Here is a 41,750-nt window from a genome sequence, read left to right as displayed (position 1 = left end):
ATTATTGTTGAGGCCATAGGCGAGCGTGCCCAGACCGAATGAAGGCGTTAGCGCGCCATGCTTCGTGGTTCGGTATTCACCTACGCTCAGCGCATACTTTATGCGCCCTTCCCGCAGCATGACGGGAACCGCGGAGAAAGGCTGCACGAAATGCTGGACGCTGCCGTCGGCTTCGGTGACGACAATTTCCAGATCGCCGCTCGCCGATGTGGGATAGAGATCGCGAATTTCAAAGCTGCCGGGCGCCACGTAGGTTTGATAAACCGTGTAACCGTTTTGCTTCACTGTAACCGTGGCGTTGGTGCGAGCGATCCCTCGAATGATGGGGGCGAAACCGCGCATGCTCTCCGGCAGCATGGTGTCATCGGAAAAAATCTGCGTGCCGCGAAACATCACGCTGTCAAACACGTCACCCGGCGTGCTGGTTTCACCCACCTGAAACTGCCCTCTTAAAAACTGGACGTCGCGGCTCAGGGTGGTATTCAGCGACGAAAACGACTGCTTTCCGTTGTTCTTCGTCGCGGTGCTGTAGTTACGCAGGCGCCATGGCCCCACGTTAATACCGCTTTGCAGGTTGGTGTAAAACTGCTCCTGCGTCTCACCGTATCGGCTCCAGTTGCGCGAGCCATTGATACTGTAATTTACCAGCAGTGCAGAAATGCCTTGATCCCAGAGCGAAGGGTCAACAGTGCCGCGCGCCCACGTATTAAGCGCAGATTGAGGGATTGAGATATCCAGTCTCTGCTTGTCAAAATCCAGCCGGGTGGTGGCATCCGGTATAAATGCACCGGGATCAGTAATAATAACTTCAGCCGGCAGCATGGCTAATTCAGGAAATGCCTTAACCCTGACACCAAATGATTCCAGCACTCTACGATTAAGCTCGGGCGCCAGCCCAAACCCTTTCACAGGGACAAAAGAGACATTTTCCGTCCGGATATAATTTTCATTAAGCCATATTTCCACCCTATAGGTGCCGGGTAACTGCTCTCCCCGCTCGAAGCGGCTCAGATCAATGTCCTGGGATGTTGAGTGTGTTTTTTCAAGTGCATCGGCCATGAAATAAACATCGTCTGCGGCTGCGGGAAAAATGCCCGACAATAAAAATGCTATCGTCGAGAGTCGACATACGCAGTGAGACCCCGATCCAGAGAAAATTGCATTTTGAGAAAAAGAAACAGTATTCACCTTGCTTACCTGCGCGAGTAACTTAGCGTATTGTTAATATTCTTCACTTCAGCACTTGGCGTTTTTCTGTCGTTACTCCACCAAAGTCATTTATGGCTTTCCAGGTAACCTGCTTTCCAATGCCGGCCACCGTTTCAGAACTAAAAGGTGATATCATTGGTGGCTGAGAAATAGACTTATCACCAACCTTTAATGAATAAAGAGAAACGTAGAACGGCGTAGGATTGATAATCAGCAGGTGTTCACCACGTGGCTCAAACTTTAATTTCTCCCATGCCTCACCTGCTAATTCTGACGCCAGTAATGCTGGCCGGTAGAAAAGCTTCATGCGCGTCTTAACGGCAATGAGCAACCGATTCTCATCTGACCGGGTCATTGAAGGGATAGACTTAACGTTAAGCCAAAAAACTGATTCGCGATTTTCAGGTAGCTTCTTTTCGCCGGTATAAATGATCCGCAGCGTATTTTCATGGCCAGCATCAAGACGAAAAAGCGGCGGCGTGACGATAAAAGGAACCTGCCCCTCTGAATTTTCACTTAACTCAACCCATGACTGAATTAAATAGGGAACACCATCCTGAGTGTTACTCACAGGGAGTGAGGCTTCGTTTTCAGATGCATTATAAATTAATCGCGTTCCCCCGACGGTTATGCTGGCCTGACACGTTAAAGAGATTATGCAGGCGCCTGATAATAATATCGTTCGAATTAGTTGATTCATTATACATTTCCGACATTTCAGCAATAGGCAATAGGGCGCACCTCAGGTACGCCCGGCGTATTACTGGTAGGTAATGGTAAAATCTGACGTTGCGTTTGCTGTTCCCGCAACCACGGCGGCCTGGGTCGCCTTATATTTCGCTACGAAGGTCATTTTATTGCTGTTGGAGGGCTCTTCGCCTGCGCTGGTGTCAAGAGTGATGCTCTTAGATTGTGTAGCCAGCGGAATCGCAGTGATGCCATCCTCCTCATAAAACGCGATACCAACGCCTTTCGCCGTTTGACCGCTGTTCAGCGCAAGAATATTGGTGTCGGAGCTATCCGCATTACCATCAAACTTAATGGAAGCAGAGGTAACCGCAGCAGGGCAATTGTTCAACACAATGCTAAAGCGGGTTGCGGCAGCAACGGCCCCGGCCGCGTTAAACGAGCTTTTCGGTATTTTGCCGAGGTTGACGGTCTGATTAGCCGTATTAGTATCGATCGTACAGGCAGAATCCAGAATGGTGCCAGTAAAGTTGATTTTTCCATCTGCTGCGCTGGCGGAAAAAGTTATTCCAGAAACGGCTGCGGCCGCAACTAAATTTCGAAATAGATTACTTAACTTCATTTGCATAGCTATTTATCCTCAGGATTAAAGGTACCTGCGCAAAAGAAACTTTTGCGCAGTAAGGGCGGAACAGTGCCGCTAAATTAAAGTTTTTATTCAAGGCATTAATTGGGCGTTATTTATCTATGAGCACCTCGGGCTCTGCGATGATAAAAGTAAAATAAGCTGCTTCATCTCCAGACCGCTGCCTAACGCCAGACGATTTCGCAAATAGTAATTCTTATTAACTTCGCATTTATTTCTAATTCGATACTGGCGCGTCGATTTATCATAAACCTTCAGGAGAAAGTTCAAATGTTCGTTCGACAGTCGCGTCGATAGCCTCTGATACAACACGTCTTTTAATACGCATGAACTTTCCGTCGTCCGGAATTTAGAGGCGCGCTCGCACAATTGCTTAAGATCTTTAAGCGAGGTGACAAGTCGGAATGATTTTAAGAAAACGTTATCTGCATTATCTTCTGGTGCAATAAAATAGGTTAGCGATAATAACCCCCTTTCCTCAAGCCGATAATAGATCCACCGAATGTTTTCGCTACTTTCTCCTATTGTATCGATAAGAATGTAGGACTTACTCAGGACGGTCGCACTTACTAAAAATTCCAACCGGCTATCGAAATAAAATACTTTTCCATTGGCTAAGATTAATGAAGTAACTGCCTGCTCTATGGCAAAATTTCGTGAAAAAACCAATAGCGCTGTCAAAATTTATTCCTTATAAATTTATCATCGTCATTGTGAAGAAGCTCTGAAAACATATATGCGTTCTAAAGAATCGCAGTCGATTTTGTACGCTTTCCCATACATTCTTGTAAAAGGGTATCGTTCAAATCCCACGCTATTAAACGCGTGCTGGATTTTCTTCATCATGGACAACAAATAGGATTTCGAGCACCGCAGTCCATAATCTTCAAAAACGTGTACGATGATGTCATTATCGAAGACAATGTCGTTATCCATCCCCGCGAGGAGATATTCGAACAGTCTCGCTTTCGTCTTACCGAATCTTTTAATACGTCCATTCTTGGTATTGATAAGTGTTCTTGTTAAAAGCCGATACTCAAGATGATTGAAAATCGTGTATCCATACAGAAGCTCGTCAGAGACACAAGGCACAAAGACTCCTTAGAAGTTTATCGTTCCCATTTCCATGTCGGCGCCTTCTCCATTCGAAAGGTTTTGGTGTTCATCTGATGCAATGAAATGTTATTAAAATGGAGAAAATGTGACAATGGGACTAATTTATTAAAGCAAAAAACCACTTATTACATAAAAATCAACATAAAAATCCATATATTGCTATTTTATAAGTTTAAAACCCTGGATGTTTATTTTTTGTTTCTATCTATCGCGTTATAAAACAAAAAATTCACAAAAATATATTTAGCTAAAATTCACTTTAAAATAGCAAATATATCTGCAAAACATAAATATCACTTTACAATCAATTATTTAAAAAGATAACGCAGTCCAGCTAAACCTAGCCTTAATAAGGATATTTTAGGATTTTTCGTGGCGTTAATTACGAATTTTCGGGACAAAAACTGACAAGCACTGAATTTCCTTTACATTTATGGCAGTTCGGCACTCATAAAAAGTAAAAAACGCATCTAAGCAATAAGCTGAATAGAATCATTTCTTCGCTCAATATTCTTAATTCAAATTAACAACGGTAGCCGCTGCGTCCTATATGTAAGAAAGTCTTCAGCTAATAAGAGGTCGATTTGTCCCGCGCGCCCGATAGGTCATAGCGATCTGTGCCACACTCCCGGTACTTTTCACTGGAAAACAGACATTTCCCTTACTATCATCAGCTCACTTATTCACCCACTGATAACTAAGGAGGATTACTATGCCACTGTGTGAATTGTTTATTTACTCACACTTCTACAGTAATTGGCCGCGTTCAGGCATTTCCGCACTCGTGCTGCGATAATCCGTCCTGAGCGAAGTTAACTGAAAATCTAATCACTTCCTCCGGCTTACCGGGTTGTCGTCAGCGATTTCTGACGTCGGGCCTTTTTGCGCCTGCAACTTATGAGTAAGCACATGAGCACTTTACTGTCCGCCCACGCTGTCGGTTTCGATAACGCCTTCGGCACGCTATTTCACGATATCCATTTCAGCCTGAAAAAAGGCGATCGCATCGGTTTGCTGGGTGATAACGGCACCGGTAAAAGCACCTTATTGAAAATTCTCAGTGGTGAACTGGAAGCCAGCCACGGCAGCGTTACGCCGGCTAATCACTGTTTACTGGCGCGCATCGAGCAGCATCTGCCAACAGAACTGCACAACGCGTCGCTGCTGGATGGCGTGATGGCGCGCTTGCCGGAACAAGCCGATCGCTGGCGCGCCGAAGCGCTGCTGGGCAGCCTGGGTTTCACCGCTGAGCAACAAACGCAAACTGCCGCAACGCTAAGTGGCGGTCAGCATATGCGCCTGCTGCTGGCGCGTGCGCTGATCCTGCAACCGGATCTGCTGCTGCTCGATGAACCCAGCAACCACCTCGATTTGCCGACGCTATTGTGGCTGGAGAATTTCCTCAACGGCTGGAGCGGCAGCTTCGTGCTGGTTTCCCATGACAGCACCCTGCTCGATCGGGTGACTAACTGCAGCTGGATTCTGCGCGATCGCGGTCTGCAATTCTTCCGTCTGCCCTGCAGCGCGGCGCGTCAGGCGCTGATCGAGCAGGATGACGCTGACACGCAGCGTTATCAGGCCGAGCAGAAAGAGATCGGACGCGTAGAGAAAAGCGCCAAACGTCTGGCGATCTGGGGCCGCACTTACGATAACGAAGGTTTGTCGCGCAAAGCGCAGCAGATGGAGAAACGCGCCAATTGGTTGAAAGAAGCACAAACCACGCTGAGCGAAGGATCGCTATGGCGGCTGCAGCTGCAAGGTGAAGCGCTGGATGCCGATCGCGTGCTGGCATTGCCGCAGATGTCGATTCGGCCGGCCGATGACGCGCCTGCACTGTTTTCACTACCAACGCTGCAGGTGAAAAGTGGCGATCGCGTAGCGATCGTTGGCCGCAACGGTTGCGGTAAATCGTCGCTGCTGCGCCATTTGTGGCGTGAATTTCAACAAGCAGATAGCGCGCTTTTTCATCCCCGCGCGCGCCTCGGTTATTACGATCAAAGTCTGCATCAGTTGCACGATGCGGAAACGCTCAGTGATGCGCTGGCGCATTTTGCGCCGCTCAGCGATGAGCAGCGCAAGATGGCGTTGATCGGTGCGGGTTTTCCGTATCTGCGTCACCAGCAGCTGATTGGATCACTGAGCGGCGGCGAGCGCTCGCGTTTACTCTTTGTGGGGCTGACGCTGGCGCGCTATTCACTGCTGCTGCTCGATGAACCCACTAACCATCTGGATATGGTAGGGAAAGAGGAGCTGGCGGAGGCGCTGAATCAGTTCGAGGGCGCGGTGTTGCTGGTGTCGCACGATCGTCAGTTAATCGCCAACAGCTGCAATCGTTTCTGGCTGATAGAGGACCAGCAACTCAGCCAGTGGCACGATTTTGACGCGGTGACCGAGCGCCTGCGTGCTGAGCAGGTGATATCCATGTCTGAGGTTGTTGCCCCTGCAGCGACGGAAAACGCGTTGGATGAAGATGCTTTGCTGCTGGCATTATTAGAGGTGGAAAGCAAACTGGATGAGGATCTGGCGCGTAAGCCGAAGCATCAGAAACCCGCGTTGCAAGCGCAGTGGCGTGAGGAGATCGCGAAGCTGAAAACCCAGCTCGATCTGTAAATCGGTAGTGAACCGGTCGCCATAAATGACGTAATGCCGCTCAGTTAAGCGTCGTATCAAATCACCGCACCTTCCGTAGCGGCGCGATTTATCGCGCAATAAATTGCGCCGCTGCAATGTGTGCTCTCGGTGATGAGGGGTTTCATGTCTTAACTGACAGACATTACGTCATAAATGGCGACCCTACGCCCAATCAGTGACTTAGATACGCTGTAAACAACCTAGCCTCCCTTTCTATTCGGAAAACTTTAATCATTTTTCAACCAGCGCGCATTACCCAGATAAATCCGGCGAATTTTCTCCAGTTTGTTCCCTTTAGTGATTATGATTCTCGCTTCATATAAGGGACGCTTATGCTCAATATCTCAAAAAAGTGGCTATTCGCCACGTTCGCTGCAGTCATTCTCCTGCTGTTGATCTGGCATTTCGCCGGTTCACGCCATAAACCTAACGCGGTGGTCACCGCCGAAGTGCGTCAGGGAAATATCGAAAACGTGATTGCTGCCACCGGCAAAATGGATGCGGTTGAACGCGTCAACGTCGGTGCGCAGGTTTCTGGTCAGGTGAAAAAGCTCTATATCAAATCTGGCGATAGCGTCAGCAAAGGCCAGCTAATCGCCGAAATTGATGATCAACCGCAGCGCAGCGATTTGCGTAACGCGCAGGCGGCGCTGAGCGTGGCGCAGGCCGATTTGGAAACCCGCGAAGCCGCGCTGGTGCGACAGCAAGCGCAATATCAGCGCTTGCAGCAAATGATTAAAACCAATGCGATCTCGCGTCAGGATTTTGATACCGCCGAACAAGAGTGGCGCAGTGCACGCGCCGAGCTAACCGCGCAAAAAGCGCGCGTGATTCAGGCGCAGATTGAGGTGGATAAGAAGCAGCTCGATCTCGGTTATACCCGCATCATGGCGCCAATGGACGGCACGGTCATCGCCATCGTCACTAAGCAAGGTCAAACGGTGAACGCGGTACAAACCGCGCCGACCATCGCCAAGCTGGCGCAGCTCGGCACCATGACGATTAAAGTGCAGATCTCCGAAGCTGACATCAACAACGTGCAGCCAGGCCAGCAAGCGTTGTTCACCACCTTCTCCAATCCAGACAAGCGCTACAACGCCACGCTGCGCAGCCTGGAACTGGCGCCGGAATCGGTGATGAAAGATGACGCGCTGATGGGCAACAGCGAAAGCACGCCAGCCAGCAGCACCAACGCCGCAGTCTATTACAACGCGCTGCTGGATGTGCCAAACCCCGACAACGCGCTGCGCATCTCCATGACGGCGCAGGTCAACCTGCTGCGTGATTCCGCTAAAGACGCTTTGCTGGTGCCGGTGCAGGCGACGAAGAAAGACGCGGATGGCAAAACCTACGTGGAAATCCCCGATCAGGATAACCAGCCGGTGAAACGCATCATCACCACTGGCATCACTGACAGCGTTGATATTCAGGTGCTGAGCGGTTTAAAAGTCGGCGAGAAAGTGATCCTTGCTACGCAGACGGCGGGCGCTGACGAGGTGTTGATGTGAATATCATCGAACTGAAAAACATCCAGCGCAGCTATGTTAACGGTTCGCAATCTCTGCATGTGCTGAAAGACATTAACCTGAGTATCGCTAGCGGCGAGCTGGTGGCGATTATCGGGCCGTCCGGTTCGGGTAAATCGACGCTGCTGAATATTCTTGGCTGCCTGGATGCGCCGGATAGCGGCGACTATTTCATTAGTGGCCAAAACACCGCCACGCTGTCGCCGGATGCGCTGGCGAAAGTGCGCCGCGAACATATCGGCTTTATTTTCCAGCGTTATCATCTGATGCCGGATCTCAGCGCCTTGAGCAACGTCGAGATTCCATCGATCTACGCCAATCTGCAGGGCAAAGCACGGCTGCAGCGCGCGGCGGATCTGCTGGCACGTTTAGGTTTGCAGGGCCGCGAACATCACAAACCGGGCGAGCTATCCGGCGGCCAGCAGCAGCGCGTCAGTATCGCGCGCGCGCTGATTAACGGTGCCGAAATTATTCTTGCCGATGAACCGACCGGCGCGCTGGATTCGCATTCCGGCGAAGAGGTGCTGCGCATCCTACACGATCTCAATCGCGAAGGTCACACGGTGATCATCGTGACGCACGACATGAAAGTGGCGCAGCACGCCGATCGCATTATTGAGATTCAGGACGGCGAGATTTTTGCCGACAGCGGCCGCAAACAGGATGCAACCCGCGCGCAATATGTCCCCGCCGCGCCTAAAAGCCAGAGCAAGCTGCGCGGCTTGCTCGATCGCTTTCGCGAATCATTGCGCATGGCGCTGAATGCCATGAACGCGCATCGGCTGCGCACCGCGCTGACCATGACCGGGATTATTTTTGGCATCGCGGCGGTGGTCACGGTGGTGGCGCTCGGCCAGGGCGCGCGGCAAAAAACGCTGGAGAGTATTTCCGGGCTCGGCACCAATGTGGTGTCGATCTATGCCGGTGGTGATTTTGTCGAGGATGAAGCGCATCCGGTGCTGACGCTGGTGATGGCCGATGCCGACGTGATTGGGCGTCAGCAGTTTGTCGCGGCGGTCAGCCCGGAGATGATCGCCAATCAGCCGATTCGCTATCTTTCCAACGCGTCCAAAACCTCGGTGTACGGCGTCGGCAAAGCGTATTTCCAGATTCAGGGCATTAAATTGCTGGAAGGCAGCAACTTCAGCGATGAACGTCACGCGCGTCAGGAGATCATTATCGATACCAACACGCGCAATAAACTGTTTGGCGAACACGGGGAAAGCCCAATTGGCAAAATGATCGTGCTGGGTTCGGTGCCGGTGCGCGTGATTGGCGTGGCGGATAATAACGATGGCATGTCGCCCAATCGCCTCAGCGTGTGGCTGCCGTGGAGCACCGTGATGTATCGCATCAGCGGGCAAACCGCGCTAACCAGCATCAGCATTAAGCTGAAGGACGATGTGGTGAGCGGCCCGGCGGTGGAATCGCTGACGCAACTGCTAACCGCGCGTCACGGCAGCAAAGATTTCCTGGTGTTCAACCGCGACAAATACCGCAAAGCGATTGAAGATGCCGCCGCAACGTTAACGCTGCTGATTCTGCTGGTCGCCTCGATTGCACTGATGATTGGCAGCATCGGCGTGATGAATATCATGCTGGTGTCGGTAACGGAGCGCACCCATGAAATCGGCGTGCGCATGGCGGTGGGCGCACGGCGCGGCGACATCATGCAGCAGTTTATGATCGAAGCAGTTTTAGTCTGTCTGGTGGGCGGATCGCTCGGCGTCGCGCTGGCGCTGGTGATTGGTCCGATTATCAGCCTGCTGGCGGGCGGTATGATTACCGCGATCTTCTCATGGCAATCAGCGGGCGCGGCCTTTGCCTGCTCCACCATTATCGGCATGATTTTTGGTTACCTGCCCGCGCGCAAAGCCGCGCGCATGGATCCGGTGGCGGCATTGGCAAGCGAATAACTGAAATACCGCTTTAACCTATTATCACTGTTCCGTAGCGGCGCGATTTATCGCGCTCTTTTGACCTTTTTACACGTGTAAAAACACGCAATAAATTGCGCCGCTACAGATTTGCCGTTTTACATCAACATCGGCAAGGTCGCCGTTGCCGTCTGCTGGCTGGCCGCCTGATACCGGGCATCATGCGTCATCAACTCGTTAATCAACACTTCCACCAACATCATTGCACCCACTTTACCGCTCAGCGCACCAGCGTTGAACGGGCCTTCCGGCCGCGCAGCCACCAGCAGCATATCGGCTAAGCTGCCCATCGGGCTGCGCAGCGTGTTACTCAGCATCAGCACGCGCGCGTTTTGCTTCTTCGCCACCTTCACTACGTGCATTACATCTTTGGTCGAGCCGGAAGCGGAGATGGCGATCACCAAATCGCCCTCTCTGAGCGTCGAGGCATTCATCGCCGCGCGATGCATATCACCAAACAGCTGCGCCGATTTACCCAGGCGCAACAGGCGATAGTGCAAATACTCACCGGTAATCGCGCTGGCCGCCACGCCGTAGATCTGGATAGTTTTAGCCTGATGCAGCGCTTCCACCGCGCTATGAAGCACCTCGCGGTTAATGAATTTCCCGGTATCGCGCAACGCCTGCACCGTTTCCTCCACCAGCATGTCGATGCTGTCACCGCTAGCGACGGCGGCGGGCTGATTGTGTTGCACATCCAGCGCCAGCGCCATTTTGAATTCGGTATAGCCTTTGCAGCCGAGATGACGACACAGCCGCGTCACGCTTGCTTCGCTGGTGTCGGTCTCGCGCGCTAATTCAGTGATGGTGAGATACAGCACTTTCTGCGGGTCGGTGAGGATGAAATCGCCCAGCTTTTGCAGCGTCGGACTGTAGCCCGGCAAGCCCTGGCGCAGGTGCAGCAAGATGTTTTCGTTGTCCGTCATGGCGGCCTCTTCTTCACGACATTAATGGCGCACAGTGTGCAGCAGATTAGGGCATAAGTGAAAGCTATCACAATAATGATGGAAATTTTCATCTTATGAATGAGATTGTGATAATAATTTTTACCACAAAATCACTTCAGGGATAAAAATTTATGTCATCACTGTTCAGCGGTGCCTCTTCAGGGGGTTGGTTTGAAAAAGCCCAGCGGTTTGGTAAGTCGTTCATGTTACCGATCGCCGTGCTACCGGCGGCCGGTTTGCTGCTGGGCATTGGCGGCGCACTCTCCAATCCCAACACCGTCAAAGCCTATCCATTCCTCGATGTCGCCTGGCTGCAAGGCGTGTTCACCATCATGGCGAGCGCCGGATCGGTGGTGTTCGCCAACCTCGCGGTGCTGTTTGCGGTTGGCGTAGCGGTAGGATTGGCCAAAAGCGACAAAGGCACCGCCGGATTGGCCTCGCTGCTGGCTTATCTGGTAATGAACGCCACCATCAATGCGCTGCTGACGCTGACCGGCGTGCTGGCGCAGGGCAACCTTAGCGCGGTGGGACAAGGCATGGCGCTCGGCATTCAGACGCTGGAAACCGGCGTATTTGGTGGCGTGGTGATCGGGCTGGTGACGGCCATGCTGCATAATCGCTACAACAAAATCGCCCTGCCGCAGTTCCTTGGCTTCTTTGGTGGCTCGCGCTTCGTGCCGATTATCAGCTCCTTCGTCGCCATTCTGGTGGGTGCGGCGATGACCATCGTCTGGCCGCATTTCCAGAAGCTGATTTTTGGTATGGGCGGATTGGTGGATGCCACCGGTTATTTCGGCACCTTTATTTACGGCTTTGTACTGCGCATGCTCGGCCCGTTCGGCCTGCATCACATCTTCTATCTGCCGTTCTGGACCACCGCACTCGGCGGCAGCGAAGTGATCAACGGACATCTGGTGGAAGGCACGCAGCGCATCTTCTTCGCCCAGCTTGCCGATCCCCACACGCAACAATTCTACATTGGCACCGCGCGCTATATGTCCGGGCGCTTCATCACCATGATGTTTGGCCTGATCGGCGCGTGTCTGGCGATGTACCACACTGCTAAGCCGGAAAACCGTCAACGCGTGGCCGGATTGCTGATGTCGGCGGCGCTGACTTCTTTCCTTACCGGCATCACCGAACCGATTGAGTTCTCGTTCCTGTTTGTCGCGCCGGTGCTGTATGTCATCCACGCGCTGTTTGATGGGCTGGCGTTTATGATCGCCCACATCCTGCACATCACCATCGGCCAAACCTTCTCGGGCGGCCTGATTGATTTCATTCTGTTCGGCGTATTGCAGGGCGAAGCGAAAACCCATTGGTGGTATGTCCCGCTGATAGGCGCGCCGTGGTTCCTGCTCTATTACTTTACTTTCCGCTTGCTGATCACCCGCTTCAATTTCAAAACGCCGGGTCGCGAAGACGTCAGCGTTGAAACTGTGCCTATGGTCGCCGGAGAACGTCCACTGCAGGTGATCGCGGCTTTAGGCGGCAAGCAGAACATCGCCGAACTGGATTGCTGCGCCACCCGTCTGCGCATCACGCTCATCGACAGCAGCAAACTCGATGAAAACGCATTGAAAGCTACCGGCGCACGCGCCGTGATCCAACGTGGCAAAGGCGTGCAGGTGATTTATGGCCCGCACGTCACCATTATCAAAAATGAAGTAGAGGAGTTACTCGCGCTATGAAAGCACCGATGCTGGCCCAGATTCAGGGGAAACTGGTGGTCTCGTGTCAGGCTCTGGAAGATGAGCCGTTACACAGCCCGTTTATTATGTCGCGCATGGCGTTAGCGGCGATGGAAGGCGGTGCGGCGGCGATTCGCGCCAACAGCCTGATCGACGTGCAGCAGATTATGCAAACCGTGGATTTGCCGATTATCGCCATTATTAAGCGCGACTATCCCGGCAGCGATGTGTATATCACCGCGACGCTGCGGGAAGTGGATGAGTTGATGGTGGCGAATCCGGCGATGATTGCGCTGGATGCCACGTTACACACACGTCCCGGCGATTTGCAGTTGCCGGCGTTGGTGGCAGCGATTCGCCAACGCTATCCGCAACTGTTGCTGATGGCAGACATCGCCACGGTGGAAGAAGCGCGTCAGGCGGCGCAATTAGCTTTCGATTGTGTCGGCACCACGCTGCACGGCTACACCGCAGAAACGCAAGGCTGCTATTTGGCCGCCGATGATTGCCGCTTCCTGCGTGACGTGTTGGCTGCGGTAAAGGTGCCGGTGATTGCCGAGGGGAATGTTGAAACGCCGGAAATGGCGGCGCATTGTCTGGCGCTGGGCGCGCATGCGGTGGTGGTCGGCGGCGCGATTACGCGTCCACAGCAGATAACGCGCCGCTTTGTGAATGCCATCAATTAATTTTTGAGGTGCCCATTAGGCACCTCGCCTAAGGTTATCCACAATCCCCGTGCGTAGAGTCGCCGTTAACCTGTGGATAAAACTCGCCTCGCACCACACCGCGCCCGATGCGCGCAGGCGGTTACTTTTCGCACGATTGTGAATCTCAAACACGCTAACACACTTGATGCGTTAGCGTGTTTGGGTGAGTCAGTATCAGGCGTTAAACCGAATCTTCTTTTTCGATCACTAATACGCGCGCTTCGCCTTGCGGGTGCGCAACATGCTCGGTGCCGATGCTGGCGTAAAAAATGTCGCCGCTATTCAGCAGCACTTTCTTCACCTCACCTGCTTCGCGGTAATGCATCTCTACCACACCATCCAGCACCGCAAACACTTCCTCGCCATCATTGATGTGCCACTTGTAAGGTTGATTGGTCCAGTGCAGACGCACGCTGGTGCCGGCGAAGTTGGCGATGTCTAATGCATCCCAGGCTTTGGCGGGAGAGAAGTTTTTGCTGACGTAGGTTTTCATGCGATATCCGTGTGGGGGAGAACTGCGTTGATGATACACACAGCCCGGGCGTGCGGCGGGACATGCGCAGGCCATTTACGGACATTCAGATACAACAAAGCCGCCCGAAGGCGGCCTTAACACAACTGCTTGTGCAATTAACTTATTTGTATAACTCGGCAGTCATGTGTACGCGGTTGTTAGTGTTGGCTTCAGTAATTTTATACTGAGCGCCCTGCTCTTGCGCCTGCGCTGCGATTTTCGCTTCTGCACCATCCAGAGTAGAAGACTCAACAGATACGCTCTGTGCAAAGCTAGCAGCAGACATCATTGAAAGAGCAGCAACAGCGGCGATAGACAGTGTTTTGATAGTTTTCATGGTCATAATCCTTAGTGGTTTAACGAGAAGGCTGTGTGCCTTCGATGAGAATAATAATAACCTAGGTTATCGTTTCAATATTAACCATTAGTGCGATCACGATAACTTACGTAACTGTACAGTTACTGCGTTATATCGACAAAAAAGGCCGCCCGTAGGCGACCTGTTCTGGCACATCCGTATGCAACCATCCGTTATTTGTAAAGTTCTGCGGTCATGTGTACGACGTTGCCGTTGCTCGCTTCTAAAATTTTGTACTGCTCACCATTCTGTTTTGCCTGCGCAGCGATTTTCGCTTCAGCACCATCCAGAGTCAGCGAGGTTGCTGAAACGGTCTGTGCGAAGCTGGCAGCAGAAATCACTGAAAGAGCGGCGGCAGCGGCGATAGTCAGAGTTTTGATAGTTTTCATGGTCGTATTCCTTTGGTTGTTTGATTTGAAAGCTGTGCGCCTTCGATGGAAACAATAATAACCATTGAAACTATTATCAGATTAACTATTAGTGCGATCACAGTTAATCAGCTCATTATCACTACGCCAGCTCGAGCTCGGTGATGACCTTTTTAACTTTTGCCACATCCATAAGCGCTTTAGCGGTGCGCGGAAACAGTCCGCCGCACACGGAATACCACACTTCACAACCGGCGGTTAGGCCTGCTGCGGCAAAGACATCAGAAACAAAAATGCCCTCTTACGAGGGCATGGATTATCGCTACAGGTCGGGGATTATTTCAGTGCGATGCGCGCAATCTGATCCTGGCCTTTGGTTGAGGAGTCTTTGTTGAACTCCGCTTTCAACGTGACATACAGCGTGTTGTTGTCCGGGCCAATCAGCAGACTGTTTGGATTGTTATCAAACGACCAGCTGTTTTTCACCGCGTAAGTGGTGGCATCCAGCTGCAGCACTTTCTTCGATTCGCGCTGGCTGATGTAGATCTCATTACGCTTAGCGTTGAATTTAATCGCTAGCGCATCACCTTCAATACGCTTGATCACTTTACCAGTGCGCTCATCAAACACCAGCGTGGCTTTGCCTTTCGAATCGTCGGTGACGAACAGGCGGCCGGTAGCCGGATCTTCCGCCATATTCAGGAACAGATACTCTTTACCGTCGCCGGCGGTCCAGCGCTTCTCAATTTTGTGCGTGCGTGGATTGATTACCAGAATCTCGCCCGCGCCGTTGGTCGCGTAAATGCGCTCAGTCAGCGGGGAATAGATGATGCCGGTTACCCATTTGCCTGCATTCTTGATGGTGGCTTTCAGCTTGAAGGTTTTCACGTCAACCACCGAGATGTAACCCGGATCGGCTACGCGACCGACATACAGCTCGTTGCCGTGCCACAGCACTTCACGCGCGCCCGCCGGATAACCTTCTTTATCTTTCTTGCCTGGGAAAACTAAACGTTCCAGCACTTTGCCGCTCTGCGCATCCACTTTAGAGATAGCGCCATCCAGCGAGTTGGTGGTGTAGAACACGTTGCCCGCTTCATCGATCGCCGTACCAAAGTTTTTCAAATCGGTATGCGTAACGCCTTTCGTTTCCAGTGTGGTTGGGTCGAGACGATAAATTACACCACCGTTAACGTCTTTAAAGCTCTGCGCGCTGGCAACGTATAACGCTTTCGCAGCAGGCGAATACGCCATTTCATACAGGCCATCGCCCAGAGTGCGCTGGGTCAAAGAAGTATCAACTGGCTTGGCAACGGCGGCTGGCGCTTCGGCTTTTTTCGCCGGAGCCTGGCAAGCGGCCAGGCTGAATGCAGCGACGATCGCTGCCGCTACGGCGGCTTTGCGCGGGCTAAATAACGATTTCATGCTCAACTCCATCAATGGATGAACGGCTCCGTTTCGCGCGTACGCGTACGGAAAATACAAGAAGAATGAGAATCATACGCATTAGCATAAACTTAGCAACTTTCTCGACGATCTTCCTTACGTTGCCGTAGATCGATTCCAGCATGCCGCACACCTTTCTTTACTAAAAACGTCCAAATATCGCCTGAAAAAATAGGAAAACGTGAGCAATTAACAGGTTATTTTCACCCGTAAACCATTGATTCATAACCTACTTACACATTATTACAATTACAGTTGCAACCTTCCGCAGATTCTTTAAAGCAAATGATTATCATTGGCTTTCTCAATAAATACGCAGTGGCGCTTTGCGTGCCTGCTCTTCTGCCCATTTGGGCGAATGAGTTACGACGTAAACGATAAAAAACGAAGCAAAACAGCTTCCTATAACACGCGTTTCAACAGGAAATTTTATGTCTGGCATCAGGAAAACCTTTAACGTCTCACTGCTGGCGGTGACGATTCATGCCCTACTTACGCCAAGCCTGGCGCAGGCAGCAAGCGATTCGCAGCAGGATTTGGTGGTCGATGCATCTGCAAGCGGCGACAGCGATAACAATGAAAAGCAGGATTACGCGGTAAAAACCACGCGAGCGGGCACTAAGCTGTTGCTGACGCCACGCGATGTACCGCAGTCAATGAGCGTGGTAACGCAACAGCGCATGCAGGATCAGAACCTGCAATCGGTGAACGATGTGCTGACCAACGCCACCGGCATCTCGACCAATCTGATCGACAGCGAACGCTCGGAATACTATTCGCGCGGCTTTAAAGTCACCAACTTCTCGTTCGATGGCATCCCGACCTCGGTTAATGACGCCTGGAACTACGGTGATGCCGCTTCTGATACCGCCATTTACGATCGTATTGAGATCGTACGCGGCGCCACCGGATTGATGACCGGCGCGGGCAGCCCGTCTGCATCGATCAACATGGTACGTAAACACGCCGACAGCAAAATCTTTACCGGTGCGGTCAGCGCCAGCTACGGTAGCTGGAACAAACAGCGTTATGTTGCGGATCTCTCAGCACCGCTAAACCAGGATGGCAGCCTGCGCGGTCGCGTCGTAACCGGTTACAGCGATGAAGACAGCTGGCTTGATCGCTACCACAAAACCAAAAAATTCCTCTACGGCGTGATTGATGCCGACATCACTGAGCACACCACGCTGTCGCTGGGCTACGACTACGAAGATGCTAACACCGGCAATCCAACGTGGGGCGGCTTGCCGATGTTCTACAGCAACAACGCCACCACGCATTACGATCGCAGCCTCAACTCCGCCGCCAACTGGGCGCGTTACAACACCAATTCGCGCAAAATATTCGCCGACATCGATCATAACTTCGATAACGGCTGGAACATCCACGTCAACGGCACGCACGCCGAGAACACCTTTAACGATAAGCTGCTGTATGTGATGGGCAGCGCCGATCAGGACAGCGGCGAAGGCACCACCGGCTATGGCAGCATGGATCGCGGTAAACGTCAGATGGATTCGTTCGACGGCTACGCCAGCGGTCCGTTTGAGCTGTTAGGTCGTCAGCATCAGTTAATGGCGGGCATGAGCTACAGCCGCCAGCACAACGCCACTTACAGCCAGGATGGCGTTACCGATCTGGAAAACTACAACATCGCCTCAAACGATATGGGCATTTTCAATAACAGCTGGAACGGCAACATAGCCGAGCCGCTGTGGCAAGGTTGGTATCAGAATGCCGACGATACCATTCGCCAGAAATCGGCTTATACCGCCGCGCGCTTCTCGCTGGCCGATCCGCTGTCGCTGATTATTGGTGCGCGTTACACACAGTGGAGCACCAACGGCAGCAGCGGTGATATGACGAACAATAACACCACGCCGTACGCTGGTTTGGTGTACGACATTAACGATACCTGGTCGGCGTACGGCAGCTATACCTCGATCTTCCTGCCGCAAACCGATCGCGACATCAACGGCAAATACCTGTCGCCGGTTACCGGTAAAAGCTATGAAACCGGCCTGAAGTCCGCCTGGTATGATGGTCGATTAACCGCGACGGTGGCGGTATTCCGTATTGAGCAGGACAACGTCGGTCAAGCGATTAATGGCGTCTATCTGAGCGGCAACGAACAGGCTTATGCGCCCGCCAAAGGTGCGGTCAGTAAAGGTGCGGAGTTTGAGCTGAATGGCGCGCTAACGGATAATCTGCAGCTGACGTTCGGTGCCACACGCTACGTGGCGCGGGATAAAGAGGGACGTTTCAACAGCTATCAGCCGCAGACTTCCTTTAAGCTGTTTACCCGTTATCAGCTGCCGATGTTGCCGGATCTCACGGTTGGCGGCGGCATCAACTGGCAGAACCGCGTGTTTGAAGATGCCACCAATGCCAGCGGCGATAGCGTGCGCGTTTATCAGGGCAGCATTCCGCTGGCTTCGCTGTTTGCGCGCTATCAGGTGACTAAGCAGGTGGCGGTGCAGGCGAACGTCGATAACCTGTTTGACCGCGAATATTACAGCTACATGAACAGCTACGTTTATGGCGCACCGCGCAGTGTTTCGATGAGCGTTTCGTATCAGTTTTAAGTAAAGTCTCAAGGTGCGCATTTATGCGCACCTCTCATCAAACCTTGTTTTTATAATTGAAACTGATCTGCGAATTCTGTTCTTTCGGCAAGCGCCGCGCCTCTAAATAAACCGATTTCCAGTATGGATTATTTAGCGAAGAGCGCATCACGCCCTGACTCACCGATGCGTGCAGGAACTGATGATCGGTGTCATAAAAGCCGACGTGCAGCTCACGTTTAATGCGGAAGAACACTAAATCACCGGGTTGCAAATGCGCCTGATCCACCGGTTTGCCCATGGCAATTAACTCTTTGGTGGTGACGCGATCCATCGGAATATTGAAACGATCTTTCAGCGTGCGCCAGACAAATCCCGAGCAATCGACGCCGGTTAATTGTGTGCCGCCCCACTGATATTTGGTCCCTTCCCACGAATGCATTTGATCGTGCAGCGCGGCAATCACCGGGATTAAATCGGGCTGTTTGCCGTTGTCTGCCGAGGTATCAACGCTTTCCTCAGCAGGCGCATGCGAAGACTTCGAAGAACAACCTGCCAGAGTGAAAACAAACAGGCAGGCGATAACTTTGCTGGCGGCAGAATTGATCATGTGTTGGTGATTTCGCTGAGGGTGACAGTGGTCAGAGATTTATACCGTAAAAAAGTTGCAGAAATAAATAGGCGCGCAGTGAAATCTTTTATTTGTCGGTTGATTTTACCTAAGTTTACGCAACGGTAACATCTTGTATTTGAGTTAAAAATCTATTTTCCGCGCTGCGTTTTTTCTGTGCAGGAGAATATTTGCTCTCCTGCACAGAACGACATCAATTTCGACTTACAGCTGTACGTTTAATACTTGCCGGAGAAATTGGCGCTAATACGCTGCGCCAGATAATCCTTCGCGGAAATAGGCGGGTATTTTTTCTCCGGTCCTTCAATAATCACATCTTCATTCGCCTGGCAGAAAAACGCCAGGCTGTAGCGTGCCGGCACCGATTCACCCGGCAGCGGATTGCTGACGCGATGGAAGTTCGACGGTAACTTGTCATCACTCCAGCGCATCAACATATCGCCGATATTACAGGTAATTAAGCCTTCCAGCGGCGGGATCGGCGTCCAGATTTGCTCTTCCATCTCTTTGCCCGGACACACCTGCAAACCGCCCTGCCCATCACGCTGGAACAGCAAGGTCAGACAATCGAAATCGGTGTGCGCCCCGGCGCGCCACGGACCATCTGGCTCGCCGCTGATGGCAAAGTAGTGCAGCATCCGCAGCGTGCTTTGGTAGGTTTCGCGCGAAGGCTCATGCGCTTTGGCAAAGAAATCGTCGGAGAATCCCAACTTCAGGGCAAAACAGGAGAGCAAGCGCATGCCCACTTCCCAACACTGACGCTCGAACTTCAGTACATCATGCTGGAAACCCGGCAAGGTGGCCTCATCCGGCCACAAGCCTGCCATGCGCGGACGCGTCACCTGATACGACTCTTTTTGGTCCGGTTTACCGGTAGATGGACGGATTTGCGCGCGGTATTCCCAGCCGGCATTGCGGCTGAGTGGATGACGCGCTTTGTCACTTTGTGGCAGCGCAAAAAAGCGTTCTGCGTTGGTAAAAGCCGCATTGATGTCGTCGAGCGGAATACCGTGGCCGGAAACCTGGAAAAACCCAATCTCGGTGGCGGCTTGCCACAGCTGATCGGCTATTTCCGCTTTACGTTGGTCGAAATCGGAGAGATCGATGATGCGCACATCACGTGCAGCTTCTACGCCGCGCGCGCCCATACGCGATTCTTTCGCCAGTTCATGCATGTCATAAGTGGTCTTTTCCATTGGTGCACCTCGTTATTGAGCGATAACGGATGACCCGCCCGCAGCGTGGCAGTCATCCCCGCGCCTGCTGAATACCGCAGGCGATCGAGCAATGACCCACCGGGTGAAACCACGGTTGACAGCTTCTACTCAGTTTCAGCCAAGCAAAGGCTGTGCCAGCACGCTGTGCCGCTTAAAATCAATACGTTAGGGAATCTGCCGCATCCGGTCTGCACAATGGCGGTGCAAAACACGCTGATTTGCCTCATTAATGAGCGATCGATGAAGCAAAAGCCCGGCACCATCAATATCAACTATATTGCTTTCAGTGGGTTGCACGAATGGCATGCGCTTTGCTAAATCCCCACTGAGTATAAGCGGTCAGCGTGACAACAGATGCACGCAGGACATTGCTCTACAGCATTAGCTGTACCTCGTCAGGGGACGATGCGCATACGCATCGTGAGCACGCCATGCGCCGCTACGCCCCTGATGACGACAACAAACTCAACGTTTATTGGGGGTTATATGACAATGTCGCGTTTCCGTTTCTCCTTATTCGCTGCTCTGCTGAGCAGCTCTGCACTGTCGCACGCCGCCGACAAACTGGTATTGCAAACCACCTGGGTCGCGCAGGCTGAACAAGGCGGTTATTACCAGGCGCTCGCCACCGGCATCTATAAAAAATATGGGCTGGATGTTGAGGTGCGCTCCGGCGGGCCACAGCTGAATAACATGACGCTGCTGCTGGCGAATCGTGCTGATGTCATCGTCAGCTATGACCTGCAAGTGCTGCAGGGCGTTGAGCGCAACTTCCCACTGAAAGCCATCGCCGCGCCGTTTCAGTTTGATCCGCAAGGCATTGTCACCCACGGCGATGTGAAGTCGCTGGATCAGCTGAAAGGTAAAACCGTGCTGGTATCGGCCAGCGGACAAGCCAGCTGGTGGCCGTGGCTGAAAGGCAAATATCAGCTGCAGGATGGTCAGGCGCGCCCTTACACCTTCAACATGCAACCGTTTCTCGCCGACAAAAACACTGCGCAGCAAGCCTACGCCACCTCCGAAGTGCAGCAAATTAAAGAGGTGCAGCCGGACAGCAAATTCTATCTGTTTGCCGATTATGGCTATCCGGCATACGGCGGCATTCTGGTGACGCGCGACGATTTGCTGCAAAAAGAGCCGGATGTCCTGAAGCGTTTTGTGGCGGCATCAATGGAAGGCTGGAAATCCTACCTTGCCAATCCGGCTGCCGGTAATGGGCTGATCAAAAAGGAGAACCCGCAGATGACCGACGCGGTTTTGGCCTTTGGCGTATCGCAGATGAAAGCCCTGCACCTGATTGACGGCGGCGATGCCGCGCAGCAAGGTTTAGGCGTGATGACGGATAAACGCTGGCAGGCAACGCGTGACTTTATGGTCAACGCCGGTTTACTCAAAGCGTCCACCGACTGGCAGAGCGCGTTTAGCACGCAGTTTGTCGCGGCGAAAGTGGAGTGAGGTGCTCATGAGCCAACTGCTAATTCAACACTGCGCCGCGATCCTGACCGGCGATAAACAGCAACCGCGTAGCAGCGCGCGCGATATTCGACTGCGCGATGGCCTGATTGTGGAGATGGGCGAACTTGAGGCTGTCGCCGATGAAACCGTGATCGACGCCCGCGATTGCGTGGTTTATCCCGGCTGGGTTAATACGCATCATCATCTGTTTCAATCGCTGCTGAAAGGCGAACCCCAAGGTCTCAACCTGAGCCTGGGCAGCTGGCTGGCGGCGACGCCGTATCGCTTTCGTGGTGCCTTCGACGAACAGACATTTCGCATCGCCGCGCGGGTGGGTCTGGTCGAGCTGGTGCGTTCCGGCTGCACCACCATCGCAGACCATCACTATCTTTATTGGCCTGATATGCCGTTTGATGGCGCAGAAATCCTGTTCGATGAAGCCGACAAGCTAGGCGTGCGCTTCGTGCTGTGTCGCGGCGGTGCGACGCAAAGCCGTGGCTTAGAGAGCGACTTGCCCACCGCACTGCGCCCGGAAAGCTTTGATAGCATGATGGCCGATGTTGATCGTCTGGTGGCGCGCTATCACCAACCGCAGGATAGCGCGATGCGCCGCATCGTGATGGCGCCGACCACCACGCTGCACTCCACCACGCCGCAGGAGCTGCGCGAGAGCGCACGCCTGGCGCGTCAGCTCGATATTCGCCTGCACAGCCATCTGTCGGAAACCGTTGATTATCTCGATGCCGCACGCGCGAAGTTCGGTATGACGCCGCTGCAGTTTTGCGCCGAACACGACTGGATTGGCGATGACGTGTGGTTTGCGCATCTGGTGAAACTGCTGCCGGAAGAGATCGCCATGCTGGGCGCGGCGGGCAGCGGTATCGCGCACTGCCCGCAAAGTAACGCGCGCCTCGGCAGCGGCATTGCCGATTTGGTGGCAATGGAACACGCAGGCGTGAAGATCTCGATTGGCGTTGATGGCGCGGCCTCAAATGAAGCGGCGGATATGCAAAGCGAAGCCCACGCCGCCTGGCAGCTCCAGCGCGCGCGCAAAGGGATGCTGGCGCAGCCGCGTTATGCCGGTGGAACCTTTGAAGGCGGTGGCGACGCCGCCCGCATTGAAGATGTGGTGCGCTGGGGCACATCCGGTGGCGCGCAGGTTTTAGGCTTAAACAACGGCCGCCTTGCACCTGGCATGGCCGCCGATATCGCCATCTATCGGCTCGACGATCCGCGCTATTTTGGTTTGCACGATCCCGCCATTGGCCCGGTGGCCAGCGGCGGACGCGCCAGTTTAAAGGCGCTGATTTGTGCCGGAAAACTGCTGGTGCAGGATGATGTGATTGCCGGAGTGGATTTGGCGGAACTGGGCCGCGACGCTGCACAAGCGGTAAAAACCTTGCAACAACGCGCGGCGGTTTAACCGCGTTACGCCGCTGCGTCTTTCTTGCGCAGCGGTGATTCCGGCAGAAACAGCGACAATACAAAGGCCAGCAGCATCACGCCCGCCGCCATTTGAAAGGCTGAATGCACCGCATCGCCAAACACTTGCAAATAGGCTTGCTGGGTATCATGCGGCAAACGGTGCACCGCATCAGGATCGAGCGTACGCGGCAATGCTTTGCCCTGCTCCACCAGCGTGGTCAAACCCGATTTCAGCACCTGACTAAACACCGCGCCAAACAGCGCCACGCCAATCGAACCGCCAACCGAGCGGAACAACGTGACCGACGAGGTAGCGACACCGATGCGATCGGGCGTTACGGTGTTCTGTACCGCCAGCACCAGCACCTGCATCACCATGCCCATTCCCATCCCCAACACGCAGGCAAACAGGTAGATATGCCACAGCGGTGCATCGATGGTCAGCGTGGTCAGTAGCGCCATGCCGACAGTCGCCAGCAAAGTACCGCCAATCGGGAACAGGCGATATTTGCCGGTGCGGCTAATAATGCGTCCGCTGACGATGGAAGTGATCAGCAATCCGCCCATCAGCGGCAGCAGCTGCAAACCGGCTTCGGTCGGCGTGGAGCCCTTCACCACTTGCAGATAGAGCGGTAAAAACGTCACGCTGCCAAACAGCGACATGCCAACGATAAACGCCATCAAACTGGCGAGCGAGAAGCTGCGATTGCGAAACAGCGACAGCGGAATAATCGGTTCCCAGGCGCGGCGCTCCTCATAAATAAAACCGATCACGCCAATTACACCAAACGCCAGAATGCACCACAGCAGCGGATCGGACCATTCACGTAACGTGCCGCCTTCGCTGGTAAACAGCGTGATACCCACCAGCGCCAGGCTGAGAAACACCGCGCCGGGATAGTCAATCTCATGCGGCTTGCGTTTGTTGTCGGTCTTAAACACTGCGTTGATGATCACCAGCGCAAACAAACCAAGCGGCAAATTGATGTAGAAAATCCAGCGCCATGAAGCGTGCTGCACGATAAAACCGCCCAATAGCGGCCCAATCACCGTTGCCAGACCGAAAACGCCGCCAAACAGGCCCTGATATTTACCGCGCTCTTGCGGGGGAATCACATCGGCGACCGCCGCCATGCTCACCACCATCAAACCACCGCCGCCTAAGCCTTGCAGCGCACGAGTGAAAATCAGCTGCTCCATATTTTGCGCCAGACCGCACAGCGCCGAGCCAATCAAAAACAGCACCACCGAGATCTGCAGCACCGATTTGCGACCAAACAGGTCGCCGAATTTGCCGTACAGCGGCACCACAATCGTCGAAGCCAGCATATAAGCGGTGACGATCCACGACAGGCGATCGAGCCCACCCAGTTCGCCGACGATAGTCGGCAACGCGGTGGAGACGATGGTTTGATCCAGCGCCGCCAGCAGCATCACCAGTAATAAAGCGCTCATCAGTAAGCGGACAGAAGGAGGATTATCCTGCCCGCTGCCCGACTGCGGCGCGAGTGTTTGGGGTTTCATAACAGACACCAATTGAAATTAATTAAATGCACAATTAATATTGCCTGCAGTCTGACATGAATCAAGTGAGCGAGTAAAGATGACCGCACGAAAAGTCCCTGCTGACGATATGGCCAACGCAGTCAAACCCCGCCGTCCCGGCCGTCCGCGCGGCGGCGCGATCAACGTGCAGCAGCGCGAACATCTGCTCGACATCACCTTAGCGCTGTATGCCGAAAACGGCATCGGCGAAACCTCGCTCAACGCGATTGCGCGCAAAGCGGGCGTGAGTCCAGCGATGCTGAATTACTATTTTCAGTCGCGCGAATCGCTGCTGGATATTGTGGTTGAGGAGCGTTTTTTGCCGTTACGCCAGCGCCTGGTGGCGCACTTTATGGATGACCCGCGCGATCCCGTCACCACGTTCAGCGCCTTTATCCGTGAAGTGGCGGACATCGTCACCACACACAACTGGTTCGCGCCGCTGTGGATGCAGGAAGTGATGCAAGGTGAAGGCGGTTTAGGTCAGCACATCAAAAAGCGCTTTGGTCACGGTGAACGTGATGAAGTGAAAAAACTGATTGAAGGCTGGCAGCAGCAAGGATTACTCAACCCCCATCTGGAGCCACAACTGCTGATGACTTCGATTCTCAGCCTGGTGCTGGTGCCCTTTACCCGCTTTGCCAGCGATCCCGCTTACTCGCGTGAAATCATTGTCCAGCACACGTTGAGTCTGTTTTGTCAGGGGATCCAGTCAACAACCTAAGGTCGCCATTCATGGCGACCTTAATTTTAACCAATTTATCCTCTGTAAAGGATAAAGCTCTATTTATCCCCCGCAAGGGATAGAGTTGACATTATCCCTTTCAGCGGATAATGTCATTAATATCCTCAATAGAGGATAATCCTGGCTTTCGCATCGATCCTAAATGAGAATAAGCGATGATTTACAGTCCGCGTCAACTTGCTCATCACGTCAGGCTAATTCGCCAAAAAAACCATTGGACGCAAAGTGAGCTGGCGAAAAAAGTCGGCCTTAAGCAAGCCACCATATCTCACTTTGAAAACAATCCCGACCTCACCACGCTCGCGACGCTGTTCAAAATATTACAGTCACTTGATCTAAAAATGGACGTGCAGGAAAAAGATCCATCGGCTGTAAATGGTCAGGAGAATGACTGGTGAAACAGGAATTGATTGCCTGGATGAACGGCGAACGCGTAGGCATTCTCACGCGCAATACCAACGGTGCGCATACTTTCCAATACCACCCGAGCTGGTTGAGCAATCGCCTTGCCAGGCCTTTATCTCTGTCGTTGCCATTACAGTTGCCGGTGATCACATCCACCGCAGTGCTCAACTATTTTGATAATCTACTCCCTGACAACCCTTTAGTACGCGATCGCATTGTCGCGCGTTATCACGCGAAATCCCGTCAGCCTTTCGATCTGCTGAGTGAAATCGGCAAAGATAGCGTCGGTGCCGTCATGCTGCTGCCACCGGAAAATACGCCCGCCGATTTAGGATTGAACTTCGAAAGGCTGAATGAAGATAAGCTGGAACGTGTGCTATCGGCTTATCAGGCCGATATTCCGTTGGGCATGATCAGTGAAGAACAAGACTTTCACATCTCCGTAGCGGGTGCTCAGGAGAAAACAGCCTTGCTGGCAACGGACGATGGCTGGGCCATTCCGCATGGCGCCACGCCCACATCGCACATTATCAAATTGCCCATCGGTGAAATTAAGCAACCTTTTGCCACTTTGGATATGCGTGAAAGTGTCGAAAATGAGTATCTTTGCTTAGCGCTGGCGAGAGAGCTGGGATTTGCCGTGCCCGATGCCAGCATCATTCGCGCGGGCAAGATGGAGGCGTTGGCCGTGCAACGTTTTGACCGGCGCTGGAACCACCAGCAGACACAATTGCTACGGTTACCTCAGGAAGACATGTGTCAGGCATTCGGCTTACCGTCAGCACGCAAATATGAATCTGATGGTGGACCCGGCATCGCCGATATTATGCAATTCCTGATGGGATCCAGTAATGCATTGGCCGATCGCTATGCCTTTATGAAATTCCAGGTATTCCAGTGGTTGATTGGCGCAACGGATGGTCATGCCAAAAATTTCTCTGTTTTTATCGAACGCGGCGGAAGTTATCGTCTTACGCCTTTCTACGACATCATTTCTGTCTTCACCTCGATGGGCGGAAATGGTCTGAATATCCGCGACCTGAAACTGGCGATGAGTTTGAAAGCCAGCAAAGGCAGAAAAAATCAAATAGATAAAATTTTCCCTCGCCATTTTTTAGCCACGGCAAAGCAGGTGAATTTTGATCAAAACCAAATGATTGAAATTATCGATTTCTTTATAGCCGAACTGGCTGGCGCGATTGAGCAAGTCATCAAAATATTGCCAACGAATTTTTCTCAGCATATTGCTGAACCGCTGTTTGAAAACAGCTTGCGCATGCTGGCTCGCCTGCAAAAATAATTTTTCACCCCCACCGAAACTTTCCTCCCTGCCCCAGCGAACTGAACTAAAGAGATATCCAAATCGGAACTCCCATACATCGCAGGAGCAGAAAATGAAACGCATCAAATCCCTCGTTTGTACCCTGACCATGACCGCAGCGCTGGGTCTTTCCGCCTTTAACGCCGGTGCCGCATTGCCGGTGGGCGCGAAAGCGCCTAACTTCGAACTGCAGGGCGCGTTGGCCGGTAAGCCGTTGACCTTCTCGCTGCAGAAAGCGTTACAGAAAGGCCCGGTCGTGCTCTATTTCTTCCCGGCGGCGTTTAGCGCGGGCTGTACCATTGAAGCGCACGATTTTGCTGAAGCCACAGACAGCTTCAGCAAAATGGGTGCCACGGTAATTGGCGTGACCGCGGGTAATACCGATCAGGTCAGCGATTTCTCTAAACTTGAGTGCCGCGATAAATTCACCGTTGCCGCCGATCCCGGTGCGAAAGTGGCGGCGCAGTATCAAACCACCATGCAGATGAAAGGCAAAACCCTGTCCGATCGCACCTCTTACGTGATCGCGCCCGATGGCGACATTCTGCTGAGTTACACTGACAGAAACCCGGACACACATATCGAGAAAGCGCTTGCCGCCGTTAAGCAGTACGACGCTTCTCACCCGCAAACTCATTAAGTAAGAGGCCAGCGATGTTAACCGCCATGCTGGCCGCCTTCATCGGCGGCATCATTCTGAACTTAATGCCCTGCGTGTTTCCGGTGATCTCGCTGAAAGCGCTCGGCCTGTTGCGCCATACCGATAACGCCGCCAGCGCGCGTCGCGAAGGCTTGGGCTTTTTACTCGGCGTTGTGGTGACCATGATGGCGCTGGCGGGCATCCTGCTGGCGGCACGCGCCGGTGGTGCGGCGGTTGGCTGGGGTTTCCAGCTGCAATCGCCGCTGGTGATCGCCTTGCTGTCGCTGGTGATCCTCGCCGCCGCGCTCAACTTGCTCGGCGTGTTTGAAGTGGGCTTATCCGTGCAGCGCGTCGGCTCGGTTGATGTTGGTCGCGGTGCCTTTACGCGTTCGGCGTTGACCGGTGCGCTGGCGATCGTCGTCGCCACACCGTGCGCCGCACCCTTTATGGCGAGCGCCATTGGTTATGCGTTGGTGCAGCCGCCTGCCGTCGCCTTAGTGATCTTCTTTGCACTGGCCATCGGCTTCGCCGCACCGTTCACGCTAGTTTCACTGTTCCCGGCGCTGGCGAAATTCCTGCCACGTCCTGGCGCATGGATGGATGTGTTGAAACGCGGTCTGGCGTTCCCGATGTTTGGCGCGTATGCCTGGCTGGTGTGGGTGCTGGCGCAGCAAGCGGGAAGCGCGGCGCTGGCCACCTTGCTGGCCGCTTCCGTGGTGGTCGCCTTCGCCGGCTGGTTGTACGGCATGGCGCAACATCGCCACTTTGCCGGTAAAAGTCACAAGGTGCTGTTTGCCGTTACGGCGCTGCTGATTATCGCGGTGATCGCCCCGCTGCCAACGCTGATCAAACCCGGCGCAGGCCTGGCCGGCGATCAGTTGACGGCGGAAGTGACCAAAGCCAAATGGACGCCGCAGGCGGTTGAAGCGCAGCGCGGTCACGGGAAAGCGATCTTTGTCGATTTCACCGCATCTTGGTGCATCACCTGTCAGGTGAATGAAAAAACCTCGCTCTCAACCCAGGCGGTTAAAGAGGCCATCGCTAGAACCGGCACGCTGTACATGGTGGCAGATTCCACTAAATTTAACCCGGACGTGGATGACACCATGAGTGAGTTTGGTCAGGGCGGATTACCGATGTATCTGGTCTATCCTGCCGACGGCGGACCGCCCAAAGTGCTGCCGCAGGTGTTGACACCGAGTATTGTGGTGAACGCACTGAACCAGGCGAGCAAGAAGGCGTAAGAACAACAAGGCGGATTATGCAAACAAGCGATAGCGCGCGCGAAGGTTGGCCCGCGCTAATGGAACAGGCGCAGGCGGGCGATCAGCTCGCCTATACCCGACTGCTGAAAGCGCTGGTGCCGGTGATTCGTTCGCAAACACGCAAACAGATCGCCGATGATGCACTGGTAGAAGATGTGATTCAGGATGTGCTGCTAACGGTGCATCGGGTGCGTCACACCTATGATCCTGCCTACCCTTTTTTACCCTGGCTGATGGCGATTATCTCGGCGCGCGCGATTGATGCGCTGCGGCGACGTGGCCGCCATCAGCAGTGGGAAGTTAACAACGCTATCGTGCCGGAAGCCGCCAGTGCGCCAGACGCACCGCAGCAGGACTCGCAGGAAGAGCTGGCCGGATATCTGCGCCAGCTCCCTTCGCGTCAGCGCGAAATTGTCGAACATGTGCATCTGCGCGAAATGAGCCTGACGGAAGCGGCCGCGCATAACAATCTGAGTGTGGCCGCAGTGAAATCGCTGCTGCACCGCGCGCTGACCAATCTGCGCCGCTTTGGAGCCAATCATGACCGATCATGACCTGTTAATTGAAAAACTCGGGCGCGAGATGCGACCGGTTAAACCGCTGCGATCCACTAGCTGGCGCGTTATCACCTGGCTACTGCTGGCATTGCCCTGCGGCATTGCCGCCAGCTTCCTGGTGCAGCGCAGTGTCACAGACTGGGCGCAGCCGGGCGCGCTGCAGGCGATCTTGCAGCTGGTGCTGGCCTTTGTGCTCGGCACGCTGGCAATCCGCAGCGCTTTCAACATGAGCATCGCCGGACGCCGCAGTATCAGCTGGAAAGCGCTACTGCCGATTGGCCTGCTGTGGCTCGGCATGAGCATCAGCCAGATTCCCGGTGAAGTGCCAATCGAACATGACAATGACAGCGCGCGCTGCTTTACCTTTCTGCTGGTGGTCAGCACACCGATGATGGTGCTGATGATCGCCAGCCTACGCCGCACCCGCGCATTGCATCCGGTGCGCAGCCTGGCGATGGCCGGTTTGGGCGTCTCCTGCATGGCGGTGACGCTGCTGGCATTTTGCCATCCGGTGCATCTGCATCCGCTGGATTTTGTCATGCATCTGGCGGCGATAGCGACGATTGTGGCGATGACGGTGCTGGTGGGAAAACGTTGGGTGACGTTGAAGTGAGTCGAGTGAAAGAGTGCAATGGTTAAGTTAATTCTTTGGTGTGATATTTCCGCGCAAAAGATTAAAAATCGGCTCACTCACATTGTAAATACGCTATTTCTAAACTATAGAATAATAGCAATATAATTATATTCCCATCAATTACCTCATCCAAGGATACGTATGAAAAAGTTAATTTTCGTATTATTAGCAAGCTCGGTATCTTTCAGCTCACTCGCCGCAGACCTGATGAGCAAAGTTGAGTTTGAAAAGGTAAAAGATCAATATGTAGAGGTAGGGAACATTTCCACCTCGGGTGAAACGGATCCCGCCAGCGCCAGAGAGGAACTGTCTAAATTGGCTGAAGAAAAAGGCGGCGATATCTTTGTCGTAACCTCCGCGAATACCAATAACAAAATACATGGTACCGCCATCGTTTATAAGAAAAAGTAAGTTTCCATTTTGCCTCAGTATAAGCTTAAAAACATAGCTTATGCTGGGGCATTATTTTCAATAAAACAAATTGCCGATCAGGTTGCCTGACAATAAAGCTGATGGTGTGTCGCTATATTTTAATGATGCAAAAGCGGCCCCTATGAGCCGCCCTTTTCAATCAAAATTTACTGCGGAATCACTTTCTCCGCTTTCAGTCGATCAAATAACTGCGTAAATGAATCCAGCGTTGAACGATAACCGGTAAAGCCCGCTTTGCGGCTCTTGCTCATATCGGTGAACGCTTCCATTGGGCGTCCCAAATCCGCGTCGGTATGCCACCATGATGCCAGTTTAGTGATGTCCGCTTCACGCAATTGATAACGTGCCGCCACCTCGCGCCACGTTTCAGCCGCATCCTGCATGCGTCCTTCCAGTGGCATCATCTGCGCCGGATACTCCGCCGCTTCCACACCAAAGTAAGCCGCCAGACGTGGCCACAACCAGTTCCAGCGGAACACATCGCCGTTCACCGCGTTGAAGTCCTGATTGGCCGCTTCTGCCGCAGTTGCGGCCCACAGCAGCTGTTCCGCCAGCAAACCCGCATCGGTTACGTCGGACACACCGTTCCACTGCTCTGGCGAACCCGGGAAGATAAACGGCAAACCTTGCTCGCGGCACAGCGTGGCATACACCGCCAGCGTCTGGCCCATATTCATCGCGTTACCCAGCGCAAAGCCCACAATCGAGTGCGGACGATGTACGCTCCAGCGATAGCCATATTTCTCCGCACCGGCAAACACCTCGTCTTCCTGCGCGTAATAGAAGTTATCGACCGGCTGGCGTCCCTGCTCTTCGCGGAATGGCGTCACCGGCACTGCGCCTTTACCGTAGGCTTCGAACGGGCCGAGGTAATGCTTCAGGCCGGTCACCAGCGCCACATGCGATCCCTTCAGACGCTCGCCCAGTGCTTCAATGACGTTACGCACCATGCCGCCATTGACGCGGATGTTCTCTTTCTCATTTTCCTGGCGCGACCAGACGCTAAAGAACAGCGCATCCGGCTGCTCTTCTGTCAGAGCAGCACGCACCGCATCACCATCCGTTAGATCGGCGGTCAGGCTGCGGCAACCTTCAGGCACTGCGCCACGTCCGCGCGATAAACCGCTGACCTGCCAACCTTTGCGCTGCAATTTTTCCGCCAGCGCACGTCCAATCACACCGCTAATGCCTACAATCAATGCCTGCTTTTGCATTTCAATTCTCCTTGGTTTCAGTAATGATAAGTTTAATAGAGAATTTAATTCCTATCATTGGCATTAATTCACGGCATTCACAACCTGAGTTCACGAATCCATGCACGATCAGCGCCTGAAAGATATTGTTCCGTTTGTTGCCAGCGTCGAGAGTGGCAGCTTTGCCGCCGCCGCTGAGCGGCTGCATCTCACCGGTTCGGCAGTGAGCAAAAGCGTGACGCGGCTGGAAACCCGCCTGGGTTCGCGCCTGCTGGAGCGCACCACCCGCAGCCTGAAACTCACCGACGCCGGAAACGCCTATTACCAAACCTGTTTACGCATTATGGAGGAGCTGGCAGAAGCCGAAGCGGTGCTGGCGGCGCAGCGCACCATTCCTTCTGGCCGCTTACGCCTGGCGGTGCCGAACACCTATGGACGCCTCGGCGTGATGCCGCTGCTGATTCCGTTTTGCCACCAGCATCCGGATGTGGAGCTCAATCTGACTTTTTCCGATCGCTTTATCGATCTGTTTGATGAGGGGATTGATGTTGCGGTGCGCATTGGTGGATCGCCGGATCTGCCCGCCTCGCTGGGCTGTCGCCAGATGGGCCGCGAACGCATGGTGTTTTGCGCATCACCCGATTATCTGGCGCGCGTGGGTCGGCCCAGCAGCGAAGCCGAATTGTTGCAGCATCAGGCGATCATGTATGAACGCGTCGATGGCAGCACCAAGCCGTGGCTGTTCACCACGGAAGATGGCTATCCGCACTGGCGTAACCTGCCGCACCGCATGGCGCTGGGTGATGTGGATGCGCAGATGCAGGCGCTGTGTGCCGGATTAGGCGTGGCACAGATGCCATCGTGGCTGGTGCGTGAACCGCTGGCGCGCGGCGAGCTGGAGATCATTCTGCCCGAGCAGCAGCCGGATGGTTTGGCGTTAACCCTGATTTGGCCGCGCCGCAAGCAGCTGTTACCCAAAGTGGATGCGTTGCTGGCGGCGTTAGAGGGATTGCAGATCAGATAGAAACATAAGGTCAAAAGCGCGCGATGAATCGCGCCGCTATCCCTCTGCACACCTGGCGTAGCGGCGTAATTTATTGCGCTTTTTTTGATATCAACGGTGATTCAACCGGCGCGACAACCTGTCGCCAAAGAACTGCAGCACCGTCACCAATGCCACCAGCACCACAATCACCGTCAGCATCACCTGCATATCAAAACGCTGATAACCATAACGATACGCCAAATCGCCCAAGCCGCCCGCACCAATCGCGCCGGCCATCGCCGAGGCGTTAATCATCGTCACCAGCGTAATGGTAAAGCCGCTCACAATGCCGGGCCGCGCTTCGGGTAGCAGCACATGCCAGATAATATGCCAGCGATGAAAACCCATCGCCTGCGCCGCTTCGGTCAGCCCTTTATCCACTTCGCGCAGGCTCACTTCGGCGATACGCGCAAAGAACGGCGTCGCCGCCAGCGTCAGCGGCACCACCGCCGCCCACACGCCGTAGGTGGTGCCGACGATCCAGCGGGTAAAGGGAATCAGCGCCACCATCAGAATCAAAAACGGGATCGAACGGAACAGGTTCACCACCCAGCCCAGCACGCGATTCAGCAGCGGGCTGGGAAACAGATCGCCGCGTCCGGTTACCACCAGAATCACCGCCATCGGCAAACCCAGCGCCAGCGCCAGCAGCGACGACACGCCCACCATCAGCAGCGTATCCAGCAGCCCAATCCATAAACGATCAATAGCCAGTGACATAGCCCGGTATCTCCAGTTGATCCGCAATCGGGGTTAAACGCGTCCGCGCGGTGTCAGCGTCATGCTGCGCATCAAGCAGCAGCAACATTTGCCCGGTCGGTTTGCTGTCCACCCACTCCACCGCGCTATACATTAACGTCAGTTCCCCGCCAACCCGTGCGCTTAGCGCCGCCAAATCCGGCTGTGCGCCCTGTCCGGTGTAGCGCAACCGCACCAGCAGACGCGAATCGCCACGCTCGCGCGTCGGCGTCAGCAGCGGTTGAATCGCTTCCGGCAGCGCGCTGAACTGCGGATTGAGCAGCTGTCGCGTGGTCTCTTGCTGCGGATTGCTGTACACCTGCCACACCGGCCCGCGCTCAATGATTTCGCCCTGATCAATTACCGCCACCTGATGGCAGAGATCGTGCACCACGTCCATTTCATGGGTAATCAGCACAATGGTGATGTGACGCTGTTGATTGATCTTCTTCAGCAGCGCCAGAATCGAGCGCGTGGTTTCTGGATCGAGTGCCGAGGTGGCTTCATCACACAGCAGCAATTCCGGATCGTGCACCAGCGCGCGCGCAATGCCTACGCGCTGCTTCTGCCCGCCGGACAATTGCGCAGGCCACGCGTGCTGGCGCTGCTCAAGGCCCACCAGCGCCAGCAGTTCATCCACTTTGCGCCGCCGCTGCGCCGCAGGCACGCCCGCCACTTTCATCGGCAGCTCGATGTTTTCCCGTACCGTTTTCGCCGACAGCAAATTGAAGTGCTGGAAAATCATGCCGGTACCGCGTCGCCAATCCACCAGCTGACGATCGCTCAGCGTGCCGAGGTCAATCCCGTCAATTACCACCTGACCGCGAGTAGGCTTTTCCAGGCGATTAAGGCAGCGGATCAGCGTCGATTTACCGGCCCCGCTGCGGCCAATGATGCCGAAAATCTCGCCGCGCTTAACCTGCAGATCGACCTCTTTCAGCGCATCCTGAGTTTGGCCGGGATAGCGTTTACTCAAGCCACGAATCTGCACGTGGATTTTCCCTGCCGTCTCGGCCGTCGGTGACAGCAACGCATCGCGCTCGCCGGGTAGCGTCAGGCTCACCATGCTTACTGGCTCCAGCCCGGCTGATACAGCTTGCCGTAAAAGTCATCCAGCTTGGCGCGCACCACCGGCGAATGCTGGTAGATATCAACGAACTTCGCCAGGCGCGGATCGTTCTGATGACCGTCGCGGATCACGAACTGAATCACGTATTCCGGATGTTCCAGGCCATCAAACAGCAGCGCATTGTTCGGATCGATGGTCTTCGACAGGCGCAGATAGTGCGGATAACCCTGCGCTAAATCGACTTCATCCAGCGAACGCGACAGCTGCACCGCTTCCACTTCGATAATCTTCAGATGCTTCGGATTGCTGACAATGTCATCTACGGTAGATTTGAGGCCCGCGCCCGGTTTTAAGCTAATCAGCCTGGCTTTTTGCAGCAGCAGCAGGCCGCGCGCGCCGTTAATCGGATCGTTGGCAATCGCCACCGTGCCGCCATCGGGGATCTGGTCAATCGCGGTATGTTTTTTCGAATAGAGCCCGATGTTGTTGATGATCGCCGGCGCGTACGGCACCAGATGGAATCCGCCCTGCTGATTGGCATTCTCCAGGAACGGTTTGTGCTGGAACAGGTTCACATCGATATCGCCGTTTTCAACGCTGACGTTCGGCGCGGTCCAGTCGGTGAACTCCACCAGCTCAACGTTCAAACCCTGTTTTTTCGCCTCAGCCACCGCGATTTCCAGCGGCGGCGCAAAGGCTGCTGTAGTACCGACTTTCAGCGGCCCGCTGTAGTTTTCGCCGGCGACGGCGCTAAACGCCAGCAGTGCGACGCTGGCAGCCAGCGCAAAATGACGTGCAATGTTCATATCAGATCCCTGAGGTTAAATTAACGAAGGTTAACGCCGTCGCGCCAGCGCGCCGCCGGATGGCGATCGGGCAAGCGGTCCTGCTGTTGAAAAATTTTCTGCCGCAATGAACCGGGCTGATACGCGGTCTTGAAGCGGCCGCGCTGCTGTAATTCCGGCACCACCAGATCGATAAAATCGCGGTAGCTCTGCGGATTAAGGATGCGCGTCAGGTTAAAGCCGTCGATATCGCCTTCGTCGATCCACTTAATCAGCGCATCCGCGACCTGGCTCGGATTGCCAACGATCAGCGGATAGCGGCTGCCCATCGCGTGCTGCTCCAGCAAACGACGCCGCGTCCAGCCGCTAAAGGCTTTGCTCACCGATTCTATGGCGCGCGTGTCGCCGGTCTGAATCGGCTCATCGAGTTCGAACGCCGCCAGATCGAGGCCAATCGAGCTGGAGAAGTGCGCGATGCCGGCTTCCGGGCTGGCGTAGGCGAGGTAGCTTTGATGCTTCTCCTGCGCTTCACGTTCGGTAGGCGCGACAATCACGCTGACGCCCATAAAAATGCGCAGATCGTCAGGATGGCGTTTGGCCTCCACCGCCGCCAGGCGCAAGCGCGTCGATTGCTCGCGCATCGCTGCTGGTGACGCAGCATTCACAAAGCTGCACTCGGCGTGACGTCCGGCGAACTGCACGCCGCGCGCCGAGGAACCGGCCTGGAACAGCAGCGGCGTGCGCTGCGGCGACGGGCTGCTCAGGTGATAACCCTGCACCTGATAGAACTCGCCCTGGTGATTGATTTGGTGAATTTTATTGGCATCGGCGTAGCGACGATTGGCTTTATCCTGCACCAGCGCATCATCCTGCCAGCTGCCTTCCCATAACTTGTAGGTGACATCGAGAAACTCATCGGCCTGATCGTAGCGGCGGTCGTGCGCCAGCAGCTGTTGCTGGCCCATGGCACGCGCGGCGCTATCGAGATAACCGGTGACGATGTTCCAGCCGATGCGCCCTTTGGTCAGGTGATCGAGCGTGGAAAGGCGGCGCGCGAACGGATACGGCGCTTCATAACTCAGGTTGGCGGTGACGCCAAAACCCAGATGCTGCGTAACGCTGGCCATGCCGGAAATCAGCATCAGCGGATCGTTCACCGGTAGCTGAATCGACTCTTTGGCGGTCAGGCCAATGCCTTGCTGATAAACGTCATACACGCCGAGAATATCGGCGATAAACAGCCCATCAAACAGCCCGCGCTCCAGCAAACGCGCCAGATCCAGCCAGTGATCCAGCGAGTTGAAATCCACTGAACGATCCTGTGGATGGGTCCACATACCGTGATGAATGTGCCCAACGCAGTTCATATTGAAGGCGTTGAGCAGAATCTGTTTGTGGCTCATATCGTCCCCCGACGCGGCGGCAACACGCCATTCAGCAGGTAGTTGCCGATGGCCGGATATTTCCAGCGCACCGGATCGTGCAAGGTGTGGGTACGCGCATTGCGCCAGTGGCGGTCAAAGTTGTGCTCACGCAGGCTGGATCGCGATCCGCCAAGTTCAAACAGCAGATTGCTGGCCTCTAGCGACACGTCCGTGGTCCAGGCGCGCGCTTTGGCAACTTCCACCGACGCCAGCGCCACGTTTTCAGCGCTGGGATCGCGCTGCGCCACGTCAACCGCATCACCCGCAATCGCCAGTAACGCATCGCCGGCGCTCAAACGTGCGGCCAGACGACCGGTGCGATCAAGCGTCAGCGGATCGTCGCTCGCACGGTCGACGCCGCTGTCCGGCCACGGCCGCGCGCGCTGACGCAGGAAATCGAGCATCTCGTCAAACGCCGCCCGTGCAATGCCCTGATCGATAGCGGCATGCATAATCTGCGCAAAGGGCCCAACGGTGCTCGGACGCTCAAACGCCGTCTGGAACGGCACCACATCTTCCGGCGCAATCGCTACGTCGCTGAATTGCACGCTGCCGCTGCCGGTGGTGCGCTGACCGAAGCCACTCCAGTCATCAATCACGTTGACGCCATGCTGATGCCGCGGCACAAACACCAGCTGCTCCTTGCCATCATCCGCAATCGCCAGCGTCGGAATGCGATCGGCATACAGCGCGCCGGTGCAGTAAAACTTATTGCCGTTGAGGCGTAATCCTTCCGCCTGCTGCGAAACTGCCGTAGAACGCTGATGCGCGGCGGGCGAAGTGAATTCCGCCAGCGCGTTGCCGTGATGCACGCCCGCCAGCACTTCGGCGTAGAGCCGCTGTTTCTGCGCCTCGCTGCCGTTGATGCGCAACACTTCCAGCGCGTAAAAATGGTTCTGCGGCACCTGACCAATCGAACCGTCGGCGGCGCTCAAAAGCACGAAAATCTCTGCCAGTTCGGCAGTTGAAATCTCAATGCCGCCAAAGTCACGCGGTACGGTGATGGCGCCGAGCCCGGATTGAAACAGCTGCTGTAACTCGGTGTGCGGCAGTTCACGTTCGCGGTCGCGCTGGGCAGAACCGGCACGAAAACGCTCTGCCAGCTCTTGCGCGACCTGCAACGCCTGCTGGGCATTCTCAATGCGCGTCGCGCGCTGTTTAGGCGATACCTGCGTCATGGTTGCTCCTTAAATCCACGCATGACGCGCAGGCAGCGCATCATTGAGGTAATAGTTGCCGATGGCATGAGTTTTCCAGCGCACCGGATCGTGCAGCGTGTGAGTGCGCGCATTGCGCCAGTGACGATCAAGACCGTGACGCAGCAAGGTGCCGCGACTGCCGCCCCATTCCAGCAGCTTCTCACTGGCACGCAGCGCCACTTCGGTGGTCAGCACTTTGGCTTCCGCTACCGCAATCGATGCGCGTGCGCAGTTTTCGGCGGTCAGCGCCTGTTGATCGATGCTATCGAGTACCCGGGCAGCACGAGCCAGCAGCGCGTTGGCGGCGCTCAGTTCGGTGCTGATGCGGCCCACGTCGGCAAGGATGTAGGGATCGTCGGCATTGCGGCTGACATTGGCATCCACCCAGGGTCGCGAGCTGCTGCGCACAAACTCCAGCGCCTCATCCAGCGCACCTTGCGCAATGCCCGCATCAATCGCCGCCTGAATCAGCTGGGAAACTGCGCCGCGCAGCGTCGGTTTTTCAGCGGGAGGCAACGACATCAATAACGCAGGATCAACCACAACCTGATGCAACTTCACCGTACCGCTAGCGGTAGTGCGCTGGCCAATACCGGACCAGTCATCCACAATTTCCACGCCCGGCGTCGGCAGCGGAATAAAGGCCATTTTCGGCTGCTGATCGTGCATCGCCGTGGTGACCAGAATGTCGGCGAACAGCGCGCCGGTAGAGTAGAACTTCTCGCCGGTGAGTTGCACACCGTGTGACGTTGTCACTAGCTGCGCCTGTACGTCTTGCGTATGTTTGGTGTTTTTCTCCGGTCCGCCGTTGCCCAGACGTTTGCCCTGCACCACCGCGCTCAGCAGCCGCTGCTGTTGCGCGGCAGAACCTTCGCCAAGGATGAATTGAATCAGACCAAAGTGGTTTTGCGGGATCTGCCCCAGCGACGGATCGCTGGCGGAGATCAGACGAAACACTTCGGCCATGGTCTGGTACGACAAACCTGCGCCACCCAATTCGCGCGGCACGCTGATGCTGCCAAGTCCCAACGCGGTGAACTGGTCGAGCAGCGCGATGGGATAGATGCGTTGCTGATCGCGCTCAACTGCGCCACTTTTCGCCTGCCCGGCCAAATGGCGTGCGGCGGCGATGGCTTCTTCATTGCTGTTTAATACCGCTGCGCGGTTAATAATCTCGTCACTGTTTTGCGTCATAGCTGATTTCACTTTTACTGCACAGCGAAGTGTAAGCCTGCACTGAAAAACTCAGCAGGCCGTGGAATGAATAACGGATTGAAAGCGATGATAATCAGCGGGGTTAAAGCAAGTAAATAGCGCGGTTATGCTATATCCGGCAATGCGTTGCCATTATTAAGCTATGGATTTATTGAAGCACAACAATAGGCTAGCGGCGGCGCTGCGGGCAATTAGCAAGTATAAAAAAGCGGCGAGTAATTCTTAAGATCAAATAACGCTAAGAAAAGTTTAATTCCGCAAATGATGTAGCAGCGCGATTTATCGCGCGTTGATGTTTAACGTTAAAAAACGCGCGATAAATCGCGCCGCTACGGATGGTGCGGAATTTAAAAGCAGCGCGAAATGTTAATTATTTAATTGCGCATCAAATTGCGCGGCAGCGAAACTGCGGGTGGATTCGCTTTTCACACTATGCGGAATCTGCACGCTATCGATCAACTTCGCCAGCTGATAGGTTTTCACCGTCTCATTTTGCGTTAGCTGCTGCGCATAATTCGCGGTCAAATCCCCTTTCTTATTCTGCGTCACCGAGGTCTGGCTGCGCTCTTCATCATCGATCAAATGATACTTATAGTTTTGCGACGACTTCTGTTCGGTCAGCTTCGCCGCTGAGACAGAATCCAGCGCGGTGTGGAAGCTGGCCTTGAGTTTAAACAGCGTTTGCTGGGTCAAATCCTGGGTATCACCATGCGTTTGCGTAGCGGTTTTCTGCGCCACGTTCAGGGAGAAGGTGTCTTGCTCTTCCGGCTTATACGGATTACCGGAAACCGGCGTCTGCTGATAGCTCGCCGAGAAGTCCGCCAGTCCGCTGATTGCGCCGTTCTTCGCCGCATTGGCATCAATCGACTTCACACGCTGCGTGTTGATGCTTTCAGCCGCTTTGCCTTCGGTGGTATTGAGCGCGCGGAAGCTGGCTTTAAACAGCGTCAACATGTCGCTATCACCGTGACCGCGCGAAGCGGCCTGATCAAATTTGCTGCTCCACTGATCCAGCGCCGCCGCCTGCTGTGCCGCGCTGCCCGCCTGCGTCAGTTTCGAAACATCGGTATCGAGTTTGATGCTGACATCGCCGTTGTGGAAGCCGAGCCAGCGCGCCTGATCGTCGGCATGCAAATTCAGCGACTGCGTGACGTTATTGCCATTACGCAGATCCGTCTTCAAATCGACGCTTTTCAACACTGAAGTGTCGAACTTCATCAGATCGCTGATATCGAGTTTGGTGGTGCTGCCATCCAGGCCATCCAGCGCCTTCTGCAAACCGGTGGATAGCTGACCCATCGCCGCCGCTTCAACGTTGTTGAGCTGGCCGCCGCTGGTTTTCAGCTCCACCACCATGCCGCCCTGTTGACGCGTCATCTGCAAACTCACCTGCACACCAGATTGGGTAGTGATGGTCAGCGCCAGCGCACTTTGGCTGCTGCTCCGCGCACCATCTACCGCTTCCGTCGCTGGCACGCTTAAGGTTACGTCGCCGCGATGGCTGGCCAGATTACTCAATAAGGTGCTGCCGAGACCGTTCATGCCGACGCCGCTGGCATGCGCGGCACCGTTGAGCTGCGCCTGCAAGCTGCTGGTGACATCGACGGAACTCTTGACCTGCGCGGGCTCGATTTTGTAGATCGCGGCGATGGCATCACTCGCCTCGCTGAAGGTGACTTTGGTCGACGCTTCCGCCGTCAGGGCGTTTTGCGCGGATTTGTTGTTCACCGCCGGCGTCACCACCGCATTCGATGCGATTAAATTTCTCAGTACGCTGCTGCCAATCCCATTTAGCATGAAAATAATCCTCGTTGTGTACTATTCCTGAGGGTTATCGGCGAAATGTTCAGCGGCTTTAATGGTTTTTGCCCTCACCCTCTTCCATAAACGGGAGAGGGAACCAATTGTGCAACGTCTGCTCCCTCTGCCGCCTGCGGGAGAGGGCTGGGGTGAGGGAAATGCATTGGCAGTTCTGACATAACATCTGTCCGCCTAAACACAGCCGCACTTCACGCAGTGACTTAGGTTATTCATCAACACATCTCTCACTCACGAGGTAAGGTCACGATGAATAACCTGCATTACAAAAGCTTGCTGGAAATTGGCCGCTTGATTCAGTCGGGCGAAATCTCTTCGGTAGAAGTCACGCAAACCCTGCTGACGCGCATTGATACGCTCGATCGCGACTTACACAGCTACTTCTACGTGATGCGCGATAGTGCACTGCAACAGGCGGCCGAAGCCGATGCCGAAATAGCCCAGGGCAAAATGCGCGGTCCGCTGCACGGCGTGCCGATCGCGCTCAAAGATCTGATCTGGACCAAAGACGCGCCCACCAGCCACGGCATGATCATCCACAAAGATCGTTACCCTACAGAAGACTCCACCGTGGTGGAGCGCTTCCGCGCGGCGGGTGCGGTGATTCTCGGCAAACTGACGCAAACCGAAAGCGCCTTCGCCGAT

At 54.5% G+C, this 41,750-nt stretch carries 38 protein-coding genes and 1 pseudogene (1 of these 39 running past the window's edge); 19 read left to right on the top strand and 20 right to left on the bottom strand.

Annotated elements, in window-relative coordinates; translation table 11 throughout:
• From K5Y33_RS14245 to K5Y33_RS14235, 3 genes are all read right to left on the bottom strand, one after another.
• On the bottom strand, positions 1-1,188 hold a 1,188-nt coding region (locus K5Y33_RS14245), incomplete at its 3' end, for a fimbria/pilus outer membrane usher protein (RefSeq protein WP_370634133.1).
• 43 nt (positions 1,189-1,231) lie between these two features.
• The gene (locus K5Y33_RS14240) at positions 1,232-1,909 is read right to left on the bottom strand and encodes a molecular chaperone (protein ID WP_192413142.1); all 678 of its coding nucleotides are present in this window, start codon (positions 1,907-1,909) and stop codon (positions 1,232-1,234) included.
• Between the two features lie 60 nt (positions 1,910-1,969).
• The gene (locus K5Y33_RS14235; RefSeq protein WP_110866798.1) at positions 1,970-2,524 is read right to left on the bottom strand and encodes a fimbrial protein; all 555 of its coding nucleotides are present in this window, start codon (positions 2,522-2,524) and stop codon (positions 1,970-1,972) included.
• A gap of 2,043 nt (positions 2,525-4,567) precedes the next feature.
• Here K5Y33_RS14235 and K5Y33_RS14230 point away from each other — a divergent pair.
• The 3 genes from K5Y33_RS14230 (at position 4,568) to K5Y33_RS14220 (ending at position 9,731) form a co-directional block, all read left to right on the top strand.
• Entirely contained in the window at positions 4,568-6,268 is a 1,701-nt protein-coding gene (locus tag K5Y33_RS14230) for an ABC-F family ATP-binding cassette domain-containing protein (RefSeq protein ID WP_222234322.1), read from the top strand.
• 353 nt (positions 6,269-6,621) lie between these two features.
• Complete coding sequence (locus tag K5Y33_RS14225) at positions 6,622-7,797, top strand: efflux RND transporter periplasmic adaptor subunit (RefSeq protein WP_222234321.1); 1,176 nt, start codon at positions 6,622-6,624, stop codon at positions 7,795-7,797.
• Complete coding sequence (locus tag K5Y33_RS14220) at positions 7,794-9,731, top strand: MacB family efflux pump subunit (RefSeq protein WP_137387291.1); 1,938 nt, start codon at positions 7,794-7,796, stop codon at positions 9,729-9,731. Before K5Y33_RS14225 ends, K5Y33_RS14220 begins: the two co-directional genes overlap by 4 nt.
• 119 nt (positions 9,732-9,850) lie before the next feature.
• On the opposite strand, the gene K5Y33_RS14215 is transcribed toward K5Y33_RS14220, so the two are convergent.
• Complete coding sequence (locus K5Y33_RS14215; RefSeq protein WP_222234320.1) at positions 9,851-10,678, bottom strand: MurR/RpiR family transcriptional regulator; 828 nt, start codon at positions 10,676-10,678, stop codon at positions 9,851-9,853.
• Between the two features lie 152 nt (positions 10,679-10,830).
• Here K5Y33_RS14215 and K5Y33_RS14210 point away from each other — a divergent pair, with 152 nt between their 5' ends.
• Both K5Y33_RS14210 and K5Y33_RS14205 read left to right on the top strand, forming a co-directional pair.
• Positions 10,831-12,390 (top strand): PTS transporter subunit EIIC, encoded by a 1,560-nt coding sequence (locus K5Y33_RS14210; RefSeq protein ID WP_222234319.1) that lies wholly within the window; start codon positions 10,831-10,833, stop codon positions 12,388-12,390.
• Complete coding sequence (locus K5Y33_RS14205) at positions 12,387-13,076, top strand: N-acetylmannosamine-6-phosphate 2-epimerase (RefSeq protein ID WP_101761682.1); 690 nt, start codon at positions 12,387-12,389, stop codon at positions 13,074-13,076. The genes K5Y33_RS14210 and K5Y33_RS14205 overlap by 4 nt, the downstream gene beginning before the upstream one ends.
• A 202-nt stretch (positions 13,077-13,278) precedes the next feature.
• On the opposite strand, the gene K5Y33_RS14200 is transcribed toward K5Y33_RS14205, so the two are convergent.
• The 5 genes and pseudogenes from K5Y33_RS14200 to K5Y33_RS23710 all read right to left on the bottom strand — a co-directional run bounded on the left by K5Y33_RS14200 (position 13,279) and on the right by K5Y33_RS23710 (position 15,762).
• Positions 13,279-13,590, bottom strand: coding sequence for a cupin (locus K5Y33_RS14200; protein WP_222234318.1), 312 nt, complete (start codon positions 13,588-13,590; stop codon positions 13,279-13,281).
• A gap of 142 nt (positions 13,591-13,732) precedes the next feature.
• Positions 13,733-13,948 (bottom strand): YdgH/BhsA/McbA-like domain containing protein, encoded by a 216-nt coding sequence (locus K5Y33_RS14195; protein ID WP_007890153.1) that lies wholly within the window; start codon positions 13,946-13,948, stop codon positions 13,733-13,735.
• Positions 13,949-14,142: 194 nt separating this feature from the next.
• The gene (locus K5Y33_RS14190) at positions 14,143-14,358 is read right to left on the bottom strand and encodes a YdgH/BhsA/McbA-like domain containing protein (RefSeq protein ID WP_222234317.1); all 216 of its coding nucleotides are present in this window, start codon (positions 14,356-14,358) and stop codon (positions 14,143-14,145) included.
• A gap of 154 nt (positions 14,359-14,512) precedes the next feature.
• Positions 14,513-14,620 (bottom strand): annotated as a pseudogene (locus tag K5Y33_RS23715) (dihydrodipicolinate synthase family protein); the annotation flags it as partial.
• Positions 14,621-14,673: 53 nt separating this feature from the next.
• A complete protein-coding gene (locus K5Y33_RS23710) occupies positions 14,674-15,762 on the bottom strand; it encodes a YncE family protein (protein ID WP_255610322.1) in 1,089 nt (362 codons plus the stop codon).
• Positions 15,763-16,214: 452 nt separating this feature from the next.
• Between K5Y33_RS23710 and fhuE the strand changes: the two genes are divergently transcribed.
• Positions 16,215-18,368, top strand: a complete 2,154-nt coding sequence (gene fhuE / locus K5Y33_RS14180; protein ID WP_222234316.1) for a ferric-rhodotorulic acid/ferric-coprogen receptor FhuE — start codon at positions 16,215-16,217, stop codon at positions 18,366-18,368.
• Between the two features lie 37 nt (positions 18,369-18,405).
• Here the strand turns inward: fhuE and K5Y33_RS14175 are convergent, their stop codons facing one another.
• Both K5Y33_RS14175 and K5Y33_RS14170 read right to left on the bottom strand, forming a co-directional pair.
• Positions 18,406-18,957: a C40 family peptidase gene (locus K5Y33_RS14175; RefSeq protein ID WP_101761687.1), complete on the bottom strand. Its 552-nt coding sequence runs from the start codon at positions 18,955-18,957 to the stop codon at positions 18,406-18,408.
• Between the two features lie 239 nt (positions 18,958-19,196).
• Positions 19,197-20,174 carry an isopenicillin N synthase family oxygenase gene (locus K5Y33_RS14170; RefSeq protein ID WP_192234677.1) on the bottom strand — a complete coding sequence of 326 codons (978 nt, stop codon included), beginning with the start codon at positions 20,172-20,174 and terminating at the stop codon, positions 19,197-19,199.
• 45 nt (positions 20,175-20,219) lie between these two features.
• Here K5Y33_RS14170 and K5Y33_RS14165 point away from each other — a divergent pair, with 45 nt between their 5' ends.
• From K5Y33_RS14165 to K5Y33_RS14155, 3 genes are all read left to right on the top strand, one after another.
• Positions 20,220-20,513 (top strand): hypothetical protein, encoded by a 294-nt coding sequence (locus K5Y33_RS14165; RefSeq protein ID WP_222234315.1) that lies wholly within the window; start codon positions 20,220-20,222, stop codon positions 20,511-20,513.
• Between the two features lie 168 nt (positions 20,514-20,681).
• Positions 20,682-21,650: an ABC transporter substrate-binding protein gene (locus tag K5Y33_RS14160; RefSeq protein WP_222234314.1), complete on the top strand. Its 969-nt coding sequence runs from the start codon at positions 20,682-20,684 to the stop codon at positions 21,648-21,650.
• Positions 21,651-21,657: 7 nt separating this feature from the next.
• The gene (locus tag K5Y33_RS14155; protein ID WP_222234313.1) at positions 21,658-23,073 is read left to right on the top strand and encodes an amidohydrolase family protein; all 1,416 of its coding nucleotides are present in this window, start codon (positions 21,658-21,660) and stop codon (positions 23,071-23,073) included.
• Between the two features lie 5 nt (positions 23,074-23,078).
• On the opposite strand, the gene K5Y33_RS14150 is transcribed toward K5Y33_RS14155, so the two are convergent.
• Complete coding sequence (locus tag K5Y33_RS14150; RefSeq protein ID WP_222234312.1) at positions 23,079-24,599, bottom strand: MDR family MFS transporter; 1,521 nt, start codon at positions 24,597-24,599, stop codon at positions 23,079-23,081.
• Between the two features lie 79 nt (positions 24,600-24,678).
• Here K5Y33_RS14150 and K5Y33_RS14145 point away from each other — a divergent pair, with 79 nt between their 5' ends.
• The 8 genes from K5Y33_RS14145 to yahO all read left to right on the top strand — a co-directional run bounded on the left by K5Y33_RS14145 (position 24,679) and on the right by yahO (position 30,598).
• Positions 24,679-25,344 (top strand): TetR/AcrR family transcriptional regulator, encoded by a 666-nt coding sequence (locus K5Y33_RS14145; RefSeq protein WP_222234311.1) that lies wholly within the window; start codon positions 24,679-24,681, stop codon positions 25,342-25,344.
• Between the two features lie 176 nt (positions 25,345-25,520).
• Positions 25,521-25,763 carry a type II toxin-antitoxin system antitoxin HipB gene (gene hipB / locus K5Y33_RS14140; protein ID WP_110866779.1) on the top strand — a complete coding sequence of 81 codons (243 nt, stop codon included), beginning with the start codon at positions 25,521-25,523 and terminating at the stop codon, positions 25,761-25,763.
• 20 nt (positions 25,764-25,783) lie between these two features.
• Complete coding sequence (locus K5Y33_RS14135; protein ID WP_222234357.1) at positions 25,784-27,070, top strand: type II toxin-antitoxin system HipA family toxin; 1,287 nt, start codon at positions 25,784-25,786, stop codon at positions 27,068-27,070.
• Positions 27,071-27,164: 94 nt separating this feature from the next.
• Positions 27,165-27,731 (top strand): peroxiredoxin, encoded by a 567-nt coding sequence (locus K5Y33_RS14130; RefSeq protein ID WP_101761694.1) that lies wholly within the window; start codon positions 27,165-27,167, stop codon positions 27,729-27,731.
• A gap of 14 nt (positions 27,732-27,745) precedes the next feature.
• Positions 27,746-28,975, top strand: a complete 1,230-nt coding sequence (locus tag K5Y33_RS14125; protein WP_222234310.1) for a protein-disulfide reductase DsbD — start codon at positions 27,746-27,748, stop codon at positions 28,973-28,975.
• Between the two features lie 17 nt (positions 28,976-28,992).
• A complete protein-coding gene (locus K5Y33_RS14120) occupies positions 28,993-29,550 on the top strand; it encodes a sigma-70 family RNA polymerase sigma factor (protein WP_192234665.1) in 558 nt (185 codons plus the stop codon).
• Positions 29,537-30,166 carry an NrsF family protein gene (locus K5Y33_RS14115; RefSeq protein ID WP_210080419.1) on the top strand — a complete coding sequence of 210 codons (630 nt, stop codon included), beginning with the start codon at positions 29,537-29,539 and terminating at the stop codon, positions 30,164-30,166. The genes K5Y33_RS14120 and K5Y33_RS14115 overlap by 14 nt, the downstream gene beginning before the upstream one ends.
• Positions 30,167-30,328: 162 nt before the next feature.
• Positions 30,329-30,598 carry a DUF1471 family periplasmic protein YahO gene (gene yahO / locus K5Y33_RS14110; protein WP_101761698.1) on the top strand — a complete coding sequence of 90 codons (270 nt, stop codon included), beginning with the start codon at positions 30,329-30,331 and terminating at the stop codon, positions 30,596-30,598.
• Between the two features lie 167 nt (positions 30,599-30,765).
• Here yahO and K5Y33_RS14105 read toward each other — a convergent pair whose 3' ends face one another.
• A complete protein-coding gene (locus K5Y33_RS14105) occupies positions 30,766-31,833 on the bottom strand; it encodes an SDR family oxidoreductase (protein ID WP_222234309.1) in 1,068 nt (355 codons plus the stop codon).
• A gap of 100 nt (positions 31,834-31,933) precedes the next feature.
• Between K5Y33_RS14105 and K5Y33_RS14100 the strand changes: the two genes are divergently transcribed.
• Positions 31,934-32,836 (top strand): LysR family transcriptional regulator, encoded by a 903-nt coding sequence (locus K5Y33_RS14100; protein WP_222234308.1) that lies wholly within the window; start codon positions 31,934-31,936, stop codon positions 32,834-32,836.
• A 90-nt stretch (positions 32,837-32,926) separates the two neighbouring features.
• Here K5Y33_RS14100 and K5Y33_RS14095 read toward each other — a convergent pair whose 3' ends face one another.
• The 7 genes from K5Y33_RS14095 to K5Y33_RS14065 form a co-directional block, all read right to left on the bottom strand.
• Complete coding sequence (locus tag K5Y33_RS14095; RefSeq protein ID WP_061719142.1) at positions 32,927-33,577, bottom strand: methionine ABC transporter permease; 651 nt, start codon at positions 33,575-33,577, stop codon at positions 32,927-32,929.
• A complete protein-coding gene (locus K5Y33_RS14090; RefSeq protein WP_222234307.1) occupies positions 33,561-34,661 on the bottom strand; it encodes a methionine ABC transporter ATP-binding protein in 1,101 nt (366 codons plus the stop codon). The genes K5Y33_RS14095 and K5Y33_RS14090 overlap by 17 nt, the downstream gene beginning before the upstream one ends.
• A 2-nt stretch (positions 34,662-34,663) precedes the next feature.
• Complete coding sequence (locus tag K5Y33_RS14085; RefSeq protein ID WP_222234306.1) at positions 34,664-35,470, bottom strand: MetQ/NlpA family ABC transporter substrate-binding protein; 807 nt, start codon at positions 35,468-35,470, stop codon at positions 34,664-34,666.
• A 20-nt stretch (positions 35,471-35,490) separates the two neighbouring features.
• A complete protein-coding gene (locus K5Y33_RS14080) occupies positions 35,491-36,852 on the bottom strand; it encodes an LLM class flavin-dependent oxidoreductase (RefSeq protein WP_222234305.1) in 1,362 nt (453 codons plus the stop codon).
• Positions 36,849-38,051: an SfnB family sulfur acquisition oxidoreductase gene (locus tag K5Y33_RS14075; protein ID WP_222234304.1), complete on the bottom strand. Its 1,203-nt coding sequence runs from the start codon at positions 38,049-38,051 to the stop codon at positions 36,849-36,851. The genes K5Y33_RS14080 and K5Y33_RS14075 overlap by 4 nt, the downstream gene beginning before the upstream one ends.
• Before the next feature lie 9 nt (positions 38,052-38,060).
• Positions 38,061-39,266 carry an SfnB family sulfur acquisition oxidoreductase gene (locus K5Y33_RS14070; RefSeq protein WP_222234303.1) on the bottom strand — a complete coding sequence of 402 codons (1,206 nt, stop codon included), beginning with the start codon at positions 39,264-39,266 and terminating at the stop codon, positions 38,061-38,063.
• Between the two features lie 387 nt (positions 39,267-39,653).
• Positions 39,654-41,084 carry a hypothetical protein gene (locus K5Y33_RS14065; protein ID WP_222234302.1) on the bottom strand — a complete coding sequence of 477 codons (1,431 nt, stop codon included), beginning with the start codon at positions 41,082-41,084 and terminating at the stop codon, positions 39,654-39,656.
• Between the two features lie 270 nt (positions 41,085-41,354).
• On the opposite strand from K5Y33_RS14065, the gene K5Y33_RS14060 reads away from it, so the two are divergent.
• Positions 41,355-41,750, top strand: partial view of an amidase gene (locus K5Y33_RS14060; protein ID WP_222234301.1) — the 5' portion only. 999 nt of this gene lie beyond the right edge of the window; 396 of the gene's 1,395 nt are visible here — the first part of the coding sequence; it begins with the start codon at positions 41,355-41,357; the stop codon falls past the right edge of the window.

The organism is Pantoea sp. DY-17 (assembly GCF_019795975.1).
Lineage (GTDB): Bacteria > Pseudomonadota > Gammaproteobacteria > Enterobacterales > Enterobacteriaceae > Pantoea > Pantoea leporis.
Note: the sequence above shows the minus strand (reverse complement) of the source record. Positions and strands in the feature narration are given on the sequence as shown.

Excerpts from the sequence above, each read along its gene's own strand:
- K5Y33_RS14095 (WP_061719142.1), bottom strand. The coding sequence starts at position 33,577 with ATGTCACTGGCTATTGATCGTTTATGGATTGGGCTGCTGGATACGCTG.
- K5Y33_RS14145 (WP_222234311.1), top strand. The coding sequence starts at position 24,679 with ATGACCGCACGAAAAGTCCCTGCTGACGATATGGCCAACGCAGTCAAA.
- K5Y33_RS14070 (WP_222234303.1), bottom strand. The coding sequence starts at position 39,266 with ATGACGCAAAACAGTGACGAGATTATTAACCGCGCAGCGGTATTAAAC.
- K5Y33_RS14085 (WP_222234306.1), bottom strand. The coding sequence starts at position 35,470 with ATGAACATTGCACGTCATTTTGCGCTGGCTGCCAGCGTCGCACTGCTG.
- K5Y33_RS14160 (WP_222234314.1), top strand. The coding sequence starts at position 20,682 with ATGACAATGTCGCGTTTCCGTTTCTCCTTATTCGCTGCTCTGCTGAGC.
- K5Y33_RS14080 (WP_222234305.1), bottom strand. The coding sequence starts at position 36,852 with ATGAGCCACAAACAGATTCTGCTCAACGCCTTCAATATGAACTGCGTT.
- K5Y33_RS14190 (WP_222234317.1), bottom strand. The coding sequence starts at position 14,358 with ATGAAAACTATCAAAACTCTGACTATCGCCGCTGCCGCCGCTCTTTCA.
- K5Y33_RS14090 (WP_222234307.1), bottom strand. The coding sequence starts at position 34,661 with ATGGTGAGCCTGACGCTACCCGGCGAGCGCGATGCGTTGCTGTCACCG.
- K5Y33_RS14150 (WP_222234312.1), bottom strand. The coding sequence starts at position 24,599 with ATGAAACCCCAAACACTCGCGCCGCAGTCGGGCAGCGGGCAGGATAAT.
- K5Y33_RS14240 (WP_192413142.1), bottom strand. The coding sequence starts at position 1,909 with ATGAATCAACTAATTCGAACGATATTATTATCAGGCGCCTGCATAATC.
- K5Y33_RS14135 (WP_222234357.1), top strand. The coding sequence starts at position 25,784 with ATGAACGGCGAACGCGTAGGCATTCTCACGCGCAATACCAACGGTGCG.
- hipB (WP_110866779.1), top strand. The coding sequence starts at position 25,521 with ATGATTTACAGTCCGCGTCAACTTGCTCATCACGTCAGGCTAATTCGC.
- K5Y33_RS14065 (WP_222234302.1), bottom strand. The coding sequence starts at position 41,084 with ATGCTAAATGGGATTGGCAGCAGCGTACTGAGAAATTTAATCGCATCG.
- K5Y33_RS14205 (WP_101761682.1), top strand. The coding sequence starts at position 12,387 with ATGAAAGCACCGATGCTGGCCCAGATTCAGGGGAAACTGGTGGTCTCG.
- K5Y33_RS14175 (WP_101761687.1), bottom strand. The coding sequence starts at position 18,957 with ATGATCAATTCTGCCGCCAGCAAAGTTATCGCCTGCCTGTTTGTTTTC.
- K5Y33_RS14200 (WP_222234318.1), bottom strand. The coding sequence starts at position 13,590 with ATGAAAACCTACGTCAGCAAAAACTTCTCTCCCGCCAAAGCCTGGGAT.
- K5Y33_RS14230 (WP_222234322.1), top strand. The coding sequence starts at position 4,568 with ATGAGCACTTTACTGTCCGCCCACGCTGTCGGTTTCGATAACGCCTTC.
- K5Y33_RS14235 (WP_110866798.1), bottom strand. The coding sequence starts at position 2,524 with ATGCAAATGAAGTTAAGTAATCTATTTCGAAATTTAGTTGCGGCCGCA.
- K5Y33_RS14155 (WP_222234313.1), top strand. The coding sequence starts at position 21,658 with ATGAGCCAACTGCTAATTCAACACTGCGCCGCGATCCTGACCGGCGAT.
- K5Y33_RS14105 (WP_222234309.1), bottom strand. The coding sequence starts at position 31,833 with ATGCAAAAGCAGGCATTGATTGTAGGCATTAGCGGTGTGATTGGACGT.
- K5Y33_RS14210 (WP_222234319.1), top strand. The coding sequence starts at position 10,831 with ATGTCATCACTGTTCAGCGGTGCCTCTTCAGGGGGTTGGTTTGAAAAA.
- K5Y33_RS14125 (WP_222234310.1), top strand. The coding sequence starts at position 27,746 with ATGTTAACCGCCATGCTGGCCGCCTTCATCGGCGGCATCATTCTGAAC.
- K5Y33_RS14225 (WP_222234321.1), top strand. The coding sequence starts at position 6,622 with ATGCTCAATATCTCAAAAAAGTGGCTATTCGCCACGTTCGCTGCAGTC.
- K5Y33_RS14115 (WP_210080419.1), top strand. The coding sequence starts at position 29,537 with ATGACCGATCATGACCTGTTAATTGAAAAACTCGGGCGCGAGATGCGA.
- yahO (WP_101761698.1), top strand. The coding sequence starts at position 30,329 with ATGAAAAAGTTAATTTTCGTATTATTAGCAAGCTCGGTATCTTTCAGC.
- K5Y33_RS14075 (WP_222234304.1), bottom strand. The coding sequence starts at position 38,051 with ATGACGCAGGTATCGCCTAAACAGCGCGCGACGCGCATTGAGAATGCC.
- K5Y33_RS14195 (WP_007890153.1), bottom strand. The coding sequence starts at position 13,948 with ATGAAAACTATCAAAACACTGTCTATCGCCGCTGTTGCTGCTCTTTCA.
- K5Y33_RS14170 (WP_192234677.1), bottom strand. The coding sequence starts at position 20,174 with ATGGAAAAGACCACTTATGACATGCATGAACTGGCGAAAGAATCGCGT.
- K5Y33_RS14120 (WP_192234665.1), top strand. The coding sequence starts at position 28,993 with ATGCAAACAAGCGATAGCGCGCGCGAAGGTTGGCCCGCGCTAATGGAA.
- K5Y33_RS14100 (WP_222234308.1), top strand. The coding sequence starts at position 31,934 with ATGCACGATCAGCGCCTGAAAGATATTGTTCCGTTTGTTGCCAGCGTC.
- K5Y33_RS14130 (WP_101761694.1), top strand. The coding sequence starts at position 27,165 with ATGAAACGCATCAAATCCCTCGTTTGTACCCTGACCATGACCGCAGCG.
- fhuE (WP_222234316.1), top strand. The coding sequence starts at position 16,215 with ATGTCTGGCATCAGGAAAACCTTTAACGTCTCACTGCTGGCGGTGACG.
- K5Y33_RS23710 (WP_255610322.1), bottom strand. The coding sequence starts at position 15,762 with ATGAAATCGTTATTTAGCCCGCGCAAAGCCGCCGTAGCGGCAGCGATC.
- K5Y33_RS14215 (WP_222234320.1), bottom strand. The coding sequence starts at position 10,678 with ATGACGGACAACGAAAACATCTTGCTGCACCTGCGCCAGGGCTTGCCG.